The organism is Winogradskyella aurantia (assembly GCF_002266855.1).
Lineage (GTDB): Bacteria > Bacteroidota > Bacteroidia > Flavobacteriales > Flavobacteriaceae > Winogradskyella > Winogradskyella aurantia.
Window position 1 is genome coordinate 173,015 of sequence record NZ_NGJN01000006.1, and the last position, 57,671, is coordinate 230,685.

The 57,671-nt window shown below is 35.6% G+C and carries 57 protein-coding genes (2 of these 57 running past the window's edge); 30 read left to right on the top strand and 27 right to left on the bottom strand.

The genetic code is table 11. The features are described 5' to 3' along the window. The 6 genes from CA834_RS11880 to CA834_RS11905 form a co-directional block, all read right to left on the bottom strand. On the bottom strand, positions 1–328 hold the start of the coding sequence (locus CA834_RS11880; RefSeq protein ID WP_094968933.1) for a GIN domain-containing protein. Its footprint begins 509 nt before the window's first position; the window shows 328 of its 837 coding nt (coding positions 1–328); it begins with the start codon at positions 326–328; its stop codon lies beyond the left edge, outside the window. A 141-nt stretch (positions 329–469) separates the two neighbouring features. Further along, positions 470–1,192: a head GIN domain-containing protein gene (locus CA834_RS11885; RefSeq protein WP_094968934.1), complete on the bottom strand. Its 723-nt coding sequence runs from the start codon at positions 1,190–1,192 to the stop codon at positions 470–472. A gap of 27 nt (positions 1,193–1,219) precedes the next feature. Beyond that, on the bottom strand, positions 1,220–1,744 hold the full coding sequence (locus tag CA834_RS11890; protein WP_094968935.1) for a nuclear transport factor 2 family protein: 525 nt from the start codon (positions 1,742–1,744) through the stop codon (positions 1,220–1,222). A gap of 85 nt (positions 1,745–1,829) precedes the next feature. Further along, complete coding sequence (locus tag CA834_RS11895) at positions 1,830–3,602, bottom strand: PspC domain-containing protein (protein ID WP_094968936.1); 1,773 nt, start codon at positions 3,600–3,602, stop codon at positions 1,830–1,832. Beyond that, on the bottom strand, positions 3,599–3,940 hold the full coding sequence (locus CA834_RS11900; RefSeq protein ID WP_073081563.1) for a PadR family transcriptional regulator: 342 nt from the start codon (positions 3,938–3,940) through the stop codon (positions 3,599–3,601). The genes CA834_RS11895 and CA834_RS11900 overlap by 4 nt, the downstream gene beginning before the upstream one ends. 66 nt (positions 3,941–4,006) lie before the next feature. Then, a complete protein-coding gene (locus CA834_RS11905; RefSeq protein WP_094969024.1) occupies positions 4,007–4,453 on the bottom strand; it encodes a DUF4870 domain-containing protein in 447 nt (148 codons plus the stop codon). A gap of 146 nt (positions 4,454–4,599) precedes the next feature. Between CA834_RS11905 and CA834_RS11910 the strand changes: the two genes are divergently transcribed. The 3 genes from CA834_RS11910 (at position 4,600) to CA834_RS11920 (ending at position 6,417) form a co-directional block, all read left to right on the top strand. Next, positions 4,600–5,055 carry a DUF4442 domain-containing protein gene (locus tag CA834_RS11910; protein ID WP_094968937.1) on the top strand — a complete coding sequence of 152 codons (456 nt, stop codon included), beginning with the start codon at positions 4,600–4,602 and terminating at the stop codon, positions 5,053–5,055. A 114-nt stretch (positions 5,056–5,169) separates the two neighbouring features. Next, a complete protein-coding gene (locus CA834_RS11915; protein ID WP_094968938.1) occupies positions 5,170–5,997 on the top strand; it encodes a TIGR00266 family protein in 828 nt (275 codons plus the stop codon). Between the two features lie 222 nt (positions 5,998–6,219). Next, complete coding sequence (locus tag CA834_RS11920) at positions 6,220–6,417, top strand: hypothetical protein (RefSeq protein ID WP_094968939.1); 198 nt, start codon at positions 6,220–6,222, stop codon at positions 6,415–6,417. Positions 6,418–6,444: 27 nt separating this feature from the next. On the opposite strand, the gene CA834_RS11925 is transcribed toward CA834_RS11920, so the two are convergent. Next, positions 6,445–7,383, bottom strand: a complete 939-nt coding sequence (locus tag CA834_RS11925; RefSeq protein ID WP_094968940.1) for a LysR family transcriptional regulator — start codon at positions 7,381–7,383, stop codon at positions 6,445–6,447. Positions 7,384–7,481: 98 nt separating this feature from the next. Between CA834_RS11925 and CA834_RS11930 the strand changes: the two genes are divergently transcribed. After that, positions 7,482–7,961, top strand: coding sequence for a Dps family protein (locus CA834_RS11930; protein ID WP_094968941.1), 480 nt, complete (start codon positions 7,482–7,484; stop codon positions 7,959–7,961). A 55-nt stretch (positions 7,962–8,016) separates the two neighbouring features. Here CA834_RS11930 and CA834_RS11935 read toward each other — a convergent pair whose 3' ends face one another. The 7 genes from CA834_RS11935 to CA834_RS11965 form a co-directional block, all read right to left on the bottom strand. After that, entirely contained in the window at positions 8,017–8,433 is a 417-nt protein-coding gene (locus CA834_RS11935; RefSeq protein ID WP_094968942.1) for a DUF2141 domain-containing protein, read from the bottom strand. Positions 8,434–8,562: 129 nt separating this feature from the next. Continuing rightward, the gene (locus CA834_RS11940) at positions 8,563–9,894 is read right to left on the bottom strand and encodes a DUF58 domain-containing protein (RefSeq protein WP_094968943.1); all 1,332 of its coding nucleotides are present in this window, start codon (positions 9,892–9,894) and stop codon (positions 8,563–8,565) included. Beyond that, positions 9,894–10,964, bottom strand: a complete 1,071-nt coding sequence (locus tag CA834_RS11945; RefSeq protein WP_094968944.1) for an AAA family ATPase — start codon at positions 10,962–10,964, stop codon at positions 9,894–9,896. Before CA834_RS11945 ends, CA834_RS11940 begins: the two co-directional genes overlap by 1 nt. Further along, positions 10,964–12,169, bottom strand: coding sequence for a DUF4350 domain-containing protein (locus tag CA834_RS11950; protein WP_094968945.1), 1,206 nt, complete (start codon positions 12,167–12,169; stop codon positions 10,964–10,966). The genes CA834_RS11945 and CA834_RS11950 overlap by 1 nt, the downstream gene beginning before the upstream one ends. Then, positions 12,162–12,890 carry a hypothetical protein gene (locus CA834_RS11955; protein WP_133085500.1) on the bottom strand — a complete coding sequence of 243 codons (729 nt, stop codon included), beginning with the start codon at positions 12,888–12,890 and terminating at the stop codon, positions 12,162–12,164. The genes CA834_RS11950 and CA834_RS11955 overlap by 8 nt, the downstream gene beginning before the upstream one ends. Continuing rightward, complete coding sequence (locus tag CA834_RS11960; RefSeq protein WP_094968947.1) at positions 12,883–13,803, bottom strand: hypothetical protein; 921 nt, start codon at positions 13,801–13,803, stop codon at positions 12,883–12,885. The genes CA834_RS11955 and CA834_RS11960 overlap by 8 nt, the downstream gene beginning before the upstream one ends. After that, positions 13,800–14,783, bottom strand: coding sequence for a stage II sporulation protein M (locus tag CA834_RS11965; RefSeq protein ID WP_094969025.1), 984 nt, complete (start codon positions 14,781–14,783; stop codon positions 13,800–13,802). The genes CA834_RS11960 and CA834_RS11965 overlap by 4 nt, the downstream gene beginning before the upstream one ends. A gap of 34 nt (positions 14,784–14,817) precedes the next feature. Here CA834_RS11965 and CA834_RS11970 point away from each other — a divergent pair, with 34 nt between their 5' ends. After that, positions 14,818–15,543, top strand: a complete 726-nt coding sequence (locus CA834_RS11970) for an RDD family protein (RefSeq protein ID WP_094968948.1) — start codon at positions 14,818–14,820, stop codon at positions 15,541–15,543. Then, positions 15,543–16,166, top strand: coding sequence for a trimeric intracellular cation channel family protein (locus CA834_RS11975; RefSeq protein ID WP_094968949.1), 624 nt, complete (start codon positions 15,543–15,545; stop codon positions 16,164–16,166). Before CA834_RS11970 ends, CA834_RS11975 begins: the two co-directional genes overlap by 1 nt. Here the strand turns inward: CA834_RS11975 and CA834_RS11980 are convergent. Further along, a complete protein-coding gene (locus CA834_RS11980) occupies positions 16,163–17,356 on the bottom strand; it encodes an alpha/beta hydrolase-fold protein (RefSeq protein WP_094968950.1) in 1,194 nt (397 codons plus the stop codon). The genes CA834_RS11975 and CA834_RS11980 overlap by 4 nt on opposite strands. A gap of 7 nt (positions 17,357–17,363) precedes the next feature. Then, positions 17,364–18,071, bottom strand: a complete 708-nt coding sequence (locus CA834_RS11985) for a peptidylprolyl isomerase (protein ID WP_094968951.1) — start codon at positions 18,069–18,071, stop codon at positions 17,364–17,366. A gap of 1 nt (position 18,072) precedes the next feature. Between CA834_RS11985 and CA834_RS11990 the strand changes: the two genes are divergently transcribed. Beyond that, positions 18,073–18,714 (top strand): NUDIX hydrolase, encoded by a 642-nt coding sequence (locus CA834_RS11990; protein WP_094968952.1) that lies wholly within the window; start codon positions 18,073–18,075, stop codon positions 18,712–18,714. Positions 18,715–18,762: 48 nt separating this feature from the next. Beyond that, positions 18,763–19,563, top strand: coding sequence for a lysophospholipid acyltransferase family protein (locus tag CA834_RS11995; RefSeq protein ID WP_094968953.1), 801 nt, complete (start codon positions 18,763–18,765; stop codon positions 19,561–19,563). A gap of 18 nt (positions 19,564–19,581) precedes the next feature. Here the strand turns inward: CA834_RS11995 and CA834_RS12000 are convergent, their stop codons facing one another. The 3 genes from CA834_RS12000 to CA834_RS12010 are packed head-to-tail and all read right to left on the bottom strand — an operon-like array spanning position 19,582 to position 21,430. Then, positions 19,582–20,214 (bottom strand): hypothetical protein, encoded by a 633-nt coding sequence (locus tag CA834_RS12000; protein ID WP_094968954.1) that lies wholly within the window; start codon positions 20,212–20,214, stop codon positions 19,582–19,584. 4 nt (positions 20,215–20,218) lie between these two features. Continuing rightward, on the bottom strand, positions 20,219–20,713 hold the full coding sequence (locus CA834_RS12005) for an RNA polymerase sigma factor (protein WP_094968955.1): 495 nt from the start codon (positions 20,711–20,713) through the stop codon (positions 20,219–20,221). 39 nt (positions 20,714–20,752) lie between these two features. Next, entirely contained in the window at positions 20,753–21,430 is a 678-nt protein-coding gene (locus CA834_RS12010; protein ID WP_094968956.1) for a lysoplasmalogenase, read from the bottom strand. Positions 21,431–21,569: 139 nt separating this feature from the next. On the opposite strand from CA834_RS12010, the gene CA834_RS12015 reads away from it, so the two are divergent. Together CA834_RS12015 and CA834_RS12020 are read left to right on the top strand one after the other, a co-directional pair. Beyond that, positions 21,570–23,720, top strand: a complete 2,151-nt coding sequence (locus CA834_RS12015; RefSeq protein WP_094968957.1) for a TonB-dependent receptor — start codon at positions 21,570–21,572, stop codon at positions 23,718–23,720. 92 nt (positions 23,721–23,812) lie between these two features. Beyond that, entirely contained in the window at positions 23,813–24,538 is a 726-nt protein-coding gene (locus tag CA834_RS12020) for an energy transducer TonB (RefSeq protein WP_094968958.1), read from the top strand. Positions 24,539–24,611: 73 nt separating this feature from the next. Here CA834_RS12020 and CA834_RS12025 read toward each other — a convergent pair whose 3' ends face one another. Both CA834_RS12025 and CA834_RS12030 read right to left on the bottom strand, forming a co-directional pair. Then, positions 24,612–25,127 carry a GNAT family N-acetyltransferase gene (locus CA834_RS12025; RefSeq protein WP_206186875.1) on the bottom strand — a complete coding sequence of 172 codons (516 nt, stop codon included), beginning with the start codon at positions 25,125–25,127 and terminating at the stop codon, positions 24,612–24,614. 19 nt (positions 25,128–25,146) lie between these two features. After that, positions 25,147–25,704, bottom strand: a complete 558-nt coding sequence (locus CA834_RS12030; RefSeq protein ID WP_094968960.1) for a thioredoxin family protein — start codon at positions 25,702–25,704, stop codon at positions 25,147–25,149. A gap of 33 nt (positions 25,705–25,737) precedes the next feature. On the opposite strand from CA834_RS12030, the gene CA834_RS12035 reads away from it, so the two are divergent. Then, a complete protein-coding gene (locus CA834_RS12035; protein WP_094968961.1) occupies positions 25,738–26,073 on the top strand; it encodes a tRNA-binding protein in 336 nt (111 codons plus the stop codon). Positions 26,074–26,141: 68 nt separating this feature from the next. Here CA834_RS12035 and CA834_RS12040 read toward each other — a convergent pair whose 3' ends face one another. The 3 genes from CA834_RS12040 to CA834_RS12050 form a co-directional block, all read right to left on the bottom strand. Beyond that, the gene (locus CA834_RS12040; protein WP_094969026.1) at positions 26,142–28,652 is read right to left on the bottom strand and encodes a M14 metallopeptidase family protein; all 2,511 of its coding nucleotides are present in this window, start codon (positions 28,650–28,652) and stop codon (positions 26,142–26,144) included. Positions 28,653–28,736: 84 nt separating this feature from the next. Continuing rightward, on the bottom strand, positions 28,737–29,129 hold the full coding sequence (locus tag CA834_RS12045) for a PUR family DNA/RNA-binding protein (protein ID WP_094968962.1): 393 nt from the start codon (positions 29,127–29,129) through the stop codon (positions 28,737–28,739). Positions 29,130–29,192: 63 nt separating this feature from the next. Next, on the bottom strand, positions 29,193–30,950 hold the full coding sequence (locus CA834_RS12050; RefSeq protein ID WP_094968963.1) for an ABC transporter ATP-binding protein: 1,758 nt from the start codon (positions 30,948–30,950) through the stop codon (positions 29,193–29,195). A 134-nt stretch (positions 30,951–31,084) separates the two neighbouring features. On the opposite strand from CA834_RS12050, the gene CA834_RS12055 reads away from it, so the two are divergent. The 4 genes from CA834_RS12055 to yajC all read left to right on the top strand — a co-directional run bounded on the left by CA834_RS12055 (position 31,085) and on the right by yajC (position 34,216). Then, entirely contained in the window at positions 31,085–32,188 is a 1,104-nt protein-coding gene (locus CA834_RS12055) for a Glu/Leu/Phe/Val family dehydrogenase (protein WP_094968964.1), read from the top strand. A 97-nt stretch (positions 32,189–32,285) separates the two neighbouring features. Then, positions 32,286–33,230, top strand: coding sequence for a transcription antitermination factor NusB (gene nusB, locus CA834_RS12060; RefSeq protein ID WP_165764800.1), 945 nt, complete (start codon positions 32,286–32,288; stop codon positions 33,228–33,230). Positions 33,231–33,357: 127 nt separating this feature from the next. Next, complete coding sequence (locus CA834_RS12065) at positions 33,358–33,915, top strand: DUF1573 domain-containing protein (protein ID WP_094968966.1); 558 nt, start codon at positions 33,358–33,360, stop codon at positions 33,913–33,915. 10 nt (positions 33,916–33,925) lie between these two features. Continuing rightward, entirely contained in the window at positions 33,926–34,216 is a 291-nt protein-coding gene (gene yajC, locus CA834_RS12070) for a preprotein translocase subunit YajC (RefSeq protein WP_094968967.1), read from the top strand. 165 nt (positions 34,217–34,381) lie between these two features. On the opposite strand, the gene pepT is transcribed toward yajC, so the two are convergent. Then, positions 34,382–35,614, bottom strand: a complete 1,233-nt coding sequence (gene pepT / locus CA834_RS12075; protein WP_094968968.1) for a peptidase T — start codon at positions 35,612–35,614, stop codon at positions 34,382–34,384. Positions 35,615–35,728: 114 nt separating this feature from the next. On the opposite strand from pepT, the gene CA834_RS12080 reads away from it, so the two are divergent. From CA834_RS12080 to CA834_RS12100, 5 genes are read left to right on the top strand one after another with little or no spacing between them, the layout of a single operon-like run. After that, positions 35,729–38,068 (top strand): TolC family protein, encoded by a 2,340-nt coding sequence (locus CA834_RS12080; RefSeq protein ID WP_094968969.1) that lies wholly within the window; start codon positions 35,729–35,731, stop codon positions 38,066–38,068. Between the two features lie 10 nt (positions 38,069–38,078). After that, positions 38,079–39,161: an efflux RND transporter periplasmic adaptor subunit gene (locus tag CA834_RS12085; protein WP_094968970.1), complete on the top strand. Its 1,083-nt coding sequence runs from the start codon at positions 38,079–38,081 to the stop codon at positions 39,159–39,161. Positions 39,162–39,166: 5 nt separating this feature from the next. After that, positions 39,167–42,283, top strand: a complete 3,117-nt coding sequence (locus CA834_RS12090; protein ID WP_094968971.1) for an efflux RND transporter permease subunit — start codon at positions 39,167–39,169, stop codon at positions 42,281–42,283. Between the two features lie 36 nt (positions 42,284–42,319). Further along, complete coding sequence (locus tag CA834_RS12095; RefSeq protein WP_094968972.1) at positions 42,320–42,952, top strand: ion channel; 633 nt, start codon at positions 42,320–42,322, stop codon at positions 42,950–42,952. A 21-nt stretch (positions 42,953–42,973) separates the two neighbouring features. After that, positions 42,974–43,402, top strand: a complete 429-nt coding sequence (locus CA834_RS12100) for a hypothetical protein (protein WP_094968973.1) — start codon at positions 42,974–42,976, stop codon at positions 43,400–43,402. Positions 43,403–43,411: 9 nt separating this feature from the next. Here the strand turns inward: CA834_RS12100 and CA834_RS12105 are convergent, their stop codons facing one another. After that, complete coding sequence (locus CA834_RS12105; RefSeq protein WP_094968974.1) at positions 43,412–44,437, bottom strand: S1C family serine protease; 1,026 nt, start codon at positions 44,435–44,437, stop codon at positions 43,412–43,414. An 87-nt stretch (positions 44,438–44,524) separates the two neighbouring features. Beyond that, positions 44,525–45,355, bottom strand: a complete 831-nt coding sequence (locus tag CA834_RS12110) for a universal stress protein (protein WP_094969027.1) — start codon at positions 45,353–45,355, stop codon at positions 44,525–44,527. Between the two features lie 148 nt (positions 45,356–45,503). Between CA834_RS12110 and CA834_RS12115 the strand changes: the two genes are divergently transcribed. The 10 genes from CA834_RS12115 to crtD form a co-directional block, all read left to right on the top strand. Next, on the top strand, positions 45,504–46,526 hold the full coding sequence (locus CA834_RS12115; protein ID WP_094968975.1) for a quinone-dependent dihydroorotate dehydrogenase: 1,023 nt from the start codon (positions 45,504–45,506) through the stop codon (positions 46,524–46,526). Beyond that, on the top strand, positions 46,523–47,140 hold the full coding sequence (locus tag CA834_RS12120; RefSeq protein ID WP_094968976.1) for a LysE family translocator: 618 nt from the start codon (positions 46,523–46,525) through the stop codon (positions 47,138–47,140). The genes CA834_RS12115 and CA834_RS12120 overlap by 4 nt, the downstream gene beginning before the upstream one ends. A 66-nt stretch (positions 47,141–47,206) precedes the next feature. Further along, entirely contained in the window at positions 47,207–48,070 is an 864-nt protein-coding gene (locus tag CA834_RS12125; RefSeq protein ID WP_094968977.1) for a hydroxymethylglutaryl-CoA lyase, read from the top strand. A 266-nt stretch (positions 48,071–48,336) separates the two neighbouring features. After that, complete coding sequence (locus CA834_RS12130) at positions 48,337–49,446, top strand: hypothetical protein (protein ID WP_094968978.1); 1,110 nt, start codon at positions 48,337–48,339, stop codon at positions 49,444–49,446. A gap of 74 nt (positions 49,447–49,520) precedes the next feature. Further along, entirely contained in the window at positions 49,521–50,651 is a 1,131-nt protein-coding gene (locus CA834_RS12135) for an imelysin family protein (RefSeq protein WP_206186876.1), read from the top strand. A gap of 3 nt (positions 50,652–50,654) precedes the next feature. Further along, positions 50,655–52,016: an HTTM domain-containing protein gene (locus tag CA834_RS12140; protein WP_094968979.1), complete on the top strand. Its 1,362-nt coding sequence runs from the start codon at positions 50,655–50,657 to the stop codon at positions 52,014–52,016. Then, on the top strand, positions 52,006–54,486 hold the full coding sequence (locus CA834_RS12145; RefSeq protein WP_094968980.1) for a TonB-dependent receptor: 2,481 nt from the start codon (positions 52,006–52,008) through the stop codon (positions 54,484–54,486). The genes CA834_RS12140 and CA834_RS12145 overlap by 11 nt, the downstream gene beginning before the upstream one ends. Positions 54,487–54,718: 232 nt before the next feature. Then, positions 54,719–56,191 (top strand): IMP dehydrogenase, encoded by a 1,473-nt coding sequence (gene guaB, locus CA834_RS12150; protein ID WP_094968981.1) that lies wholly within the window; start codon positions 54,719–54,721, stop codon positions 56,189–56,191. A 2-nt stretch (positions 56,192–56,193) separates the two neighbouring features. After that, positions 56,194–56,391 (top strand): hypothetical protein, encoded by a 198-nt coding sequence (locus tag CA834_RS12155; RefSeq protein WP_094968982.1) that lies wholly within the window; start codon positions 56,194–56,196, stop codon positions 56,389–56,391. A gap of 89 nt (positions 56,392–56,480) precedes the next feature. Further along, positions 56,481–57,671, top strand: partial view of a 1-hydroxycarotenoid 3,4-desaturase CrtD gene (gene crtD / locus CA834_RS12160; RefSeq protein ID WP_094968983.1) — the 5' portion only. 288 nt of this gene lie beyond the right edge of the window; the window shows 1,191 of its 1,479 coding nt (coding positions 1–1,191); it begins with the start codon at positions 56,481–56,483; its stop codon lies off the right edge, out of view.

The window sequence follows — 57,671 nt, forward strand, 5'->3', positions numbered from 1 at the left end:
GATTTAGGGTAGCCGCATAATTAACGGTGATATTCAACTTCTTTTTCGATGTTATTTCCATAGTTTCAACAAAAGAAAGAACACCGTCAACTACATTGAATTGAATAACATCGTGAAGATTGTCATCTGCCTCTACTTCTACGGAGGATTTGCTGTTGTATACTATTTCAATAGAAAAATCACCATTTACAATAATTTTTTTGAAATCGTCTATGAAAGTTTGCTTAATGGTAACATTTCTGTCACCTTTTATTTTTTCTGTAGATTGAGAAAAAATCAATGGTCCAAGCCCTAAAGCAAAAATTAAGATGAGTATTGTTTTCTTCATGTATATACACATTTAGCCCTGGATGGAAACCTAATTTAATTAGGCTAGTACCATTGAAGCTTTAAAACAAATATATACAAAAACCATCCCAAACTCCATATTGAATTTGAAATGGCTTAAAATTGATTGGTTTTTTTGGGGTTATTGTTGCCTAACGCTTCCTGATGAACTATCAGATGTATTGATGATTTCGGGATTTCCTGAATATTTTATATCTCCTCCACTGGTTGCTCTGGCAGTCAATTCTTTTGAAGTGTTGACCGTGATATCAGCACCACTTGTGGCTTTAACCTTAGAGGTTTTTGCTTTTAGACCAGATGCTTTGATATCGCTGCCACTGGTGGCTTCAGCTATTAATAAGTCCGTTGAACCACTAAGGTTTATATCACTGCCGCTAGTAGCATGACAGTTCAATGTATTAGCCCTTACGTCTAATTTCATATCCGCACCGCTAGTTGAGTTGAGTTCTAAACTATTTACTGTAATAGTGTTTGTTGAGTAAACGTCACTGCCACTTGTAGCTTTTATTGCAGAAATCTTATCAATGTTTAATATTATCTTCCTTGAAGCAGCACGTCTGATATTTTCGGAGGTATATATGCTTAAAACATTATTTTCAACCTCTGTCTTGATTAGTTCGTGTAGATTTTCATCAGCTTCAACAGTTAGTGAGACCTCACCACTTTGAGTGATATAAAGATTTAAGCCTTGGCTTATTTTTATAGATTCAAAATCGCTAGAAATATTTCGTTCCTCAGTAATAACATTTCTATTACCATCTATCCCAGAACCAAAATTTACATTACAAGATAGCATAAGGACTCCAATAATACCCGATATAATTAATTTTACTAATGTGTTCATGATTTTCGTATTTTTATTGATGAATAATTATTTTGTACTAATCGCTTTAGCGTTGTGGTTGTAGCTTATGACGCGTTTTAATTTCCATTGGCCATTTTCAATGATCCATAAGTGTGAGAACAGGGCATAATTATCGCTTTCTTTGAAGGTCTTATCTTTTTCTGTTGAAAAGAAATGCATCCCGTTTTGAAGTGCGCCATAAAGTTGGCCATTATTGTATAATGGAAATACTTCAAGGCTTTTTTCTACTAAGAATCTATAGGTCGGCCTGGGATTGTTTTCTCTACAAATGCCATTTCTCATAATTTCAACAAATTCTGCCTTTGAGTGGGACACCCCCGATTTGTCGTGATAAAACTCTAAATCATCGTACATTAAAGCAGCACTTTGTTCAACCTTACATTTGTTAAAGCCAATTTGAAACAAAATACTATCCTGTGCCTTTAAGGCTTTAAAAAGTTCTGAATCTGCGCTCTCCTGTGCTGTGGCACTACCGGAGACCATTTGGACTCCGATAACGCACAACAAAAGAATTTTGATGGATTTGTTCATTTTTTGATTGATGATTTCTATACAAAAGTGTCCTATAACAGGATTAAATTAAATTATAATTTACTGAACTGTAGAATTATGTGATTCAATCGTCATTTACCTCAATATTGACACCTTCTTTTTCATTTATCCTGATTCTAACTTCCGGATCCTCTTCATTTATTATTCTAATTTCTGAGGTGTCTTCTTCGTCGTTTTTCATGCTGTTTATACAATCCAAACACTCCACATCATCCTCAACGACCCTTAAATAGTGTTCTTCCATACCACTATCCAAAATATCATTATAATAACTACTGTTTTGGTGAAAACTGTGTGTATTATCATCTGCGTACAGAATTGTATTTTCTGGTAGATATAAAATTACCATGACTTGTTGCTCGCTAAATTTATTGTCCACACTAGTGGTTAAGAAGGCATCTAGCTTGAGCTCGTTATTTACAATAGCATAACCATAGTTTATATTCTGAGCACGTTGCCTTGCGATGTCATAATTACTACCAGATGCCTCCTTCTCAATATTAATGGAGGCTAAGGAATCCTTGGTGGATCTAATGATAAGCCTTATATCGTTTGATAGAATAGTTCTTCCATCATCCTTGCCTAGGAATTGATAATTGTTACTGCTTCTGTAGTAATAATTATTAAAACCGTCGTGACTTACCATTCTTAGCTTTAAAGTATCATTGGCTTTGATGTTTAGTTGTGATGTTTCAGTGATATTGGCGTCAAATGCATGCTCTGTGGCTTGTTTAATTCCGGTAATTATCAACCCAATGATGGCTATAAACCATAAACCAACCAAGGTAAATTTGGCAACATTACCAATGGATTTTAAGTTGTTTACCAAAATCTTCAATCCCAAGTAGAAAACGAAGAAAAACGGTATTCCGATAGCAAACAATAGCAACATGGACATTAACCACATAGGAATATTGGCTGCATTGGCTGCATCAATAAAGTTCATCGGTGGAAAATGAACGGCATCCGTTATACCAACGGTAAAGAAGGCTACTATTAGTGTCAATAATGTTCCTATACCCACTAGAATGAGTATAATACCAATAAATTTTGCTGCCACCTTAAGAAAGAACATCAGGATGTTACCAATGGTGTCAAAGAAGGTTTGGGAGCTTGACTTTAGTCTGTTTCCTTGTTTTTGAAAATCAACGTTTTTAACTGATTCAGAAATATTATCTGAGACCTGGTCAAACCCTTCCTTTAAACGATCGCCTTGTTTTTTTAGATCAACATTCCTGACCTTGTCTGAAACCGTATCAATGCCATCTTTAATTTTTTTTTCAATATTACTGATATTCACGGCATCACCAGTCATAGTTAATTTTTCGGCAGTTGTTTTTGCTTCTGGCACCAAGGCCCAAAAAATGAGATAAATGAAGATGAATGTACCTCCAGACCCAATAGTCAGTAAAATCCAAAGTAATCTTACCCATAACACATCTATACTCAAATAATGGCCAAGCCCTGCGGAAACACCACCAATGTAAGAGTTGTCAGTATCTCTAAATAGTTTTTTAGTTGGTTTTGATTGATACTTGTATTTGGTTTGAGGCTCATCCTCAAAGATTTCGTCATCGACTAAGTAGTCTTCAGGTTGTCCCATGATGGAAATAACCTCATCGACTAGCTTGATACCTACAACTTGCTTTTGATTCTGTATACGCTCAGAAAATAATTCGGCAATACGTGCTTCAATATCAGCAATAATTTCCGAACGACCTTGGGAGTCTGTAAATGAACGTTTTATAGCCTCAAGATAGCGTGATAACTTAAGATATGCATCTTCATCTATATGGAAGAATACACCTGCTAAATTTATATTGACTGTTTTATTCATTTTTTTGTTGTTTTTGTACTTGTTACTAGGTTAACGGCATTTTGTAATTCACTCCAAGTGGTGTTTAATTCCTTGAGAAACAGTTTTCCTGTTTCTGTGAGACCATAATATTTTCTTGGTGGTCCTGATGTGGATTCTTCCCAGCGATAATTGAGTAATCCAGCATTTTTTAGTCTTGTTAATAAAGGATATATGGTTCCTTCTACAACAAGCATCTTAGCGTCTTTTAAGGTGCCCAGAATCTCCGCGACATAGGCATCTTCATCTTTTAAGATAGATAAGATGCAATATTCTAGAACGCCTTTACGCATTTGTGCTTTTGTGTTTTCTATTTTCATATCAGAAGCGTCTTTAATTGAATTAAACTGTTCATGTTTTGATTGTTTATGATGATGATTTTTTGGCTATTTTAAAAAGTTTATGGTTAGGGGGTAATTATAGAGTTTACCATCTCTGGCGGAAAGGCTTGCTTTCACAATAAGGGCCAATTCTATAATAAATGCAATAACTGCTAATGCTCCAAGTCCGCCACCTATGTAAAGAAGAGGTGATGGTTCTCCTACATTGATATGAAAGTTGTGGAAGCCATTGAAATCTATGACATCTAATCCTTTGAATAATTTAAATATAAAGAATGGTACGCTGATGGTGCCTATGATAATAGCATATAATAAAATGCTTATCTGAAAATTAATGGCTTGCTTACCGTGTTTATCAATAAATTCTGATTTTTCCTTATTAGCAGCCCACAATACGATTGGGCCTATAAAATTGCCAAATGGGATTATAAATCTTGAAAATGTAGAAAGATGTATAAATGTGGCTAAATTTTTATGATGATTATTTACCATTTTAAAAAGCATATAATAGTTTCTTATGCAAATATATATCTAAAAGAAGGTATTATGCAAAACATAGTACTAATATTTAACAAAATATTAACATTAGTGAACTTTAATAATTTCAGTTATTTTAGACTAAAATATCTATGCTAATTATGAGAATAACCCCATTTAAGCTCAACCAATTCCTTATGCTCAAGCTTCCTGCAGCTTATTTTACGGGTGTGCGAACAACCTACCTCGATGCCACTAAATGTGAAGTTACCGTTAAACATAAGTGGATTAATCAAAACCCATTTAATTCAATGTTCTGGGCCGTGCAGGGAATGGCTGCAGAACTTGCTACGGGTGCCCTTGTGATGCAAAAAATAAAGGAGAGCGGAAAAAATATATCCATGCTCGTGTTAAACAATAATGCTAGCTTTATGAAAAAGGCTACCGGACGCATCACTTTTACCTGCATCGAAGGATCTAAAATAGACGAAGCTATAGCTAAAGCAATAAATACAGACGAAGGCCAAACAGTTTGGTTGAGTGCTAACGGAGTCAACGCTGATGGTATAGAGGTATGTTCCTTTAATTTTGAATGGACACTGAAAGTAAAACCCTGATTTTGTTATTGTATATGGCGTTGAAGTACTGAATAAACAAGTGATTTTAAAGTTTTGTAACAAAATCAATTATAAATCAACAAATAGATAAACAAAGTCTAAAATAATAAAAGTATGCAACGACTACCTGATAACTCTGATAGACAGGCCCACGAGATAGATTATCGCATTTATGGCGAAGAAATGCAATTTGTGGAAATAGAACTAGACCCGGACGAAGGTGTTATTGCCGAGTCTGGAAGTTTTATGATGATGGATGATGGAGTTAAAATGGAAACGATTTTTGGTGATGGCTCGCAGAAGGACCAAGGTTTTTTAGGTAAGATTCTTGGTGCGGGAAAACGGATACTTACCGGTGAGAGTCTTTTTATGATAGCCTTTTATAATAACCTTTCAGGAAAACGTAATGTATCATTCGCTTCTCCTTACCCTGGTAAAATAATTCCAATTGACTTATCTGAATTTGGAGGAAAGTTTATCTGCCAAAAAGATGCTTTTTTGTGTGCGGCTAAGGGAGTGAGTGTTGGCATTGAATTTTCGAAACGTTTGGGAAGAGGTTTATTTGGTGGTGAAGGTTTTATCATGCAAAAATTAGAAGGTGACGGTATGGCGTTTGTACATGCCGGTGGTACAATGGCTGAAAAGACATTACAACCTGGTGAGATTTTACGCGTCGATACAGGATGTATCGTAGGGTTTACCCAAACAATTGATTATGACATCGAATTTATTGGTGGACTAAAAAACTCAATATTTGGGGGTGAAGGATTGTTTTTCGCTAAGCTTCAAGGACCAGGGAAAGTATATATACAGTCCTTGCCATTTAGCCGCTTGGCAGGTCGTGTTTTAGCTTCTGCACCGCGAGGTGGGGGCAAGGATAAGGGCGAGGGAAGTATTCTTGGAGGATTAGGTGATTTACTAGACGGTGACAATAGGTTTTAATCAATCGAAGCGTTTTAACCTTTTTTAATAACGTAAATAATGAAGTCTACTATCAGGAATTGCTGGTATTTTGCAATCGTTTTGGCCCGAGATAAAAAACATTTAACATAAAAAGCTGTTAAAAACTTTCATTCAGTATCGATATTTTTCCTAATTTAGAGCATAAGCATTTGCCTATATAAAAATCTACTTTTTTGTTCAATTAAAACCTATCAAGTAACTATGGCCAGAGCAATGTATGAGTACACTAAGACCGTACTTAAGAAAGTAAGTTTTGATGTCTCCTTATTTTGTAAGGAAGTAGAAAAAGCAGTGAGGCGCTTGTTGCCTCATGAACTGGAAGACTTAAGGGTTTTCATTCAATCCTTAATCAACCAGAACCCAGAATTGAATCAATGTTTAATTTATTTAAAAGCATAGAAAAAAGCGACTTAATAGTCGCTTTTTTTATTTTGGCAGAGGACTGATAATTTCAACGTTGCTAAAGGCGATAGCACCTCTAATGATTCCTGAAATTACATTATGTAAGGCATCTATAATCTGCATTTTTAATTCACTCTTATGAAATATAATGCTTACTTCACGGGCCGGTGATGGTTCTGAGAAATGCCTTAAGTTTGAACTCAGTGTATCAGTTACATCTAAGGTGTGTAAATACGGTAGGAGCGTCATGCCTAGGCCTTCATTGGATAATTTTATGAGTGTCTCTATACTTCCACTTTCTAATTGAAAATTATCATCAATATGGTCCTTAAAGCTTTTGCAAAGGTTAATAACACCATCTCTAAAACAGTGACCATCTTCAAGTAGTAGCATATCATCTATGTCTAGGTCTGACACTTCAATTGTTTTCTTATCCCTTAATCTATGGTTATTGGGTATATATGCTACAAAAGGCTCATAATACAAAACACGCTCTTTTATGTTATCACTTTCTAAGGGTGTGGCCACAATGGCAGCATCTAAATGTCCGTCGTTAATTCGTGTTAAAATCTCTTCAGTGGTTAATTCTTCTATCTTTAACTTCACTTTTGGATATTTCTTTATGAAGTTTTTCAGAAACATAGGCAGAAGGGTTGGCATTATGGTCGGTAGAATGCCAAGTCTGAATTCACCTCCAATAAATCCTTTTTGTTGATCCACAATATCCTGTATACGGTCCGCTTCATTAACTATATTTCTAGCCTGGAAGACAATTTTTCTGCCGACATCGGTAAGTTCAATAGGCTTTTTACCACGATCAAAAATCACCACATCCAATTCGTCTTCCAATTTTTGTATTTGGGTGCTTAAGGTGGGTTGTGTGACAAAGCACTTTTCCGCAGCTTTAGTGAAGTTTTTGTGTTCTGCTATAGCTAAAGCATATTTTAACTGTGTAATGGTCATTACTATTCATTTAAGTTATAAAAGTATAAAAACTATTCATAAAATCTATAGGAAAGCAAATTTTATTACTTCGTACCTTTACAGACAAATTAAATGTTATGACTTTAAATAGTATAGGTTTAGATACCGGGAAAACACAAAAACTAGCGGCGGATTTGAATATTCTTTTAGCGAATTTTCAATTGTATTATCAGAATTTAAGGGGTATTCATTGGAATATCAAAGGAAAAACCTTTTTTGATTTACATACCAAATTTGAAGAGCTTTACACTGATGCCAATGTAAAGGTGGATGAGATAGCCGAAAGAATTTTAACTTTAGGAGCAACACCCTTGCACACGTTTGATGACTATACAAAAGCAGGCAAAGTTCCAGTTGGTAAAAATATTTCAAAAGATGAAAATGCGGTACATTTAATTATTGACTCTCTCGCAGAACTTTTAATGATTGAGCGGCAAATTCTAAAATCATCTGACGAAGTAAATGATGAGGGTACTAATTCTATGATGAGTGATTTTATTACCGAGCAGGAAAAAACGGTTTGGATGATGAAAGCTTGGCTTGGGGAGACTGTTTAAGCTAACTTTACAGCATAAAAAAAGCCAGCAACGAGCTGGCTTTTTTTAGGATTTATTAAAACCTCAGATTCAGTTCCAGGTCTTTATCCGCAACGATGAACTTAGCGTCTTCGTATTGTGGTGGACCAAATGCCATGACATTGTTAGAAGTTCCATAACTTTCTAAAGGCATGCCGTTTTCCCTAAAGTCCATACGACCGTTTTCATTAGCGTCGTGCATTCCTAAAATAGCGTATTCTCCAGGTTTGACGTTTGTAAAGGTTATGACTGCTTTTCCATCCTTAATTTCAGATGAGGCATTCATAATTCCTCCGCCCTTCATAAATGTTTCTGAGGTATGTAATGAGAAGGAGGCCTTTCCTTTATCACTTGTAATGTTGTCTACTGTAACCGTTATGGTAATGCCCTTATCTTGTGCAAATCCAAAAGCTAAAGAACATACGAAGGCGATGGTTAATATTACATTTTTCATAGTATAAGAATTTTAATGGTTAATTGATTTTGATGATTCAAATATCTAATAACATTCACATTTCTTGTAATTCTTTTTACTCAATTGTTATTTTGGAAGGATGAATTGTAATATTATATGTTATCGCAGTTAGATAAGTCCTCTGGCTTTTATTTCCAGATACTTATTGATGGTGTTTATAGTTAAATCCTCAGGTGCGGTTAAGATAGATTGGATACCATACCTTTGAAGTTCGTTAATAATGAGTTTCTTCTCGTACATAAACTTCTCTGCTATGGTCTTTTGAAAAATATCAAATGTATTTTCGGCTTTTATGTGCGTTAGTTTATGCAATTCCGTGTTTTCAAAAAAGATAACAACCAATAAATGATTTTTTGCTATAGCCTGCAAGTACGGAAGTTGTCTATGCAAGGCATCTAATGTTTCAAAATTGGTATAAAGTAGGAGTAAACTTCTGTGCGTGATATTGCGTTTTACATCAATATAAAGGCGTGAAAAATCTGATTCTGAGAAATCCGTATTTACATTATATAGCGTCTCAAGAATTTTATGCATTTGTGATGGTCGTCTCTCAGCCACAACCTTATTTTCCACCTTTTTCGAAAAAGTAAACATACCGGCTTTATCCTGTTTTTTGAGGGCGACATTACTTATAACTAAGGTGGCATTAATAGCATAGTCCAATAAGCTTAAACCATCAAAGGGCATCTTCATAGCCCTTCCCTTGTCAATAACGCTATATATCGGTTGGGAGCGCTCATCTTGAAATTGATTCACCATTAATTGGTTGCGCTTAGCTGTAGCTTTCCAGTTGATATTTCTTATGTCGTCACCCGTTACGTAATCCTTGATTTGCTCAAATTCCATGGTATGACCAATACGTCTTATTTTCTTGAGCCCATATTCTAAGAGTTTATTGGAAAAAGCCATTAGCATGTACTTTCGCAATTGAAGAAATGATGGATAGTTAGGTACCATGGCATCTTTTCCAAATTGAAAGCGTCTTGTAACTAAACCAATGGGAGAACTGGCATAAACATTTAGGTTGCCAAAATAGTACTCCCCGCGTTCTAAGGGCCTTAGGGTATAGGTTATTTTTTTACTATCACTTTTTTCTAAAAGGGTCTTTATTTCAAAATCACGTTTTTGGTATTGAAAGGGCAATTCATCTATCAATACGAGTTTGGTTTTGTAATTGTACTTGTTTCTTAGGCTTATTTCAATAGTATTATCGTCACCATTACTCAATTTTTCTGGAAGAATACGAACCGCTTCAATACCTTTTTGTTTAAACAACAACATAAGGTCGACTAAAGTTAGAGCCACAAGGATGAAAAATAAAACAGTGATAATATTAAATAAGCCGGGATAGATATAGGCAAGAATAAATAGGCCTACTAAAAATATAGCTAACCTAAAAAACCTGAAGTTTAGATATGTCTGTTTTAATAGTCGTTTCACTATCTAGGAATCTCGATGGTTTCAAGAATTTGATCTATAACTTTATCCACAGTAAACGCTTCCATTTCCCGCTCCGGCGTGAGCATTAAACGATGTTTTAAAACCGCTTTTGTACAGCGCTTAATATCATCAGGCGTTACAAAGTCCCGTCCATGTATTGCAGCATTTGCCTTTGCCGCATTTAAAATGGCAATAGAAGCCCTGGGAGAGGCACCTAAATATAAATTGGCATTGTTTCTGGTGTTATGTACGATGGATGCGATGTAATTAATAAGGTTATCTTCTACTATAATTTGTTTTATCAAGTCCTGATATTTCTTTATATCTACTGCCGATAAAATAGATGTTATGGCATTAAAGTCCATGAAGTCCAGCCTTTGGTGGTTGTCAATCAAAATCTGAACTTCATCTTCCAATGACGGATAATCTACGTTGATCTTAAATAAAAAGCGGTCTAATTGGGCTTCAGGTAGACGATAAGTTCCTTCCTGCTCTATTGGGTTTTGGGTAGCAAATACTAAGAAGGGAGGTGCCATTTCGTAGCGCTGACCGTCCATTGTGATTTGACGCTCTGCCATGACCTCAAACAAAGCGGCCTGAGTCTTTGCCGGTGCACGGTTGATTTCATCAATTAATACAATATTAGAGAAAATAGGTCCTTTTTTATACTCAAAATCGTTTGTTTTGACGTTGAATATGGAGGTGCCTAGAATATCACTGGGCATTAAATCTGGTGTAAATTGTATTCTACTAAAATCAACATCCAAGGTTTTTGCCAGCAGTTTTGCAGTTACCGTTTTGGCCACACCAGGAACACCTTCAATAAGGGAATGCCCATTCGTTAGTATCGAAATAATTAAAAGTTCAATCATTTCGTTTTGACCTACTATTATTTTGGCAATTTCCTTTTTGATTTGCTCTACGCTTTCTTGCAAGGGCTTAAGGTCTATCCGATTTTCAAAATCCGTACTGGGGATGTTTGAAGTTTCAGTGCCACTATTGTTTTCAGGACTGTTACTTGTATTAGAATCATGTCGTTGTTCCGAGGACTTTTCGTTTTGTTCTTCCATTATAGCTTATTATTTGTAAACTGTTCTATTTTTTTGTTTAGCTCAATGAGCTCTTTTTCTGTATGCTTATTTTTTGATTTTAAATACAGGAGGTAATCCACCAATGCTTTGGAATCCTCTTTGGTATTGCCAGATTTAATGGCGAGTTTTTCAATAAAAATTGGGTTGAGTTGTGCCGTATTTAAATAATAATTTGTTCTTATGAATTCGAGAAAATATTGAATCTTCTTTTCAATAATATTGGTAAAATCACCATATTGATAATAGAGCTCTCCAATGGTTCTCGTAAAATCTACTGTAGCATTTTCAAGTTTATTAATTACGGGAATAATACGTTGTGTCCGTTTTCCTTTAAAAATCACAAATAGAATTAATCCAAACATACTGATATAAAAAGCCCATTTAAGTGCTGGATTTTGCAGGATGTACCTCAAAGGGCTAGTTATCACTTTTCTTCCGCTTTTGTAATTATTGTCCCAAACGATTTGTTGTTTTGGTAAGAAAGACAATACCGCGGCCGCATAAGCTTCCTTGCCATTTAAAAGGTGATAATTAGTGAAGGCAAACGGATTGGTATGTAGAATGAATTCACCACCTTTATCACCATAGGTAACTTTAATCAAATTAGGACTAGTAGTTTTAAGTTCATCCTCGTTGGTCGTTGTAATTGTTCCTAAAATTGTGGTATTTAACGTATCAACAGACACAAAATGACTGTTTTCGATGACATCTTCAAAAATTCGGTTATTCGCCTTAAGGTTTGGACTCGTAAATTTATGTTCTGAAGGCGCTTTAAACAGATTCGCATATTGCTGTTCTACACTTATATTTAAGGAGTCTAATGCATTCCCGAAGAAATAGGTACTACTTAAAAATACGGTATTCCCTTTGTCAACAAAATTCAATAAGGCTTCAGATTCTTCAGTATCAAAATAAATACGATTATTAATAAAGACTATTGTTTTTTTAGTTAAGGTATCAGCTCTTTTAAGATACTCGTAGATATTTTGGTCCGATACCAGAACGTCACCTGAAGAGAAGTTTTCCAATTCATTGTAAAGCACATAGCAGCCCAGGGGTATTTTATCGGCAGCAGAGTAGGAATCTCTCCAGTTTAAAGCCTTAGGTTTCGTAATCTCTGCTATCATCATCAACACAATCACAACACCAATGCTGTAAAGAGCTATTTTTGAGCGCTTATCCATTCATTGACGTTTTAATAAGTTGATTGAAATCTTCTTTGTTTTTGTTATAAGTAGCTTCGTCTATTGGAAATTCACCATACCAAATGTACTCGTACACGTAAGAAATCCGTTTAAAGAGTGATTTCAATTGTGTGTCTTTTATTTCATTAAAGTAATCTGAATTAGTTTTGTCAAAATGCCATTCAATAAATTCTTTATTGGCTAAAACTTTCAATGACTTAAGGTACATAAACCGTGTAGCCAAACGATAATTTTTATCCTCTAAAGCATTTTTAATAAGCTTGTCAAAATCAACTTGTTCGATGTTTTCCTCTACATAACTAAACCCGTCGATGGACTTATCTTCAGTTTTAAAAACAGAGCTTACAGGGTTATTGAGTAAAAACTTAATTAATAAATAAAGGACTATAAGTCCAAGGCTCGCATAAACGATGTACTCAAGGGTTTTGTAATCAATAAAATCAATATCAAAGCCAAAAATATCACCTAACCAACCAAAAAATTTCCGCAAAATACGTTGCATCAGATTAACCCCTCCCGTATCATTAATTTCGTAATTAAAATCGTCACTAGAATAAGCCTCTTTGAAATTATCATTAAACGATGTAACATCCACACCAGAAGAGTCTATTTTAACTTTAGTCTCTTGGGCGAATAGCACAAGATTGACTAATGCCAAAAAAGAAAAGGCCAATTTGTGTTTGGGATTGCCTCTATTCATTGATACCAATTTGTTCAATTTTCTTTCTAAGAAAAACATTGTATTTCATTTCATACAGATTATAGTATAAAATCCCATAAGCTAATTGAGACAGCGCTTGGGTGTAAATGAAGGATAGGATAAAAGCGGCAAATCCAAAAGTGAACACTAAAGTGGCAAAGGTACTTGTTGCAATATCCACATTGCTCTCAACGGAAAAATAAACATATATACCTATAATAACACTTGGAATCGAAACAATCAGAACTGATATCATAAAATTAAGAATGCCTATGACCAAACCAAATAAGATTACTCGCCAAAATTGGGAAAAGGTAAAGTCGAAACCTTCTGAGATGGCTTCACCAAATGTTTTTTCAGTGGAAAAAATAGACATAAAGGTTAATCCGAATACGGCCGCCATAGAAAAACTTAAACCGTATTGGATAATCATTCCAAGAAGAGGTATGAAAGAAACTATAACGGAAATAATTAAATACAGCAGATATAACAGTGCGCCAATTAGAATAAAAATGATAATTGTTCCTAAATTATTAAGGATACTGTTCCAAATGGTTCTGGAATTAATAGTGCCCTCATTTTTAACGTATTGCGTAATATAAGCACTTGAAAAACTGTAATTAATTAACGAGGTTACAAATACTATGAATAACAATACAATAACTCCCGCAATAAAATAACTGTCGGATTCAACAGTATTGCTCATGCCAAATCTAAAATCCCTACTTGCCAGGCCCATAAAGCCCGTTACTAATAAGTAGGCAGCAATAAGTGTAAGTATAATACTCACGGCATTATACTTTAGATACAAATTGGTGTAGGCTTTAAAATTATATTTTAAAAAAAGGAAGTAAGTGTTTATGATATCCCCAAAGGTGTTTCGGGTTCTAAGTTCAATATAGTTGTCGTTCACGAGTGATTAAGATTTGAATTTTGAATAGACTGGGCCTTATGAAGAAGAATAGGATAGGCGATATAATAATAAACAATAATAAAAAGGGAAATGAAAATAATCCCATAAGAAATAAACCAGGGCATTTGTTGGCCATATCTAGTGATAAACCCTTCTATGAATCCAGCAATAATAAAAAAGGGAATGGTACTCACTACGATTTTTAAACCGTCCTTAGCACCTTTAGTGAAAGCAACTCTTCGCGAATAGGTTTTTGGAAACAAAAAGCTATTTCCCATAACCAGGCCTGCACAACCCGCAATAACAATGACCGATATTTCTATGGTGCCATGCAGCCATACCGTTGAGGTTTTTTCTAAAATGCCATATGTGTAAAAAAAGGATATAAAAGACCCCAGCATAATACCGTTACTAAATAAAACATATATGGTTCCGACACTAAAAAAAACTCCAAGCGCAAAGGCTATAATGGCCACTCTGATATTGTTTATGGTAATTCCCAGAAACGAACCCATTCGGCTTCCACTTTTATAAACGGCCATAGGTTCACCATTTTCAATATTTTCAATGGTCATATTCACATAAGAATCACCCAAAATCAATCTCACAAAAGAATCATCATTTAATGTTGAGACTACTCCGATAATTACGGCCGACATAAAAATTAAAAATGCATACAGTAATATACTATGGTACTGCCTAAAAAAAAGTGGAAACTCGTCGCGCCAAAACGAAATAATCTTGTTTTTAGACTCTCGCTTCGTAATATATATTTTCTGATGGGCCTGTGAGGCAAGTGAATTTAAATACAATAAGGTCTTGCTTCCAGGATAATACGTTTGAGCGTAAGATAAGTCGTTGGTCAACTGAATATAGTAAGAGGCTAAATCATCCGGATTTATGTTAACATTATTGTTCAATGCCTTTTCAAAACCAATCCATTTTTCCTTATTTTGCCTAACGAAAGACGCCTCGCGCATAAACCACTTTAATTTAAAACGAATATACACCGCAATGGGCAATTTAGCAATTAACACTGCACAAAATGTAAACCTAGATTATAAGTTAATTGGGCTCGGAGAACGCGCTGTTGCATTTTTAATAGATGGTATTATAATCCTTACTTATATGACCATCATGGAAAACGTTATTGCTATTTCAGAGCTTTTCGACACGGACAGTTGGACAAGACGTGGTTTTCTAGGACTATTTCTATTACCAGCTTTTTTCTATTCCCTGATTTTCCACATATTATTTGGTGGGCAAACCATTGGTAAGATGATAATGAAAATTAAGGTTGTTCGTCTGGATGGTGCACCTACCGAATGGTATAATCTTTTTGTAAGATGGATGCTGAGAATCGTTGACCTTTGGATTTTTTCTCCATCTATAGGGATACTTAGCATTTTACTTTCCGATAAAAAACAACGTATAGGTGATGCTGCTGCAGGTACTGTTGTAATAAGCGTGAAGCAAAAAGACAATATATCTAGTACTATTTTAGAAGATATAAAAGATGATTATGAGCCCGTTTTTAATACCGTAACCCAGTTAACGGATAAAGATGTTAGGATTATAAAAGAAGCTTTTACCATTTCAAAGAGGACTAATGACTTTAAGACATTAACCCTGTTGAGAAACAAGATTTGTGATTTATTAAAAATTGAATCAGAACTATATGATGTTCAGTTTATTGACACTATTCTGAAAGATTATAATTACTATACGCAAAACATGTAATGTTTATTCAGACTCTTGATATTTTAGGTACTATAGCATTTGCTATTTCTGGTGTTTTGGTTGCCATGAGTAAACGTATGGATGCTTTTGGGGTGTTTATAATAGCTTTTGTTACCGCTGTTGGAGGAGGCACGCTGAGAGATGTTCTGATAGGTACTACGCCTGTCTTTTGGATGAAGGATATGACATTTATGGCTGTTATTGCAATCTCAGCATTTGTGGCGGTAGTATTTAGAAACGAATTAAAACATCTTAGAAAATCATTGTTCTTATTTGATACCATTGGTATCGGACTTTACACTGTCATTGGAATAGAAAAAGGACTTAATGCAGAACTACATCCAACCATTTGTATTACCCTTGGTACAATTTCTGCTTGTTTTGGTGGTGTTATTAGGGATATTCTTTGTAATGAAATCCCTGTTATATTTAGAAAGGAAATCTACGCTACCGCTTGTATTGTTGGGGGACTTGTTTATTTTCTTCTCCGGGAATTCACGGGAGATATCAATTCTATTTTTCTCATCGCAGGTGGGGTAGTTATTATGGTGAGGTTACTAGCGGTTATTTTTAAAATAAGGTTACCTAGTCTGTATAAGAAAAAGCAGAAATCAAAGGGCTAGTCTGTTTTTAACAACTCTTTTTTTTCTGAACTCGTCAAAAATGGACTTGCATTAATTTTCTCTTTATAAAGTTTGGTGTAATAATCCCTGTTTTTCTCATCTTTCGCAAGGTCATAGCATTCAATAAGAAACGGATAAAAATCCAAATAATCTGGATAGTACTCTAAGCCCAGCTGTAAGAACGAAATGGCATTTTTAAAATCTTTGTTATGGTAGTAAAAGCTAGCGAAGGAAAAGATATGTGTTACGCTTGGATTTGCTTTTAAATTTAGACTTTGCTTTAATTTTGATAAGTCTTTTTTAAATTCGTCTATGGGTGTTTTTATGTCTTTATTTTCCAGTTTAACAAATAACCAATCGTCAATGATTTGGCCATAATTATCAAAAACAATTAAAAGGGCTTGTGGCACAGACATCCAATAATTAGTGATGTGGTTTGCATTTATGGTATTGGTGTAGTTAAACTTTAAGTTTTTAGCAATTGTATTAGTCTTTAAATAGGTATCTAAAGCATCGTATTGCCTTTTGTAATTTTCTTCACCAATAGTCGTTCCAGTTGAAGCAAAATATTGGACATTAGTTTTGAAGTTGTTATCATTTGAGATAAAGTTTTCTAAATAACCATCTTTTAGAGGTGTTTCTGAATAAAAACCACTCAAGGAAATGGCATTATCAATACGTGCTGTTTGACTCGTCAATAGATAGTTTACTAAAAAGGCTGTTCTAGAATGACCGATTAGGGTAATATGGTCATTAGCTTTGTAGTCTTTTTTAAGTATTGGGATAAGCTCTTCAAAAAGAAAATTTTCCATACGTTCTAGACCGGTCAAGCTATCGTTTTCTTTTTTTTGTGCCGATGTTCTATAGAATCTGTTTTTGTAATTAAAAGGAATGCCAACAATAAGAGTTGCTGGAATACTCGCCTCATTGGTTAACAAGTCGAAACTGTGCACGATTTTGGGATAGGTCATTTTATGCTGGCTATCGAAGACAATGGTAATAGGGTATTTGGTTGAAGAATCCGCAAAATTGAAGGTTTCAGGTTTATGAATATTCAATGTTAAGCTATCCTGAAATTCCTCCGAATATAGGCTAAGGCTATCATTTGAATATAGCACGTAATTTTGAGCATATAATTGCGCTGTTGCAAATAATAATAGTACCGTTATTTTTAGTTGTAATGAATTCATAACGAGGTTATTCGATTACTTCAATTTTTCTAATGTACACATTTTTTAGAGGCCAATCACCCTCATCCGTTTCTACACTAGCAATTTTGTCCACAACATCCATACCTTTTGTCACTTCCCCAAATACGGTGTAACCCTCATCTAAATAGTCAGCACCACCTTGACGTTGTACTATAAAGAATTGAAAAGGAGAGGCTAGTTTATAGGCGTTTTCAATTTCACTACTAGGCATCGAGACCGCGCCTCGTTTGTGAGTATAGCCACGTTTGGTGTCAGGAGGTAAAAGGTATTTTCCGATTTTTCGACGTCGCTTTGCGATGTTGTAATCATCACTGCTACCCCCTTGTATCACAAAGTTCTTGACGACGCGGTAAAACTGTGTGCCATTAAAATAGTTTCGTTTGGTTAAATAAATAAAATTAGCCCTATGAAATCTTGTTTTATCATACAGCTGTATATCTATGGTACCAAAATCAGTAGTCACCCTCACCTTATCATCATCATGGTTGTTACTGTATTCTAAAAAGAATTCCATTGCGTTTTCGTCTGTTAAAACAGGATAGTCTGGAGTGGGTTTTACATTGGCTTTTTTTAAGGGTTTTTGTTTAAGGCTATCTGAATCTTTCGCAACAGTGTTAGTTGATTTTTTCGTAGTTTTATTATCTTCACAATTCCATAAAAAAAGGACCAAACTAGCAAAATATAGGAATCTCATAATGATTTTTGATAGGTTTTTAGACACGTTTGTAAAAGTAAAACATCTTGATCTTTTTGGCGAATCCTCACACGCTAAAATGTCACCACCCTATCGAATAGAACTTGCGAGAAAAATGGCAGAAAAGGCAAAATTTGCCAAGAAAGCTGGAGTTTTGGCATTATTTTATCCAAGCCTACAGAATGAAACATATCTCGTATTAATACTGCGTAAGAGTTATAAAGGGGTACATTCTGCCCAAGTAGGGTTTCCAGGTGGAAAATATGAAGACGAAGATAAAAACTTGATGATAACTGCTTTGCGCGAAGCAAAGGAAGAGGTAGGTGTTCCTGAGAAAACGGTTAAGGTCATTCGGGACATAACACCTTTATACATTCCACCAAGTAATTTTATGGTACACCCTTATCTAGGAGTTTCAGAATATACACCACATTTCAGAAAGCAAGATGAAGAGGTGGAGGCAATCCTTGAAGTTAATCTTGAGGACTTTTTAAATCCAACAAATATCATCAAAACCAAAGTGCCCACCTCATACAATGTCTCTGTAGAAGTACCTGCCTTTAAACTCAATGGCCATATCGTTTGGGGCGCAACGGCAATGATGTTGGGTGAAATAAAAGACTTGTTAAAAGAGGTTTTGTAGGTATCTTTATTTATTACATTTGTATTTCAGATAAACTAGAAATTATTTATGGGATTATTTAAAACCAACCCTTTTGGTCATATTCTTTTTGTAAAAAAATGGTTGATCAGAATATTAGGGTTACTCACCCATAGACGATTTAGAGGCTTCAACGAACTGCAAATTGAAGGCTCTGAGGTTATCAAGAATTTACCTGACACCAATGTATTGTTCATTTCTAATCATCAGACGTATTTTGCTGATGTTATTGCCATGTTTCATGTGTTTAATGCCGGTTTAAGTGGACGTTTGGATAGCATTAAGAATGTGGGATATTTATGGAATCCCAAACTCAATATTTACTATGTGGCGGCAAAGGAAACAATGAAGTCGGGCTTACTTCCAAAAATTTTCGCTTACACTGGTTCAATCAGTATTGAGCGCACCTGGCGGTCTAAAGGTCAGGATGTCAATAGGCAAGTTAAGATGAGTGATATTAGCGCTATAAAAAAGGCTTTAGACGATGGATGGGTGATAACATTTCCCCAAGGCACTACGACACCTTTTAAGCCAATTAGAAAAGGTACTGCGCATATCATAAAAACCTACAAACCTATTGTGGTACCTATTGTTATTGATGGTTTTAGACGTTCATTTGATAAAAAAGGGCTAAGGGTAAAAAAGAAGAATATCTATCAATCCATGGAGATTAAGGAGCCTCTGAAAATAGACTATGAAAATGAGAGTATAGCCGAGATTGTCGAGAAAATTGAATACGCCATAGAGCAGCATCCTTCATTTTTAAAAGTGATACCTGAGGACGAGCTTCAAGAAAAGGAACGTCTTAATAGAGAATTACGCGATTGGTAATAGCTTTGAAGACCAAAATTAAATTTCAAGTTTTTTTAGTTCTTCATAATTGCGGTTAAGTCGTTTTAGTAATATGCCGTATAGTAATCTGTAAAAGAGCCAAATAACAACGACAAAAATACCCATTACAACAACAGTAATAATGAATAACACTAGCATCTGAGTACTATTCATTCCGGCGACTTGGCTATGGAACTCGCTATTTTCATTAAATTCAAAGTATAACGATAGCGGTACGGAAATAAAAATCATTACTAGATTATAGAGCACATAGTATTTAATTACTTTACGTGTCTTCAAAATGCTTTCCATTAATTTTTTAGCATTGTCTGTAGAGGAAATGGATTTATGTGAAATATAAAGTAGGCAAACAAATAAAAAAACAACCAAAAAACTAAAAACGGTAAGTGCCACAAAAATTGGATCTTCATAACTGGCGTCCAAACGTTCTTTCAAATTATCAGAGAACGTATATGGTACGTAACTGATAAGAATCCAAAATATAAGCTCCGCTACGCTTATATAGAACAAGGTTTTTACTATAGAGGATGATTTTTTATGTAGCATCTGATATATATCTGACACTTGATAATTCTTAAAGCTAGCACCCTCTTTGTTCCAGTCTTTTTTTAATAAATCTAATTCATCCATACATTTACGGATTTAGTATAGTTTTCAATTTCTTTTTTATGCGATTCATCTTTACGCGAGCATTTACTTCGGTTATACCTAATGTTTCGCTTATTTCTTTATAATCTTTATCTTCAAGATAAAGAAAGATTAATGCTTTTTCAATGTCATTGAGTTGACGGATGGCATTGTACAGGAGTTTTAATTGTTGCTCTTCCGTGTCATCATATTTCTCGGCTTTGATTTTAAACTGAACACTATCAAAGGCTTGAGTTTTTATTCGTCTTTTTGATTTCCTGTACAGTGTAATTGCCGTATTCAATCCCACACGATACATCCATGTACTAAATTTAGAATCTCCCCTAAACTTAGGATAGGCGCGCCATAATTGTATGGTTATCTCTTGAAACAAATCATTGTGCGCATCTACATTATCTGTATACAAACGACATACTTTGTGCACAATGTTTTGATGTTTCTGCAGCTGCTCAACAAAACTATGTTCAAGTTCTTTATTCAATTGATGAAATTGGTTAGTTACTTCATTAGTAGCTGTAACCTATGTATTGTTACACTTTGATTTTATAATTCCTAACACGATTAAATATTGGGCAATCGCATAGGTGATTATTATGCTAATATTTGAAAAGGGCATAGGCTTATAGAATTTATCGAGTGCTAGTATACTATCAGAAAGCATAAAGAAAATAGAACCTGTGAAAACAAGTTTAAAACTCACCGTATTAACCTTTTCTTTTCGTAAGAAAGCTGTTGTGGCCATGGTTAAAATAACCAACATATAAATAACAACCGGAATGAGCATGTCACCTAAGCCAGTGTGTAAATAATAAAAAAGCACCATAGCGTATAGAAATAGGATTACAATACATCTAAAAGGGGATATTTTAGAATTCCGTTGCTTCAAAAAAACAAGAATATACATGACATGAGCGAGAAGAAAGGCAACCAATCCTAAGGTGAAATAATGTTCCCAAATATGAACAAACATCAATAAAATATCGCCGATAAGTGCGAAAATCAAAGCGGTAATGGTGAAAAATCGAATATAGCTTCTAGAATGGAATGTTTTTACGAATAAAAAAATAAGACTCGCTACTATGGCCGGTTTGGCAATATAATGGGTGTAGGTTAATGATAAAGAGCTAGAAGTTACAAGTTCTAAAAAGACAATAATAAGGAACAAGATGGTGAATTGCTTCTCGGTTGCTGTAAGCATAAAACGTAGTCTTTGAGCAAATATATTCAATTCATCATTTAATTATTACAGTTCGGTAAATTTGAATTTCAATCCCGTTTCACTTTTTAGAGATTTGTGTCAGTAAAATCATAATTGATTTATTATCAGCAATCAAAAAATGAAACAGTTAATAATCATATTCTTATTAAGTTTTGTACAATACGGCACATCACAAGTCACCATTTCAGGCAAGGTAGTAGACACTAACAATCAACCTATTCAAGGCGCTAATGTTTATTTAGACGGCACTTATGATGGCGATACAACTAATGACAATGGTGATTTTCTCTTTTTAACCGAGGAAGAGGGTAAGCAAGTTTTGATAGTGTCCTTTTTGTCTTTTGAGTCTAAGACTATTTATGAAGATGTTTCAAAATTGTCCAACCTTCAGATTAAGTTAAGAGAGGATGTAGAGTCGCTGGATGCTGTTGTACTTAACGCTGGTACCTTTGAGGCTAACGATAATAGCAAAGTGTCAGTCTTAAAGCCTTTGGATGTAGTAACAACGGCAAGCGCCTTAGGCGATTTTGTTGGTGCCTTACAAACGCTTCCAGGAACATCTAATGTTGCTGAAGACGGACGTTTGTTCGTAAGAGGTGGTAATGCAGATGAAACCCAAATATTTATTGATGGTATCCGCGTATTTACGCCATATACCCCAACAACAAATAACATCCCAACTAGGGGGCGTTATTCGCCCTTTCTCTTTGATGGTATTACATTTTCAACAGGCGGGTATTCCTCGGAGTTTGGGCAGGCGCTATCTAGTGTTTTGCTACTGAATACAATTGATGAGCCTGATCAGGAAAAAACAGATATTGGGCTTTTGTCGGTTGGAGCATCTTTGGGGAATACCCAAAAATGGGAGAGGTCATCTTTGAGTTTTAATGCTAGTTATATAAACCTAGCACCATACCTAGCTGTTTTCAAAGACCGTAATGATTGGGAAACGCCGTTTGTCGCAGCACAAGGCGAAACCGTTTTTAGACAGCGTTTTAATCAAGGTATATTTAAATTCTATGCCGCATTTGACTCAACTAAATTTGAGCTGACACAAGAGGATATAAATCTTGATGAAGGCTTAAGGGTTTCTTTAAACAATAATAATTTCTATTTAAATTCCTCATATAAAGGCGTTCTTGGCAACAACTGGTCCATAACTTCGGGATTGAGCTATACCTATGCCAATAATAAAATCGATGTAGATTCAAGCGATATAGGTAATAGGGAAAATTCGGCCCATTTTAAATTGAAGTTTAAGAAACGATTTAACAGCCGATTTAAACTAAGTTTTGGAGCAGAACAATTCCTAACGACGTTTGATGAAAATTTTCAAGCGCAAGCAGTGGATGAAACTTTTGACTTTGATAATAATATTTCAGCGGGCTTTGCGGAGGCCGATGTCATTTTCTCAAAAAAAATGGCCCTTAAGGTTGGTCTGCGGGCAGATTACAGTGATATCTTTAAAACAACTGATATAGCACCGCGTGCAGCCTTGGCTTATAAGGTGTCAGATAACGGTCAATTTTCTATAGCCTATGGTAATTTCTTTCAGAACCCAAATAGTTCGGTATTAAAGTTTGAACAGGATTTGCAGTCGCAAAAAACTACACACTACATTTTAAACTATCAATATGTGGATAATGGAAAAATATTTAGGGCAGAAGCCTACAGAAAGGATTATGATAACCTGGTTAGATTTGACACAGATTTTGAAATGCCTATGAGTAACTTTGATTCAAACGGAACTGGATTTGCCCAAGGTTTGGATTTATTTTGGCGGGATAATACAAGTATTAATAATTTAGACTACTGGATTAGTTATTCTTATTTAGACACCGAACGCCTTGATGGAAATTTTCCAAAACCAGCTCAGCCCGCCTTTGCAACCAATCATAATTTTTCCATTGTGGGCAAGTATTGGATAGATAGCTTAAAAAGCCAACTTGGTTTGGCTTATGTTTTTTCTTCTGGCCGACCTTATACAGATCCTAACCAAAATGACTTTTTAGGAGAACGTACAAAGCCGTTTAACAGTTTAAGTCTTAATTGGGCCTATTTATTGGACCAACAAAAGATTTTGTATTTCTCGGTAAATAATGTTTTGGGTTTTAAAAATATAAATGGCTATCAATATGCCAATACACCAGATTTGAATGGACAATTCAATCGAAGAGCCCTAAGACCAGCTGCCGATCAATTCTTTTTTGTTGGCTTCTTTTGGACGATCAGTGAAAATGGCAACGACAATCAACTGAATAATCTTTAAACTGTTAAAATAGTGGTTTTTAGGTAAACATGACTTTTATCATGAATTTTAAGCGATATGATGATTAGCTTTATACTATAAAATTAAACGTCATGGAATTCAAGAAGAACCCAAAAGCCAATGTAGGTCGAAACAGCAGTTTATTTTTTGCTGTTGGCTTAAACGTAATGTTACTCCTTACATACTTAGGATTAGAACATAAGACTTACGACAAAGAAACTACTAAGATTGACATCTTAATGTTAACGGAACAATTGGAAGAGGATATACCAATTACTAATATAAATATTCCTCCACCACCTCCACCAAAACAAATTGTTACCGAATCTATTCAAATTGTTGAGGATGTTGCCGAGATAGAAGAAACCGTCGTTGAGAGCACTGAACTAGGACAAGACGATATAATTGAAGAGCGCGTAGTAAGTGTAGACGAAGTTGAGGTAGAAGAAGTAGAAGAAGATATTGAAGTGCCTTTTGCGGTTATTGAGCAAGTGCCAATATTTCCTGGTTGTACAGGCAATAACGCTGAGTTAAAGGCTTGTTTTCAAAGAAAAATGCAAGAGCATCTACTAAAGAATTTTGAGTATCCCGATGCTGCTCAAGAGCTTAATATTCAAGGTAAAGTATATGTGTTCTTTTTAATAGATAAGAATGGCAAGGTGGATAAAATAAAATCCAGAGGTCCAGATAAACTTTTAATAGGTGAGGCAGAAAGAATTATCAGTTTACTTCCTAAAATGGAGCCTGGTAAACAACGCAATAGACCAGTGGGCGTACCTTATAGTATTCCAATTAACTTTAAGCTACGAGCACAGTAAAAATTAAACTTAAGCATAACACTTGGTTTAGAGTAATTTGATTGATGACAAACCCCTTGAAAAAGGGGTTTTGTTAGTTATATGGGTTTTTAATTGTATACCAATTGCAGGGTGTCTTATCGTAAATAAAAGTACCTGAAGCTGTCATTCCAATTTTTTTTAAAATATGGTTACTAGATGCGTGGTTAACATCTGCAGCAGCACAAATTTCCGTTAAATTTAATTCGTGAAATCCGTAATTAATTGAGGCCTCTGCTGCTTCGGTGGCGTAACCATTTCCCCAAAACTGCTCTTTTAAACGATACCCTAAATCGTAATAGCTAAAATCTTTACGCACATTTTGTTCAAATTTTAGACCAGACCAACCAATAAATTCTTTAGAGTCTTTTTTGATTATGGCTAATCGTCCGATTCCATAACGTTCATATTGCTCTAAAATATTTAAAATTATCTGCTCGGATTCTGCAATGGATGTCACAGGTTGGTTCCCTAAAAATTGATGAACTTTTGGATTGGAATCCAATTCAAAAAAATCTTGAACGTCATTTTTGGTAATCCGTCTTAAGATAAGTTGTTTGGTTTCTATCAATGCTTTCAGTTTTGATTTTTTACGTTATCCACTTAATGTTACAGCCCATACTTGGCTTTTGATTGGGGTTAATGGATGTTTTGTGTATTAAGGACTCTATAGCTGATCTCAAATCCTTTCCGGTAACAGGAATGCCATTTCCAGGTCTTGAGTCATCCAATTGACCAGTATAGACTAATTCTAAGTTCTTATTGAATAAAAAGAAGTCTGGTGTGCAGGCCGCGTCATAGGCTTTGGCTACCTCTTGGGTTTCATCGTATAGATAGGGAAAGGGGTATTTGAGTTCTATGGCCTTTTTCTTCATTAGTTCAGGCCGGTCTTGCGGATAGTTCCCCACATCATTACTAGAAATTGCTATACACTTAATGCCTTGATTTATAAAGTCATTAGCTAGTTTTACAAGTTCTTTATTAACGTGAATTACAAATGGGCAATGGTTGCAGATGAACATGATTAAGGTGCCTTTATCCCCAACGAGTTCATCTAAGGATTTATGGGTATCGTCTATGGTGTCTAGAAGTTTAAATTTTGGTGCTACCGTTCCAAGTGGTAGCATATTTGAAGGTGTTAAAGCCATTGATTTTAAATTAAAAATGAATAATTTTAGTCCATGGAAAAGATAATAACATTTGAAGACTTCACAAAGGTCGATTTACGTGTAGGTACAATAACAGAAGTCCATGATTTTCCCAAGGCTAAAAAACCAGCCTATCAACTTACCATAGATTTTGGTGAATTAGGAATAAAAAAGTCTTCAGCTCAAATAACCACTTTATATACTAGGGAAGATTTACTTAACAAACAGATTATTGCTGTGGTTAATTTTCCTAAGAAGCAGATTTCCGACTTTATGAGCGCGTGCTTGGTAATCGGTGCTGTTAAGACAAACGAGGTCTATTTACTACATCCTGAAACTAAAGTAAAAAATGGCACGCAAGTATCTTGAACAATTGTTATTGTTTTAATTTTTTTAAAGCCAAACAAATCACCTTTTATCCTCGGGGAAATGGGTAATTACATTTCTTGCCTAAAGAAGATAGCATTCATGAACAGCTTGTTGGTACCATACCAAAATGCTCTAAAATTGGTATTATCGGTAAATGCAATAATAGTACCTCTGCCCAAATTTCCAATCTTTAAAGGCACCGTCTGTGCAAGACTATCCAGGTTTTTATCAGAGATATACCCACTTAATAAAGGCTTTTCTGTGTATTGAATAGGGTTGTTGTAGCTATTTTTATCAGGTTTCACAAAAAGGCTTGTGTTTCTAAACATGGCAAGTTCATCATTTTTATAGCCAAAGTTGATTGGGTGAGAACGGTCTATCACGGTATTAAAAATAGCACCTCCTATAACTTGTGCACCTCTAAAGTTCCTTCTGTCTTCATAACTTATGTTTTTCGCAGTAAGCTTATTGGTCTTAAAATCAATTTTCATTAACTTTTTATCATTTAACCATTTTAAACTGTTTCTATAGGCAATGATAGTGCCGCCATTTTCAATCCATGTCTTCAATTTTTTGGTATTATTTTCATTCAGACCACCGTAAGAATTTACCATTATTATAGCATTATATCTGCTTAAATTAGTACGGCCTAAATTTTTTGTATCTAGTTTAGTTACAGTTATATCGTAACGGGTATCTAATAAATGCCAAATCTCACCAGCATCGTAGGACGTGAAGCCATCCCCCACGAGTAAAGCTATCTGGGGCTTATTTAAAGCTCTAAAATTATTGCTGCCTAAGTCAATTCCATCGTTTAGGCCCGTAGAAACGGCATGGATAGTAATATGACTTTCTTGTGCAGCACGGTTTAAAATAGTGTAGATTTCTGAATCCGATAATCGCTGATTTTGTACAGGAATCATTATGCTTCCATAGTCATAAGTTTTTCCATTCGCCTTAAATGGTTTCATGCTCACTTTTACCCTTAACCCTTTTTCAAGAATGGTATTTAGAAGTTTTGGTGAATAATATTCATGCCACTCAAACAAATAAGCATAGTTACTTTTGGCAGTAACACCGCCTTCGCGATGCTTTAGTTTTTCAACCAAATTATCAGCATTGGATGTTGAGGTTTCTGCGAAATCAAGATTAAATGCTAACGGAAATGTCCAAGCCGAAATATCATAAAATAAACTATCTTGAAACGTGGTTCGCTTTTCAAACATTGCATTTATTAGTCTCGTATTTTTTTGGTTTTTAGGAACAATGTAGCTGTACCCTTTTTTAAATGTTTTTCCATCAACTTCAAAATCGGACTGTAATTCATGAAATTTAATTTGATGGCGCTCTAATATTTCAGCTAAATGATAGGTTTTAGCAGCATCTTTCTCATCTCCAAAAACAATAGCGTCTTTACCTGCTTTATTAGCCTCTTTTCGTGCATTTTCAAAGAAATTATACTGATATTCTAATAATTCCTCACGCATTTTATTTGCCGCCTCCAAAGTTGAGAGTGCAGCGGTAAATTGGTTTCTAATGGTAAATGGAAATGTTAGAATGCCATTGTCGCTTTCTTGCATGTGCCCGCGGGAGCTTGCTTGTTCAAATAAAATTCCAATACCTCCATTAATATCTGGAAAGGTTGAGCCTTTTCCGTAATAAAAATCGTCATAACTTTCCTCAGAATAATATAACGAGCCAATTTTGTCAAGAGCTTTTGCGTGATATTGGGCAATACCTTTGGTAAGTTCTTGGTTTAGCTTAGGCGTTAAAGGATGTGTTCTTGAAGGAATACCGGGTTGAAAAAAGAAACTAGAATTGGTTCCCATTTCGTGGTGGTCTGTTAAAACATTGGGCAACCAACGGTGAAACGTATTAATGCGTGCTCTTGACTCTGGTAGCTGAGCTGGAAGCCAATCTCTGTTTAGGTCGAACCAATAATGATTGGTTCGTCCACCAGGCCACACCTCATCGTATTCCCGATCGTTGGCATCTGGGTTAAGGTTCATGTTTCTATTTGTATTCGCCCAATAAGCAAAGCGCTGGAGCCCATCTGGGTTGTAGGAAGGGTCAAATAGAATAACGGTATTAGCTAACAGCTTTTCTATTTCAGAACCTTCAGCGGCGGCCAAATAATAAGCGACCAACAACGCAGCATTAGCACCACTAGGTTCGTTGCCATGAATGGAAAAGCCTTGGTACACAATAATGGGTCTAGTGGTTATATCAGTATCCTCGCCTTCCGTTGATTTAATATGTGTTTCTCGTATGGTGTCTATCTTTAATTGATTCTCTGGAGATGTAATGGTTAAAAGTAATAAGGGTCTACCTTCAAAGGTTTGTCCTGTTTCAGTGAGCTTTATTCTATCAGAAGCATCAGCTAAAGCATACATGTACTGAACTAATTTATCATGGGTAATATGCCATTCGCCAACATCGTGCCTTATAATGCTTTTAGGGGTAGGGATTGATGGATTATAACTTACATCTGTTGGAAGGTAATAGGATAGATCCGTTTGATAATTTTGAGAAAATAAAGTTGTAGTAAAAACCAGAATCACCAGAACTGTTCTGTACATAAATAGTCTATTTAAGTTAGAGCCTAAAAATAAAAAAACCGTTACGAGGGGTAACGGCTTTTTATTATAATTTAACACTATATGTTAGATATCGTCAAAGCTAATGTCAGTGAAACTGTCTGTGCTTTTGTTGCTGTCTTCAGGTGTTTTAGATTCTTGCTTTACAAAATCATCCTCTTTTTTAAAATCTTTCTGATGACGTTCGCTAATTACTTCTTCACCTTTTTCGTTAATGATATAGTCAGTCATTTCAGTAAGAATTTCCCTAAACTCCGTAAAGTCTTCCTTGTATAGATAAATCTTGTGTTTCTTGTAATGGTAGGACCCATCTTCGTTGGTGAATTTCTTACTTTCAGTAATAGTTAAATAATAATCTCCTGCCTTAGTAGCTCTTACATCAAAGAAATAGGTACGACGACCAGCACGCAAAACTTTGGAATAGATTTCCTCCTTATCCATCATTTCATAATCACTCATAATTCAATCTTAAATTTAAATTTCCATCCAAAAATCTAAAAAAAAAGTAAAGTAACCAACAAATTACAACATTTCTTTTTCTGAGAGTTGGTTGATGTAGAGCTCCCTGTAATAACCGTCAGTATTGATTAAGCTATCGTGATTACCTGATTGAATTACCCTACCGTCTTCCAATACTATAATTTGGTCCGCATTTTTGGCAGAAGAGACACGGTGACTTACTATTATTGTTGTCTTGTCCTTGGTTAATTTCACCAAATTCTTAAGTATCTTTTCTTCAGTCTCTGTGTCAACAGCAGATAAGCAATCGTCAAACAAAAGAATTTGTGGCTTTTTAATTATAGCTCTTGCAATAGACACACGTTGTTTTTGACCGCCGGAAAGTGTTATGCCACGTTCACCCAAAACTGTATCATAACCTTTACTGAACTCAATAATATTTTTATGGACTCTAGCATTTTTAGCCGCTTCTATCACTTCATCATCTGTAGCGTCCTCTTTACCAAATTTTATATTGTTCTTAATACTGTCAGAAAACAAAAAGGCATCTTGTGGCACATATCCAATACTATGCCTTAGGCTGTAAAGGTTGAGTACTGAAATGGGTGTGTCATCTATTAATATCTCACCGCTATCAATGTCATGTAAGCGTCCTATAAGGTCTAAAATTGTGGATTTACCTGATCCGGTTTTCCCCAGAATAGCTAAAGTGTCTCCGGACTTTAATGTGAAACTCACGTCCTTTAGAGCTTCTATATTGGTGTCGGGATAAACAAATGAAACATGTTTAAATTCAATATCTCCTTTAATTGGTGTAAGCTCGGTAGTTTGGTTCTTAATCTCAGGTTCGGTTTGTAAAAATTCATTAATGCGTTGTTGAGACGCTTCTGCTTGCTGAACTAGGGAGGTGACCCAACCAACCGTAGCAACAGGCCAGGTGAGCATATTTACATAAATAATAAATTCGGCGATAGTTCCTATGTTTTCAATTTCTCCGTTAATGTATTGTATACCACCTATATAGATAACCAGTAGGTTACTGATTCCAATTAGAAGAATCATCATTGGAAAGAATAATGCCTGAACCTTGGTTAAATTTATCTGTTTTTGCCTGTTTTGTGCAGAGAGGTTTTCAAATTCGTAATTCGTCCTAGGTTCTATACCATATGATTTAATGACAGAGATACCGCTAAAGGTCTCCTGAGTATAAGTTGATAAGGTAGATAAAGATTGCTGAACAATGGTGCTGCGTTTATTGATCAGTCGACTCAATTTATATATAGCCACAGATAAAATAGGTAAAGGAAGCAATGTATATAAGGTTAATTTAGGTGCTGTGTTAATCATGTAAATCAAGGCCACCACAAACAAGGTTATGGTATTCATGGTGTACATAATGGCAGGGCCAACATACATTCTTACTTTACCAACGTCTTCACTTATGCGATTCATAAGGTCTCCTGTTCGGTTTGATTTGTAAAAATTTAAGGAGAGAACCTGATAATGTTCGTAGATTTCGTTTTTTAAATCGTATTCGATGTATCTGGAAACATTAATGATGGTTTGCCGCATGAGGAAGGTGAATAAGCCCGCAATAATTGCCGCCCCTAAGAGGTAGAGTATATTCACCATCAATTCTTCTTTAAACAATACCTGTGAAATCTTGCCATTTAATCGGTCTGATACAACATTAATAGAAGAACCTATAAGTCTGGGCGTGAATAAGGCAAAAATCTTTGCGATAATGGTAATTATAATCCCAATGATTAATCGGTAACGGTACTTAAAAAAGTATTTGTTGAGGTGCTTAAGTGCTTTCATAATGCATTTGGTCGGTCAAAAGTATTACGATTATCCTATTTTACCGTTAATATTTTGCTAATCCTCTATTAATAAATTAATTTTGCAAACCGTTTTTAAACAATTTTCAAACGGCCTTAAATCTAACTTTTATTATGACTTTAGAAGTTGTTACTTCAAAAGAATTAACTCATGAGGACCCCGTTTTTGGTCAGTCTTCTTTTGATGATCACGAACAAATTGTTTTTTGCCAAGATAAAGATACTGGTTTAAAAGCAATAATTGGTATACACAGTACAGTTTTGGGACCAGCTTTAGGTGGTACCAGAATGTGGCACTATAATAATGAATGGGAAGCACTCAACGATGTTTTGCGCCTATCTCGAGGGATGACGTTTAAGTCAGCGATAACAGGATTAAATCTAGGTGGGGGAAAAGCAGTTATCATAGGTAATGCCAAAACACAAAAAACACCTGAACTAATGAGACGTTTTGGTGAGTTTGTGCACTCTCTAAGCGGAAAATATATCACGGCGGAAGATGTGGGTATGGAAACAGAGGATATGGATATTGTAAGGGAAGTGACACCTTATGTTACGGGCATATCTGAAAGTAAAGGGGGAGCAGGTAATCCTTCTCCAATCACAGCCTATGGTGTTTTTATGGGAATGAAAGCGGCTGCTAAATTTAAGTTTGGATCGGATATTCTTGAAGATAAAAACATATATGTTCAGGGTATTGGTAATGTTGGTGAAGCTTTAGTAGAGCATCTTGTTAACGAAGGTGCCAAAGTTACTATCGCCGATATAAGCCAAGAGCGACTTGAAGAAGTGCGTTCTAAATATGATGTTACTATTTACGGTGGTCTGGACATTTATTCGGAGCCTATGGATATTTATGCGCCATGTGCATTAGGAGCTACCATTAACGATGACACTATATACAAACTGCAAGCTAAGATTGTAGCAGGAGCCGCAAACAATCAATTAGCAGATGAAGCAAAACACGGTCGTATTTTGCAAGAAAGAGGTATTGTTTATGCACCTGATTTCCTAATTAACGCAGGTGGTATTATCAATGTGTACGCAGAACTTGAAAATTATGACAAGCAAGAAATAATGCGTAAGACTGAAAACATTTACAATACGACCTTAGAAATTTTAGACAATGCGAAAGTGAATAACCTAACCACACACAACGCAGCATTAAATATCGCTAGAGAGCGAATAGAAACGAGAAAAAGAGAAAATTCTAAATAATTTTTTTCAGAATTAAATAATAGTATTTTTGCAAGGTGAACCAATTGACGGTTCACCTTTTTTTAATAATCACTTAGACTAAAGAAGTTCTTTTAACATGCTAAATCGAAGACATATCAGAATTAAGGTGATGCAATCCCTGTATGCTTTTATGGGAACTGAAAGCGATGATCTTGTAAAAGATGAAAAGTTCTTGCTTCATAGTTTAGATGGCATGTATGATTTATACCTATCGATTTTTGCTTTACTAGGCGAACTGCATAAAAAGGGAAAAAGTTACAACGAGAAAGTTCAAAAGAAGCTTCTTAATAATTCCCCCGAAGACAAACTCAATACAAAATTTGCAGACAATCAAGTTCTTAGCCTGATCATTGGTAACTCAAAACTTCAGGAATTAATCACAAAACGAAAATTGAATTTTTGGGATCTGGACTTTGAGTATGTGGATATTATATTTAAAGAGATAAAAAACAGTGGTATATATAAGGATTATGCCAATGATGAGGTCTTTAGTTTTGAAAAGGATAAGCAATTCATCATTAATATCTACACAGAAGTCATTGCGCCCAATGAAAAGTTGTACGACTACTTTGAAGATAAGCAACTAACATGGGTTGACGATTTACCAATTGTCAACACAACTATTTTAAAGCTGCTCAGAAAATTAAAGCTTACCTCGCCTGAAACATTTCTTTTACCTGAATTATACAAGGACCACGATGATAAGATATTCGCAAAAGATCTATTAAATAAAACACGGCTTAACGATTCTAGTTTTTTAAATGAAATTTCATCAAAAACAAAAAATTGGGATACGGAACGTTTGGCGTATATAGATATGGTCTTATTAAAAATGGCACTTTGTGAGTTTCAAAAATTTCCATCCATTCCTCATAAAGTCACAATAAACGAATATCTAGAAATTGCAAAAGAATATTCAACGCCAAAGAGCAGTATTTTTATAAATGGAATTCTTGATCGAATCGTTAAAGAGTATCAATTAGAAGGGCTGTATCCAAAATCGGGCAGAGGATTATTTTAGACCCCCTAATATGTTTAAAATTCTTACAAAAAAGATTAACTGAACGATAAAAGTTTCAATTGGAATAAATTATTATTACCTTTGGCGGCTGTAATAAACAAACAATTAATAATTAAAAAACATAGCAATGAAAAAAGTAATTTTAGGATTAGGAGCATTGTGCATGATAGCATTTACGTCTTGTAAAGACAATGCAGCTAGTAAAATTAAATCTGAGAATGTAGCAGTTGCGGCGGAAAGAGATGCCAATGCTGGGGATTTTCCGGTTATAAGTTTTGATAAAACGGAACATGATTTTGGAACTATCGAAAATGGAACTCCGGTTGAAACGACATTCAAATATACCAACTCAGGTAATTCAATGCTTGTTGTGAGTAATATAAAAAGTACCTGTGGTTGTACAGTACCTTCTAATTGGACAAAAGAAGTTGCACCAGGTGAAACTGGAGAATTTACTGTGAAGTTTAACGGTAAAGGTAACGGAAATAAAGTGACCAAGTCAGTAACTATGACGACCAACACAGAGAAAGGTCAAGAAGTTGTGAAGATTATGGCTTTTGTTGAAAAAGATCCAAACGCTCCAACTAAAGCTGCAACACCTGCTGCTAATTCAATGAATCCTTTAGCTACGCCTGTAAGAAAGTCATCGACACAACCAGGCCACGAAGGTCATAACCACGATTAATAAAACATAAATGGAAGGATTAACCTCATTTTTACCCTTTATAGCCATTTTTGCGGTTATGTATTTTTTTATGATAGCGCCGCAAATGAAACGCGCTAAACAAGAAAAGAAGTTTGCGAGTGCTTTGAAGCGAGGTGATAAAATCATCACAAAAAGTGGAATGCACGGAAAGATTCTTGATTTAAATGACAAGGACAATAGTTGCGTAATCGAAACTTTAGCCGGAAAAATAAAGTTTGATCGTTCAGCTATATCAATGGAAATGAGTAAGAAGCTTAATGCTCCAGAAACAAAGAAATAAAAGACGTATTAATATCTTTTAAATCCGCTCCTACGAGCGGATTTTTTTATTTATACGACATTAGATTAGTTTTAAAACGAGCTTGATTATTAATAAGTCTCAGAAAAATCTGGCTGATTTTTTCTTGAATTGAACTCATTATTTAATGCGTCGAAGTTTCAGACATTATTTATTTTTTTTCGCGGTTAGCTCAACTATTTTACAAATTACCTCTACTGCTTTTATCATGCTTTCTACAGGCACATACTCATAGCGACCATGAAAGTTGTGTCCTCCTGCAAAAATATTTGGGCAGGGGAGTCCCATGTATGACAATTGCGAGCCATCGGTACCACCACGTATAGGTTTTATTAAAGGTTTTATGTCTAGTGATTTCATAGCTTCTTCGGCGATGTCCACAATATGTTTAACTGGCTCCACCTGTTCCTTCATGTTGTAGTATTGGTCGTTTATTTCGATAGTGAAAATTTCAGATTCATACTTTGAGTTTAAGTCTTCAGCAATTTTCTTAATTAAGGCCTTACGGGCTTCAAACTTCTCCTTATCGTGATCTCTTATGATATACTGCAACTTGGTATCTTCAACCTTACCTTCAATTTTCGTAAGATGGAAAAAGCCCTCATATCCTTCTGTATGCTCAGGTGTTTCAAGTCTGGGAAGGGCGTTGATGAATTCCGTGGCATAGTACATGCTATTCACCATTTTTCCTTTGGCATAGCCTGGATGCACAATTTTTCCTTTGACGTTTACAATAGCCTCTGCGGCATTAAAATTTTCATATTCTAGTTCTCCCACTTGACTACCATCCATGGTATAAGCCCAATCTGCGCCAAATTTTTCCACGTCAAATTTATGGGCGCCACGTCCAATTTCTTCGTCTGGAGTAAAACCAACCTTAATATCACCGTGCTTAATTTCTGGATGGTTGATTAGATATTCCATAGCCGTTACTATTTCTGTTATTCCGGCTTTGTCATCAGCCCCAAGTAATGTAGTACCATCGGTTGTTATTAAGGTCTGACCTTTATAGAGCAATAAGTCCTCAAAATAATTTGGCGATAAAACAATTCCTTTTTCCTTATTGAGAATAATATCCTTACCATCATAGTTTTCTATGATTTGTGGCTTAACGTTGGCACCCGTAAAATCAGGAGATGTATCAAAATGGGCTATAAAGCCAATGGTAGGCACCTTGTGGTCTACGTTGCTCGGTAAGGTTGCCATGATATAGGCGTTGTCATCAATTGACACATCACTCATACCTATCGCATTTAATTCATCTACCAACTTGTTGGCCAAATCCCATTGTTTTATGGTACTGGGTGTAGTGTTAGAATTAGGGTCTGATTCTGTATCGATGGTAACATAGCTTATAAATCTGCGGATAATTGATTGCATAATATCTTGTATTTATGTAGGGAAAAATACCATGTTTGGCTGATAAATTTAGGCATAATTTGAACTTTTTTTAAAATATAAATTACATTAGCATTTCATTAACGTATTAAGACTATGCGTCACACTTTCCTTATAATTGCTTTAACCTTCAGTATTTGTCTACTAAACGCTCAAAAAAGCACTTTTAATATCGGATTTTTACTAGACAATACTAATTCTGAAATAGACTCTTTATTAAACCATTTGGAGGATGAAATTACGGCAGTTGTAGGTGAGGATGCCGTGGTAAGCTTTTCGAAAACTAATCGGTTGGTTAATAATTTTGATAAAGCCATCGCCACGAAAAATTACGAACAGTATCTAGAAGGAGATATTGACATCATTATTGCCTTTGGGATTGTAAACAATGCAACGCTTTATAAACGACAGAATTATCCAAAGCCTACCATAGTATTCGGATTATTAAGTACTGAATTACTTCAGGAAATTGAATTGAAAGAAGATATTGAAAATTACATTTCAATAGTAACTACCCAATCTTACCGGGAAGATTTAGAATATCTGATTGAGTTGGCTAAACCAAAACGGATTGGCGTTGTACTTGAAGCCGGTTATTTAACAAGTTCGCCTGTTGAATCCATCTTTGATAAAATAGGAACTGATTTACAATTTGAACCAAAATTTATTCCCTTTGAAAAATTCGAAGATATTACTGCAAATCTAGATGATATTGATGCCCTTTATCTTGCCGGGGGTTATTATTTGGAAAGTGATGAAATAAGAGAATTGGCAGAGCTTTTAATTGAAAAAAAGATACCTTCATTTACGGCCAATCCAATAAATGATGTTGAGAATGGTATTTTGGCTACAAACCATGACAAGGCCTCGCTAGAACAATTCTTTAGACGTATAGCGCTCGCTGTGGAGACAATAGTTAATGGTAACACCATGGAAGGTTTAGGTGTGAGGTTAGAAACCAATAAAGCACTAACTATCAATTATAACACCGCCGACCGCATAGGCTTGCCTTTAAAGTATAGCTTAATAGCAACAACTGATTTTATTGGTGACCCAAAGAAAAAGGTCGCTGATAAGACTTATAATTTGGTCGCTGTTATGCAAGAGGCAATAATTGAAAATTTACAACTAGAAACCTTTAGACAAGATATTGAACTTACAGATAAAGATGTTCAATTGAGTAAAAGTGAATATTTGCCCGATGTGTCTGCTAATGCTGCTGGTAATTATACCGACCCTGCTATAGCTGAGTTAGGGTTTGGTCAAACACCAGAAGTTCAGACCATTGGTAATGTGGGTTTAAATCAGTTGGTATTTTCGAATGCGGCTAATGCAAATATTACCATACAGAGAGCTTTAAGGGATGCTCAACAAGAGAATTATAATAGCGAAGAATTAAATACTGTTTTCAGTGCTGCCCAAGCTTACTTTACCGCTTTAATTTTAAAGGCAAACCTCAGCATTCAGAACCAAAACCTTGGATTAACCAAGTATAATTTAAAAATAGCCGAAGAAAATTACGAAGCAGGTCAAGCAGGTAAGTCTGATGTGTTGAGGTTTAGGTCAGAAATGGCCCAGAATACTCAACAAATGGTGGAGGCTGTAAACCAACTGGAGCAGGCTTTTTACAATCTAAATTTTATTTTGAATAATCCGATAGAATCTAAAATTGATGTTGAGGAAGCTGAACTTTTAGAAGGTGTTTTTGAAAACTACAATTATAAACAGTTAGGTACATTTTTAGATGACCCTACATTAAGACTGCCATTTGTTAAGTTTTTGGTACAAGAGGCGATGAACAATGCACCTGAGCTAAAGGTATTAGATTATAATTTAGAAGCCACCAAGCGATCAGAACGCTTATTTGGTGCTGGACGATTTTTGCCAACTGTTGCATTGCAAGGACAGTATAATTATGAATTTAGTCGATCTGGAGTTGGTTCAACATTCCTAGGTGGAAGAACTAGGCCAAAAGATTTCTACACCTTTGGCCTCAATGTTACATTGCCTATTTTCAACCAAAACAAACAGAACATCAATCAACAGATTGCAGAGATTCAAACAAAGCAACTCAACGTTAGCAAGGACAATTTGAAATTAAATATTGAAAAAAATATTAATGATGCCGTACTCAATATCATTAACCAAATATCCAATATCCAACTTTCAAAAGTATTTGAAGAAACCGCAAAAGAAGCTTTAGAATTAACGCAAACGTCTTATGCCAGTGGAGCTGTAAATATTGTGCAGCTTTTAGACGCTCAGAATAATTACTTGCAAGCGCAGTTGGCTAGCGCAAATGCAACCTACAATTATTTACTAACCTCGTTACAATTAGAACGATTTTTAGGTACATTTTTTCTATTACAAACAGAGGGAGAACGCGACGATTTTAGAAAGCGTTTTTTAGAGTTTACGCAATCAAATAACGACTAATCATATAACTATGAACATACAACAATACCTGACCTTAAGTTGCCTTCTTATTCTAATGGTGTCTTGTAAAGATAAAGAAGCACCTCAAGAAAAACTTGTTAGACCCGTAAAATATGAGAAGGTCACTTATTTAGGAGGCGACAAAAGCAGGGTTTTTAGTGGTACAGCTAAAACCGAAAAAATCATAAATCTTAGCTTTAGGAGTAGTGGTATCATTACCATGCTAGATATGAAGTTGGGCCAGAAAGTAAAGAAAGGTCAGCTTCTGGGAAAATTAGATAATGTGTCTGCACGGCTAAATTACGAGTCGGCCATTGAGCAGAAAAATAGTTCTGAATCTCAAATGAATACGGCAAAGCTCAATTTAAATCGGGTAAGAAAGCTCTATGAAAAAGGAAGTGCTTCCTTAAGCGATTACGAAGATGCCAAGAACTCATATCGAACGGCTGTTGCCAGTTTTGAATCAGCAAAGCGAAGTGTAGCCATTCAACAAGACCAAATTCAATTTGGCTATCTCTATGCACCAGAGGATGGTGCTATTGCTTCGGTGATTGCAGAGATTGATGAAAATGTATCACCGGGACAGCAAATAGCGGTCTTAAATGCAGGGTCTGCAATAGAGATAAGCTTAGGGATTCCGGAATCTGTAATAAATGCGGTTAAAAAGGATATGATAGTTATGGTAGATTTTACAGCCATACCTAATGAAAAGTTTGAAGCCGTTGTTACAGAGGTTGCTCCTGCATTGGATGTAAATACATCCACATATCCTGTAACCGTTCAAATTAAAGATTCAGACGAACGCATAAAAAGCGGAATGGCCTCAAATGTATTTTTTGAATTTAAGGAAGATTCTGTCACCGAGAGGGTTATAGTGGTTCCGGCTAGTGCTGTTGGTGAAAACTCAGAGGGTAGATTTGTATTTTTAGTTGAAGATGAGGGAGACAAAACAATGGTTAAAAAGCACACCATTGAAATCGGGGAATTAACACCTCAGGGATTTGAGGTGAAAAAAGGACTCAAAAAAGGACAAAAAGTAGCTACGGCTGGCTTACAGACTTTACTTGACGGGCAAGAGGTAAAATTAAAATAAGGTAAATGAATTTAGCAGAGTTTTCAATAAATAGAAATCGTATTACATTTACTGTACTTGCCACTATAATCTTAATGGGCTTAGTGATGTATCAGTCTCTTTCAAGGGATAGTATGCCACCATATACGGTAAGGGTAGCCACTATTGTATCTTCATTTCCAGGGTCGAGCCCCGAGCGGGTTGAACAACTGGTAACGGACAAAGTAGAAAAGGTTACTCAAGAATTACCAGAGCTAAAGGAAGTAACAAGTACCTCTCGGTCAGGTTTGTCAGTAGTTACGGTTGAGCTAAAAGACGAAGTTAAGCCTGAAGATTTACAGGCGGTTTGGGACCGTTTAAGGCGAAAGCTAGAAAAAATACAAGGACTTCCGGAAGGTGTAAAACCCGATTTAGATGACGATGGTATTGGAGAGGTTTTTGGCATTGCAGTGGGCTTAATAACAGATGGGTTTTCATATGCTGAAGCTAAAGATTATGTCGATGATATTAAAGATGACCTTATAAAACTTGATTTAGCTGCTAAGGTTGAACTGGGAGGTGTTCAAGATGAACGTGTTTTTGTAGAGTTCGATAATTCTAGATTAAAGGAATATGGTCTATCCTCTTCAAAGCTTCAAAGCATTATTGGATCTACGAATATTCTGAGTTCTGGAGGTCAAGTAAATCTTGGGAACGAACGCATTATATTAGAACCTACAGGAAACTTCAATTCAGTAAAAGAAATTGAGCGTATGCTCGTACCTGTTGGCGATGGCAGCCAATTGGTTTATCTAGGAGATATAACCACCGTGGTTAAAGGCTATATAGACCCGCCTAGCCAGGTAGTGACAGTAAATGGACAAAAAGCGATTTCACTTCATATTAGCCTAAAAACGGGCGCAAATATTATTCAATTGGGAGAGGATATAGATTCCGTACTAAATGAATGGAGAGAGCGCTTACCCGTAGGATTGGAGTTAAAACGCCTATCCTCTTTAGATTCCTATATTGATAATAAGATTAGTGACTTTATTGTCAATCTTATTCAATCTATAGTTATAGTATTAGTGGTGATGCTTATTTTTCTTGGTATAAGAACAGGAGGTATTATTGCAAGCCTCATTCCTATGGTAACGATTATGACACTAATGCTCATGGGTGTTCTAGATATGGGATTAAATCAGGTTACGCTTGCTGCTTTAATTATGGCTCTTGGTATGATGGTAGATAATGCTATCGTTGTGGCTGAAACCATTATGGTAAAAATGGAAAATGGCATTGAAGCAAAAAAAGCTGCAGTAGATGCCTGTGGCGAATTGTTTACGCCATTATTAATATCAACATTAACCACGTCTGCTGCATTTTTGGCATTTTATTTAGCAGAATCTACAATGGGAGATATTGTAGGGCCAATTTTTGTGGTAATCTCCTTGGCACTCTTGTCTTCCTGGATTTTAGCCCTAACGGTTATAACCTTACTTTGTTTTCTTTTCCTTAAGATTACACCCAAAGGGGATAAAAAACCAAGTTTTATAGACAGGATAATTGAAAAGTTAAAAGGCTATTACAAAGATCTCATTTTACTGGCATTATCATATAAGCGTCTTGTATTGATAGGAATATTGGCTTGTTTTATACTTTCCTTATACGGTTTTGGTTTTATTCCTTTTATTTTTTTTCCGGACAGTGATAGAAATATGGTAACTGTAGATATTAATTTACCGCAAGGGACGCGGATTGAGGCTACCCAAAGGTTGATTGCGGATATGGAAGATTATATCGTTAGTGATCTTTTGGTTAATGAAAATAGACCTAATGGAATAAAAGACTGGTCCTCTTACATTGGAGCAGGTCCTGAATCTTATGACCTCGGATATACACCAGATGAACCTGATGCCAGTTATGCACATATGCTGATAAATACATCCGACTTTGTTTACAATAATGATATTGTGGAGAGGCTAGATGAATTTAGTTTTAATAGTTTTCCTAATGCAGATATTAAGGTTGGACTCCTAGGTTCAGGTGGTGGTGGAACGCCTATTGAAATTAAAGTTTCTGGTAAAAATCCAGACCAGTTAGCAATTTTATCAGAATCAGTTAAGCAGAAGTTAACATCAATTTCTGGGACTAAAAATGTTAAGGATGATTGGGGTCCAAAAACTAAGAAGTTTGTAGTTAGGATAGATCAAAATAAAGCGCAATTAGCTGGGATTTCGAGTGCCGATATAGCAACATCCTTGCAAACAGTTCTCGATGGTTTTAAAACTGGTGAATATAGGGAAGATGATAAGTCAATTCCTATTATGATGCGAGGAAATGAAAGCCAGCAACAAACTTTGGCGTCCATAGAAACGTTGAATATCTATGCGCAAAATTCTGGTAAAAGTGTGCCCTTGCTGCAAGTTGCTAGCATAGAACCGCAATGGCAGTATGCTAAAATCAAACGATTAGATATTGATCGCACTATTGTAATTAGTAGTGAGTTAAATACAGACGGAAACGCCTCTGCTATTATGAAAGAAGTTACTCCTTGGATTGAAGAGGTTTCAAAAACATGGCCAGAAGGGTATACCTATAAATTTGGTGGTGACGCCGAAAATACCGCAGAGAATATGGGAGCCGTTTTGGGCTATTTGCCTTTGTCTGGCTTTATAATCATATTGTTATTGATTATTCAGTTTAATTCGGTCAGAAAAACAATTATGGTTGCCTCAACCATTCCATTGGGAATTATAGGCGTAGTTATTGGTTTATTGATTTTTCAACAACCCTTCGGATTTATGCCGTTTTTAGGTGTGATTTCATTGGCAGGTATAGTAATTAATAATGCCATTGTTTTAATCGACAGAATTCAAATTGAAGAAACTGAAATTAACAGACCTATACAAGATGCTATTATTGCTGCCTGTCTTCAGCGATTCAGACCTATTTTGTTAGCCACATTTACAACGGTTCTCGGTCTTATCCCATTATATTTAAGCGGTGGTGATATGTGGGAAGGTATGGCCGTAAGTATTATGATTGGATTATTGTTTGGTACTGTAATCACGCTACTTTTCATTCCTTCATTTTATAGTGTACTGTTTAAGGTCTCTTATAAGGATTACACATTTAACGAGTCAATTTTAAAGGAAACCTAATTCTTGATTACCAAGCTCTATCCATATCGATTCGAGATGTTTCTTATAACACTATTCGCTATTTTATTTGGCTCATTATTTGTGCCAAATATCTGGTTTGAGAATTGGGTTTCTCCAATTTTGCTAATTTCTAACTTAGCAATAGGAGTTGTTTTAGTATCCAAGAAGAGATTTTTGTACATAGTTTTGTTAGTGTTATTAATTCTAACTTTTTTAATACAAGTTAGGGATGCTTTTACAGAAACCCTTAACACATCCTTAAGCCTCCTTAAATTAGCGTGTTACTTTTTGTTTTATGCTATAGTCTCGCTTGAAATCATCAAACAGGTAGCTAAAGCAAAGAGTATAAAGAGCAATGTAATCTTGGGTTTGATTAGTGGTTACATTTCCCTAGGGTTACTGGCTTTTTTCATGTTTCTCACCATTGAAATAATTGAGCCAAATTCGTTTTCTGGATTAGTGTTGGAGGTAGATGCAAATTTGAATCTTAAAGAACAGCTACTTTATTTTAGCTACGTAACTTTATTAACTATTGGTTACGGTGAAATTGTACCAGTTTCAGAATTGGCTCAGAAAGGAGCTATATTAGTGGCATTAATTGGGCAATTTTATTTAGTCATCCTTACTGCTATCGTGGTAGGAAAATATATTAATCAACAATCAGAATAATTTAATTTTAAAACTCTTGATATGAGAACTTCACAACTAGTATTAACGATTATTTGTTTTTGTATAACCGCATTGAGTTTAGCTCAAAAATCTCAGAAACAAATTAATTTAGAAAAGAATCGGGTTCAAATTTTTAATGATGAAGAGCGCGCTAATGTTCAATATCATTTTTATGAGAAAACCCAAGATTTAAAATTGAGTGATAAGGTTGAAGCAGAATATTATAGGATTATTGTTTATTATGTTTATGATATGGCTCGATTAGATGACAAAGATCAAGATAATACCGATGGGGAGATTAGAACCAAAATGAAAGCTCTTGTCAAGAAAATGGATAAGGAGGTAAAACCGATTTTAAGCCCTGAGCAGTATAAAATGCACCAACAAAACTTTAGGGATGTACTTCAAAGTGCATACAGAGCCCGTAATTGGGAGTGGGATATGGATTAAACCATATTATTACTCTTTAAACTGTAGCGTTTTTACTTTTCCCGCCCGCATAACAGTTATTTCAAACTTAGGATTATCTGTTAAGTTTTTCGCAAATTCACTCAGTTCAACTAGGGTGGAATCATCTAGATGAAACTTGATATCATTAAAACTTAAGATAATATCTCCACCTAGAATTAATTTTTTTCCGTTGATAAGAGCTTCCGTATTTCCTCCTTTTACGCCCATTCTACCGAAGATGGAAGAAGAGGATACGCGTTGAACAAGAAGGCCATGTTTTTGAGGGAGATTAAAAATTTTTGCTTCATTTTCTGACAAGGAATGCATGTCTGCACCAAACCATGGCATATTGTTGTTTATAAGTAGTTTTAAGGCAAGATTTGAACTGCTTGCGTAACCAATTCCATCAAATCCGCCAAACTGAGTGGTTATATAACTTACAATACCAACAACTTCACCTTTTAAATTAAACATTGGACCACCAGAGTTCCCTTGATTGATAGCCGCATCTGTTTGAATAAATTCGGTTGTTGTAAAGGGGTTTTTACCTAGATTAGTCCTTCTAAAACTGCTCACGTATCCAGAAGATAGGGATGATGTTAATCCGTACGGCGAACCAACAATGAAAATTTGTTCTCCTATTTTGAGTTCATCAGAATTTCCTAATTCAACAGTAACCGGGTTAAACCTTGGTCTAAATAGCTCAAGTAATGCGATATCTGCAGATTTATATGAGGAGACTACTTTAGCTGGGATAACTTCGCCATCTTCAAACTGGACCTGTAATCTTTCGGGCACCTTGACTACATGTGCTGCAGTTATAATGTGTTTATCGGAAATCATAAAACCAGACCCAAGACCATTCTGGTCAACTTGCTTACTTTGGTTGTTTGCTGTAGTTAGAATGTCTTTTTCTGTTGTAAAAATAACTACAACAGCAGGACTCACTTTTTCATATAATCCCGAAAGGTCTTGAGCGGAAAGTCCGTTTAAGAAATAGGCTAAGGTTAGAATTACGACAAATGATTTTCTCATTTCGAAAAAAAATTAAATTTTAATTAAGATTTATAATTACAAAAAGCCTTAAACAACGTTTAAGGCTTTTTGTAATTTTCAAAGGTATTATTTTTTAAATGTTATCACGGGTAATTTAGAATGATTTACCAAATCTTCAGATATGCTGCCACCAAAGAAATGACTTAATCCCGTTCTTCCGTGGGTAATCATAGCCAAAGCATCAGCATTAACACGTTTGGCATAATTCATTACGCCATCTTCCACATTATGGTCTGATGTAAGTGCAATATTATCTCTTATATGCTCTAGTTTGCCAAGCTTAATAAATTCTTCAACTTGCTCATTAATTTCATCGGTACTCATAAAACTTAAGTTAGGTAAGTTAATATGGAGTAGAGTCACTTTTGAACCGAGTTCTTTTAGTGCGCCTAATGCCACCTTAACAGCGGGAATGCTATCCTCTTCAAAATCGGTAGCTAAAACAATATTTTCAAAATTTACTGAAGATGGTTTAGATTTCACAACTAAAACAGGTGTATTGCTATAACGCACCACTTTTTCAGTATTGGAGCCTGTAAAAATTCCATCATAATCGCTATGTCCTCTAGAACCAATAACCACCAAATCGGCGTCTACATCCTTGGCCACTTCAGATACTTCCTTTAGAACTTTATGGTGTTTAATCATTGGAGTAACAGTTAGGTCCTCCAAATAGGGTTTATCTAAAAAATCTTCGAAATTCTTATTGGCTACCATCAACATAAATGCCATTTCCTCACTTTTTTCTGAGCTCGATGATGTAAAAATAGATTCAGATAGTTCAAGCATGTGCATCACAATTAATTCTGAATTATGTTCTTTGGCTAGGGCAGCTGCAGTTTCTAGGGCGTATTCTGAATGTAATGAGAAATCTACAGGAATTATAATTTTTTTCATAATGTCTTTTGATTTAATTATTGGCTTAAAGGTAAACAATTGACAATAATTAAATAATGACAAATGACAGTTAATGTTAAAATTATACTGCCGTTTGAATCCTAAAATCCATACGGGATGCTTATTTTTGCATAGCAAATAAGAGCTCATGTACAAAGCACTAATCCGCCCAATTTTATTTCAATTCGACCCTGAAAACGTCCATCATTTTACCTTTAGTTTAATTAGGATTTTGTTTAAGCTCCCTGGTGTTAAAAGCTTATTTAAAAAACTCTATGTTGTTGATGATAAATCGTTAGAGCGCCAAGTATTTGGATTGACTTTCAAGAATCCTGTTGGTCTCGCAGCGGGTTTTGACAAAGATGCTAAGCTTTACAATGAGCTATCAAATTTTGGATTTGGGTTTATAGAAATTGGAACATTAACTCCAAAACCACAGGAGGGCAATCCCAAAAAACGATTATTTAGACTTAAGGAAGACGCTGCGATTATTAACAGAATGGGTTTTAATAATGGTGGCGTTTTGGAAGCTGTAGCACGTCTTAAAAAAAATAAAGGGGTATTAATAGGGGGTAACATAGGAAAGAACAAGGTGACCCCTAACGAAACTGCTGTAGAAGACTATGAAATCTGTTTTAAGGCCTTGTTTGACTATGTGGACTATTTTGTGGTAAATGTGAGTTCCCCGAATACGCCTAACCTAAGGGAATTACAGGATAAGGAGCCATTAACTAAATTATTGAAGCAGTTACAAGTCTTAAATTTTCAAAAAGAAAAAAGCAAACCTATTCTACTAAAAATCGCACCAGATTTAACGGATGAACAACTTTTAGATATTATTGATATTGTCTCTGAAACAAAAATAGATGGTGTTATAGCCACCAATACCACCATTTCTAGGGAAGGTCTTCGAAGTGAAAATAAAGAGGAAATAGGTGGATTAAGCGGGAAACCATTAAAACAGCGTTCTACAGAGGTAATAAGATTTTTAAGTGAAAAGAGCAATAAAGCATTTCCAATAATCGGAGTAGGCGGTATAAATTCTTCTGAAGATGCTATGGAAAAGATTGAAGCTGGAGCCGACCTTGTCCAGGTCTACACAGGGTTTGTTTATGAAGGTCCCGCTTTGATAAAACAAATAAACAAAGCTTTACTTAATTATAGAAAGTGAGCGTTGAAACACTTATAGCATTCGTTGGAGCTACAACCCTACTTGCAATTTCTCCTGGGCCTGATAATATTTATGTTTTAATTCAGAGTTTGACCAATGGAAAAGCATCCGGATTGGCAACCGTCTCGGGTTTAATAACGGGCTGTATAATACATACAACGTTGTTGGCATTTGGTGTGTCTGCCATTATTAAGGAAAACGACACTATTTTTTTTGGTATTAAGGTGTTTGGTGCTATATACTTACTATTTCTTGCTTACAAGGTCTACAGGTCTGATTCCAATATTGATTTTGATTCTGGCCAAGCCCCTAGAAAAAGTTATAAGGGATTATTTATTCAAGGGTTTTTTATGAATGTCTTAAACCCAAAGGTCACCATTTTCTTTTTGGCGTTTTTCCCTGGGTTTTTATTCAGTGAAGAGTTAAGTACGATTTGGCAATTCTATATCCTTGGTGGTATTTTTATGGTGGTGTCTTTTGTTATTTTTTCAGCGATTGCACTTTTGGCGGGTCAAATTAAAACCTATACCATGAGTCATAAAAATTCTAGCCTTGTATTTAAATGGCTTCAAATAGTGGTATTTATTGGTATTGCTATTTTTATCTTGTTGTAGTAACTCAATCTAAAAATCAAATACTAAAATCAATAAATAATTCTTGTATATAGTATCTTTGAGGCAATGAATAGTACGGTAAAACTTATAGAGTGCCCACGCGATGCCATGCAAGGCATAAAGGACTTTATTCCTACAGATAAAAAAGTACAATACATCCAATCATTATTGCGTGTGGGTTTTGATACTATAGATTTTGGAAGTTTTGTTTCGCCTAAGGCTATACCGCAAATGGTAGATACCGCTGAGGTACTCTCTAAGTTAGATTTAAGTAAAACCGAAAGCAAACTTCTGGCAATTATTGCCAACACTAGGGGAGCTAAAGATGCCGCTCAACATAATGAAATCAATTACTTAGGATTTCCATTTTCAATTTCAGAGAATTTTCAAATGCGTAATACGCATAAAACCATAGCCCAATCTGTAGATACCCTAAAAGAGATATTGGAGATTGCGCACAAATCAAATAAGGAAGTGGTAGTCTATATCTCTATGGGATTTGGAAACCCTTATGGTGATCCTTGGAACGTGGAAATAGTAGGTGATTGGACGGAACGGCTTGCAAAAATGGGTGTAAAGATTTTATCACTGAGTGATACTATTGGAAGTTCTGATCCTGAAAATATAGATTACTTATTCTCAAACCTCATCCCTCAATATCGGGAAATTGAGTTTGGTGCACATTTACATACCACACCTTCCACTTGGTTTGAAAAGATAGATTCAGCCTACAGAGCTGGTTGCCGCAGATTTGATGGGGCTATACAAGGATTTGGTGGCTGCCCGATGGCAAAGGATGAACTCACAGGCAATATGCCAACAGAGAAAATGCTCTCGTACTTTACCCAAAAAAAAGCCCATAGCCTTAATGCCATGAGCTTTGAAAGTGCTTATAACGAAGCTACAAAAATATTCACCGTATATCATTAATTTTTTCTAATTAACCTTTAGATTTATTGTCTAAATTTCACCACTAATTCATTGGGAATTATTGGTTTACTTTAGCTCCTTGTCATCCTTGAGATTGCTCTTTTAAAATCTAAAAGGAGTTTAAAATACTTATAATCAATATATTAAAACCATATTTAAATTTAATCTAAATAAACTTTGTAGGTTTCGTTCTGGTTATTATTTTTGCACAAATTATTTATAACAAGTCTTAATAAGAATAATAAATATCAAAAATTGATTCAGAAATGAGTAAGAAGTTAGCCTTAAATTTACTAGTAGCAGGAGCCTTATTTACCTCTTGTTCAAACGATGATGGTATTCCAGTAGAACCAACATTAGATATTCCAAATGAATACATTTCTATGGATTTTGATGCCAATGTTGTAGCTGAAAACACAGTCATTAACCAGTTGACAGAACTGACTTCTGCACTAAACGATGCAGAAGCTAATGCGCAAACCTCAACCGTAGGACCGATTGATTACCCTACATCGTTATCTGCAGTAACGTTACCAAATTATAGAACTTTAGTAACCGATTGGTTAACAGAATTGGTGAGTTCAGCAAATTCAGCTGATGGATTCCAAAATCCAGGATTTGGCAATATGCCGGCAATGAATCAAGAGGGAGGTCTTTTGGGGACGCGTTTATTAGATGAGTATGGTTTGGAATTAGAGCAAATGATAGAGAAAGGTACTTTTGGTGCTGCTTTATATAATCATGCCCTAACAATTATCAATGGCGACCTTACAGATCCAGGAGTTATTGATAAATTAGTGGAAATCCATGGTACAGATATCGCTTTTAATCCATCTGAGACTACAGCTGCTGCAACTTATTCGAGAAGACGCTCTAATTTAGAGAATCAAACGGGCTTTTTCTATAACATCAAATCTAATTTAATCACGGCTAAAGCCGCCATACAAGCTGGAAGCGAATTTAATGATGTAAGAGACCAAGCGCTTGCAGATTATTTAAAGAATTGGGAACAGTCAAACTTTGCAACGGTAATATTTTATTGTAATGCAACAAAAGATCAATTGACCGCCGCTTTTGCCTTGGCAGACGGTCCAGATAAAGAAATTGCACTTGGAAACGCGATGCATGCGTACGCTGAAGGTGTTGCCTTTGCACACGGATTTAAAGGCCTATCAAACAAGATAATCACAGATGCTGAAATCGATAGTGTGTTGGAGAAATTGTTAGCAATTGAAGGGCAAAACCCACAGAGTCACAGATTTTTAAATGAGATAGAGTTATTTGCCAATTTAGATGCTGTTATTGACGATTTACAAGATATCTACGGTTTCACAGATGCCGAGGTCACTAGCTTCTTCGTAAACAATAATCCTTAATATTTAATAAAAGGCACAAAATTTTACAGAAAATTGCCTTGCAATGATTTTCTGTTAGAATAAAAAAAGAAAAAATGATGAGAGCTTTAAAACTTATTTTTCCATTTATCATGCTCTGTTGTGTTGCGATGTACAGCTGTAGTGATGAAGATTCCGACAATGGCGTAAATGTTGATAACTTTGATAGGCAGGTGATGTTGTTCAATTGGGCAGATGCCATAATTATTCCAGCTTATCAAGATTTTAATACGAAAGTGAATTCTTTAAAAGAGGCTTCCGATACTTTTGAGGCCTCACCAAATTCTGCCAATTTTAATGTACTTCGCCAAAGGTGGGAAGATGCCTACATCACATGGCAAAATGTTTCAATGTTCAATATTGGACCAGCCCAATCTAACTTTCTAAGAAGTTTTCTTAATATTTATCCGACAAATACGGTGAATATTGATGCGAACATTAATTCTGGTAACTACGCCTTACAAGACATAAATAGCAATGACGAACAAGGCTTTCCAGCTTTAGATTACTTACTTTATGGTTTAGCCGAAACAGATAGCGATATACTTCAGTTTTATACAACAAATGCAAATGCGGATAATTATTTGACGTATTTAACCGATGTTGTAAATCGTATTGATGTATTAACGAATGAAGTGGTTTCTGAATGGGAAGGAGACTACAGGGCAACCTTTGTAAACAATAGTGGCAACTCGGCAAATAGCTCAACAAATGTGCTAGTGAACGAATACATGAAATATTATGAAGTTTTTTTTAGAAATGGTAAAATAGGAACACCGGCAGGTGTATTTTCTGCAGGTATGCAAATACCAGAAAATGTAGAGGCATTTTATAAAAAAGATTTATCTAAAACGCTTTGTCTTGCAGCATTAGATGCCTTACAGAATTTTTTTAGGGGAAGCAGATATAACCAAACCTCCACTATTGAAAGTTTAGAGAGCTATTTAGATTTCTTGAACACTATGAAAAACGGTGAAGATTTATCATTACTCATCAACAATCAGTTTGATACTTCACGAGTATTGATTTCTGTACTCGATGATAATTTTTATCAGCAAATTAATTCCGATAATACAGCCATGCTTGAAGCTTTTGAAGCGCTTCAAGATAATGTGGTGTTTTTGAAATCAGATATGATGTCCGCTTTAAATATTAACATCGCGTTTGAAAGCAACGACGGAGATTAGGCTGTGTTCAATTCAATAACGACATATTTAAAACATCCTGTAAAGGCCGCTCCACTGGCGGTCTTTCGAATTTTATTTGGTGGTTTAATGTTATTTTCTACCCTTAGGTTTCTATCTCAGAACTGGGTAGAGACCTATTATATCTACCCTACTGTCCATTTTAAATATTTTGGTTTTGAGTTTGTTAGAGACTTTGGAGAATACACATACATCCTTTATGCTATTACATTATTGGCGTCAGTTGGAATACTATTAGGCTATAAATACAGATTGAGCACTGTATTACTTTTCTTAAGTTTTACGTATTGTGAACTCATCGATAAGACCTATTACCTTAATCATTATTATTTTGTCAGTATCATTGGGTTTTTACTCATTTTTTTGCCGGCGAATGCTTATTTTTCTATGGATGCCAAACGACATCCTAAAATTGCATTTACACATATTCCTCGCTACAACATATTTGTCATCCAATTGATGCTGTGTATTGTTTATTTCTATGCAGGTTTGGCCAAGCTAAATTCTGATTGGTTACTTAGGGCTATGCCTTTGCAGATATGGTTACCATCACTTTACGATTTACCAGTTCTTGGAGACTTGTTTCAAAAACAATGGATGCACTATGTGATGAGCTGGAGTGGTATGCTTTATGATCTATCCATTCCTTTTCTATTGTTTTCTAAACGAACACGGTTATTCGCTTTTTTGTTAGTTGTGGTATTTCACGTTTTAACGCGTGTTCTTTTTCCCATTGGTATTTTTCCATATGTCATGATTTTGTCGACCTTAATATTTTTTAATGCCACACTACACGAAAAAATCATATCAGGTTTGAGTCGGCTATTTAAAATAAAGGACAGCTCAAGAATAAAAAGGCTGAGGTGGGTTCCAAATTTAAGAAACCAATCAATAGCTTTGCTTTTTATCTTTTTTTTTGCCTTTCAGCTCATTTTTCCCTTCAGGTATCTCCTCTATCCTGACGAATTGTTTTGGACGGAAGAGGGCTATCGCTATTCATGGCGTGTTATGTTGATGGAAAAAGGGGGATATGTACAATATAAAATTGTAGATCCTGAAACTAAAAATTGGTTTTATGTCAACCATCATGAGTTTTTAACTGACTATCAAGAAAAACAATTGCGCACGCAGGCCGACTTTATTTTAGAATTCGCTCATTTTTTAGAAGGCCATTTTAGAACTAAGGGTATTAAAAACCCTGAAGTGTACGTAGATAGTTTCATTTCCTTAAACGGACGTTTAAGCCAGAGATTCATTGACCCTAATATTGATTTAACCAAAATAAAAGACAGTTGGAAGCACAAAGATTGGATTCTTCCTTTCAACGATACTATTTATGGATTTTAAAAGATTACTTATATGCATATTATGTGTAATTAGCACTTTAGCTCATGCACAATATAAATTATCAGGTACGGTTTTGGACGAAACTTCTGAAGCGCCTATTCCTTATATCCAAATATTTGATACTACCTCTGGAAAAGACACTACTAGCGGAAAAAATGGCATTTTTCAATTAGAAAATTTGAAGCCTGGCTTCCATACGCTTGTATTCTATAATGACGATTATGCTTGGTATGAGAGAACCATTGAAGTTAATGAAGACAAAATAATTACCGTAAAAGTAAAAAAATCCAATAGCCTATCGGAAGTTGTGATTCAAGCTAAGCGAAGAGCTATATTCGACCTAAAACGCGCTAAGGATGTTGAAGGTACCACCATATATGCTGGTAAAAAGAATGAGGTTATTTTAGTAGACCAAATCGTTGGTAATAAAAGTAACAGTAATGCACGACAGATATTTGCTCAAGTGGTTGGACTTAATATTTACGAAAGTACTAATAGCGGTTTACAACTTTCTATTGGCGGTAGAGGATTAGATCCTAATCGATCGTCTAATTTCAACACAAGGCAAAACGGATATGACATTAGTGCAGATGTTTTGGGTTATCCTGAAAGCTATTACACGCCGCCTGTAGAGGCTTTAGAAGAAATTCAGGTTTTACGCGGTGCCGCATCATTACAATATGGAACACAGTTTGGTGGTTTGTTGAATTTCAAATTAAGAGCGCCATCCCAAAGACCACTCGAGATTGTAACGCGCCAGAGCTGGGATACTAATTCTGGTTTTTCAACATTTAATAGTTTTAGCGGTACCAACGGAAAATTTAGCCATTATACTTATGTGTCTTATAAAAATAATCTAGACCAAGCACCTAGACCTAACATGAGTTTAGAAGCATTTAATGCGTTCACAAATCTAAACTATAAGCTTTCTGACAAAACATCTATTGGTATAGAATACACGCATTTAAGTTATACAGCGCAACAACCAGGGGGTCTCACTGATTTTCAGTTTTACCGAGATCCAGACTTTAGCAATAGAACCAGAAATTGGTTTAAGGTTAATTGGAACCTCCTTACCGCTAAGCTAAACCATAAATTTTCCGAAGATGACGAATTTAATGCCATATTATGGGGAATGAACTCATCGCGCAGTGCTATTGGTTTCAGAACAAATCGTGTATCTCAGGAGGATGATTTAGATGAACCACGAGACTTACAGGTTGGAAATTTTCGTAATTGGGGTGCGGAATTACGCTACTTAAAAAACTATGCCATTGGCACTAAAAATTCTACGTTGCTGGTAGGTAGTAAGTATTACCAAGCTTTTAATGAAGAACGTCAAGGCCCTGGCACAAATGGTAATGATCCTAATTTTAATTTTATTGATTATGATATTGAAGACTTACCGACCGAGTTAAGACAGTCTGATTTTGACTTTCCTAATCTAAATGTAGCTCTCTTTGCTGAAAATATTTTTTACCTATCCGATAAATTCTCATTGACACCGGGTATTCGTTTTGAATATATAAAAACGGAAAGTGAAGGGACTTTCCGTGCAGTAAATCGAGATTTAGCAGGTAATCCCATATTAGATTCAACATTTGAGGATAACAGAACTCGCGAACGTAATATTTTACTTTTAGGTATAGGCGCTGGCTTTAAACCAACTGAAAATTTAGAGGTGTACGGTAATTTTTCACAGAATTATCGTTCGGTGACCTTTAGTGACATTCGTATAATTAATCCAGCACTTCAAGTCGACCCAAATATTAAAGATGAAAGTGGATTTACGGCAGATTTAGGTATTAGAGGGCGTTACAAAAACGTGTTGTCTTATGACGCCAATGTATTCGGTTTACTCTACCGAGATAAAATTGATGAAGTATTGCGTACATCTACGCGGATAAATGCTTTTGGTGAGGAAGTAGAAGATGGACAAATTGTTAGATTTAGAGGAAATATAGGTACTGCATTTACCTACGGTTTTGAGAGTTTATTGGACTGGAATTTAAGGGAAACCTTTTTTGAAAATAAAGCTGAATATCGCTTTAATTATTATATCAATTTAGCATTGATTCAGTCAGAATTCACAGCGTCTGAAGTTCCAGGTGTTGAAGGTAACGAATTACCTTTTGTACCCAATATCAATTTAAGAACAGGTTTTAAAATGGGTTATAGAAACATTTTGGTAGATTTACAATATTCATATTTATCTAGACAATATACAGATGCTTCAAATGCGCCACAAGATACAGATGACAATGTCAGCGGTATTATAGGGGCCATTCCAGCATATTCTGTTTTTGATTTATCATTATCATACCGTTATAGAAAATGGACCCTAGAAACAGGAATAAATAATTTCCTAGATACCCAATATTTTACCCAACGTGCCACTGGGTACCCCGGTCCAGGCATCATTCCTGCTTTGCCTAGAAGTTATTATATGACCTTGCAATTCAAAATTTAACCAAGCGTGGTATCTTATTATCAATTGATTTGTTAGGCCTACTTTCCTTAGGATTAAATATAGTTAAGGTTTTTCATTATTGATAAAATTATATTTTTAATTAAAGATTTTCATATTAGATATGGACCATCAGTAGGGACCATTGAAAATCATTGGGAATTATTTAGCGTTTCAGAATAAATTTTAATGCAAAAAAAACCTTAGATTTGCACGCAATTATATCTTAATTGCCATGATAGCACATCAAAATAAAATCTTAGGTGAAGGTCTTACCTATGATGACGTCCTTTTAGTTCCAGCGTATTCAGAAGTACTACCGCGCGAGGTAAATATCCAAACTAAATTCACTAGAAATATCACTATTAATATTCCAGTAGTTTCGGCTGCTATGGATACGGTTACGGAGAGTAAAATGGCCATAGCTATGGCTCGTGAAGGAGGTATAGGTGTATTGCACAAGAACATGACCATAGCTCAGCAAGCCGCTAAGGTGCGTAAGGTAAAGCGCGCAGAAAGTGGCATGATTATAGACCCTGTAACTTTAACATTAAATGCTACTGTTCTCGATGCTAATAATGCGATGAGAGAGCACAGTATCGGTGGTATCCCGATTGTGGACGATAGCGGTATATTAAAAGGAATTGTTACCAATAGAGATTTGCGTTTTGAACACGATGAGAAAAGACCTATCGTTGAGGTAATGACCGGAAGTGATTTAGTCACCGCACCTGCAGGAACATCTCTAAAAGATGCTGAAGCTATTTTGCAAAAACATAAGATTGAAAAACTACTCATTGTAGACAAGGATTATAAATTAGTAGGACTTATTACTTTTAGGGATATCACTAAGGTAACCCAAAAGCCTTTAGCGAATAAGGATACCTATGGCCGTCTGCGCGTTGCCGCAGCTGTCGGAGTTACCTTCGATGTAATTGAAAGGGTAGAAGCTTTGGTTAATGCCGGGGTTGACGCCGTAGTTATCGACACAGCTCATGGACATACTAAAGGAGTAGTCGATGTTCTTAAAAGTGTAAAACATAAATTTCCAAAGTTAGACGTTATTGTGGGTAATATTGCCACGGCTGAAGCAGCTAAGTATTTAGTAGAAGCTGGTGCAGACGCTGTTAAAGTGGGTATTGGTCCAGGGTCAATTTGTACAACACGTGTGGTAGCTGGTGTAGGTTTTCCTCAATTCTCGGCTGTTCTTGAAGTAGCTAACGCCATTAAGGGAACAGGTGTACCTGTAATTGCAGATGGAGGTATTCGTTATACAGGGGATATCCCAAAATCTATAGCTGCTGGAGCTGATACGGTAATGTTAGGCTCTTTATTGGCAGGAACAAAGGAAAGTCCGGGTGAAACTATTATATACGAAGGCCGCAAATTTAAATCGTATCGTGGTATGGGTTCTGTTGAAGCTATGAAAGAAGGAAGTAAAGACCGTTATTTCCAAGACGTTGAGGATGATATTAAAAAATTGGTCCCCGAAGGCATCGTAGGTAGGGTCCCATATAAAGGCGAGCTCTACGAAAGTATCCATCAGTTTGTAGGTGGCTTAAAAGCCGGCATGGGGTATTGTGGCGCTAAAGACATTGCAACTCTAAAAGAATCTGGACGCTTTATAAAAATCACCTCAAGTGGAATTAATGAAAGTCATCCACACGATGTTACAATCACCAAGGAAGCTCCAAATTATTCGAGATAGCAATGCAAATGACTAAGCCAAATAAATTGATTCTGTTAGCTGCAGCTCTGATAATAGCCAGTATTGTAGTTGTATTGTATAATGACTTACAATATAACGTATGGGCTTTTGTCTTAAAAATATCAGGACTTTCTGTATTTATGTACGCACTCTATCTCCAGGCCAAACAAAAGAAAGATAAAAAAGAGGACTTGTCATAGAATAGTCCGCCATAAGTGGGTACGTTAACGCATTTTTAGCATTTTGATTTAGGACTTAATGCTTTAATTCCTTGTATCTTTGTTTTGAAATGAAACAACAAAAAGTTATTGTTATTGGTGCAGGAATCTCCGGTCTAGCAACGTCTATTCGATTAAGGTCACAAGGCTATGATGTTTCAGTGTTTGAGGCCAATTCCTATCCCGGTGGTAAGCTAACCGCATTTTCAGCTGAAGGCTATCGTTTTGATATGGGACCATCACTCTTTACGATGCCACAGTTTGTGGAGGAATTGTTTAAAGTAGCTGACAAACCGATAAGCGATTACTTTGAGTACAAAAAGAAGGAAGTGGTCTGCAATTACTTCTATGAAGATGGCACTACCTTTTCAGCCTTAGCAGACGAGGAAAAATTTGCGGAACAGGCTGCAAAAACATTTGAGGTAGATGAAGCTACGGTCCTAAACTACCTGCATAGAAGTAAATCTAAGTACGACCTTACTGCTTCTCTTTTTCTGGAGAAATCCTTGCATAAAACGAGTACCTACCTTTCAAAGGACACATTAAAAGCTATTTTTAACATCAATAGCTTAGACCTCAATACCACCTTGTCCAATTATAATGCTAAGGTATTTAAGGATGAGCGTTTACAGCAATTTTATAATCGTTTTGCCACTTATAATGGGTCATCACCGTACCAAACACCGGGCATAATGTCCATGATACCTCACTTAGAGCAATATTTCGGAACCTATATTCCGAAGGGTGGTATGCACCAAATTAGTATGAGTCTTTACACATTGGCCCAAGATATCGGCGTAAAATTTCACCTTAATACTAATGTCGATGAAATCTTAGTAGAGAAATCAAAAGCGGCTGGCATTATAGCAAATGGGAAACACATTTATGCTGATATTGTAGTATCTAATTCGGATGTGGTACCAACCTACAGAAGGCTTTTGAAAGGCCATAAGGCACCAGAGCGTATCTTGAAACAGCCACGAAGTAGTTCCGCCTTAATTTTTTATTGGGGTATTACCAGAGAGTTTCCAGAGCTTGATTTGCATAATATCTTTTTCTCAAAGGACTACGAGACAGAGTTTGATTATATCTTTAATAAAAAAGAGGTGCATCACGACCCCACAGTCTACATCAATATTACATCGAAGGATGTACCCAAAGATGCTCCAGATGGTTGCGAGAATTGGTTTACTATGATAAATGTACCAAGCAACACAGGTCAAGATTGGGGTAGTATTATAAAAGCGGCAAGGCAAAACATA

What these genes read in the sequence shown, in the direction of transcription:
- CA834_RS11905 (WP_094969024.1), bottom strand. Translation starts at nt 4,453, where the DNA reads ATGGTAAATAATCATCATAAAAATTTAGCCACATTTATACATCTTTCT.
- pepT (WP_094968968.1), bottom strand. Translation starts at nt 35,614, where the DNA reads ATGCAATCAATTATCCGCAGATTTATAAGCTATGTTACCATCGATACA.
- CA834_RS11915 (WP_094968938.1), top strand. Translation starts at nt 5,170, where the DNA reads ATGCAACGACTACCTGATAACTCTGATAGACAGGCCCACGAGATAGAT.
- nusB (WP_165764800.1), top strand. Translation starts at nt 32,286, where the DNA reads ATGCTAAATCGAAGACATATCAGAATTAAGGTGATGCAATCCCTGTAT.
- CA834_RS11925 (WP_094968940.1), bottom strand. Translation starts at nt 7,383, where the DNA reads ATGACCATTACACAGTTAAAATATGCTTTAGCTATAGCAGAACACAAA.
- CA834_RS11990 (WP_094968952.1), top strand. Translation starts at nt 18,073, where the DNA reads ATGATTTTTGATAGGTTTTTAGACACGTTTGTAAAAGTAAAACATCTT.
- CA834_RS12135 (WP_206186876.1), top strand. Translation starts at nt 49,521, where the DNA reads ATGATGAGAGCTTTAAAACTTATTTTTCCATTTATCATGCTCTGTTGT.
- CA834_RS11900 (WP_073081563.1), bottom strand. Translation starts at nt 3,940, where the DNA reads ATGAAAATAGAAAACACAAAAGCACAAATGCGTAAAGGCGTTCTAGAA.
- CA834_RS11955 (WP_133085500.1), bottom strand. Translation starts at nt 12,890, where the DNA reads ATGAATAGAGGCAATCCCAAACACAAATTGGCCTTTTCTTTTTTGGCA.
- CA834_RS12105 (WP_094968974.1), bottom strand. Translation starts at nt 44,437, where the DNA reads ATGAGAAAATCATTTGTCGTAATTCTAACCTTAGCCTATTTCTTAAAC.
- CA834_RS11910 (WP_094968937.1), top strand. Translation starts at nt 4,600, where the DNA reads ATGAGAATAACCCCATTTAAGCTCAACCAATTCCTTATGCTCAAGCTT.
- CA834_RS11895 (WP_094968936.1), bottom strand. Translation starts at nt 3,602, where the DNA reads ATGAATAAAACAGTCAATATAAATTTAGCAGGTGTATTCTTCCATATA.
- CA834_RS12015 (WP_094968957.1), top strand. Translation starts at nt 21,570, where the DNA reads ATGAAACAGTTAATAATCATATTCTTATTAAGTTTTGTACAATACGGC.
- CA834_RS12155 (WP_094968982.1), top strand. Translation starts at nt 56,194, where the DNA reads ATGCAAATGACTAAGCCAAATAAATTGATTCTGTTAGCTGCAGCTCTG.
- CA834_RS11965 (WP_094969025.1), bottom strand. Translation starts at nt 14,783, where the DNA reads ATGCGCGAGGCGTCTTTCGTTAGGCAAAATAAGGAAAAATGGATTGGT.
- CA834_RS12065 (WP_094968966.1), top strand. Translation starts at nt 33,358, where the DNA reads ATGAAAAAAGTAATTTTAGGATTAGGAGCATTGTGCATGATAGCATTT.
- CA834_RS12110 (WP_094969027.1), bottom strand. Translation starts at nt 45,355, where the DNA reads ATGAAAAAAATTATAATTCCTGTAGATTTCTCATTACATTCAGAATAC.
- CA834_RS11930 (WP_094968941.1), top strand. Translation starts at nt 7,482, where the DNA reads ATGACTTTAAATAGTATAGGTTTAGATACCGGGAAAACACAAAAACTA.
- CA834_RS11980 (WP_094968950.1), bottom strand. Translation starts at nt 17,356, where the DNA reads ATGAATTCATTACAACTAAAAATAACGGTACTATTATTATTTGCAACA.
- CA834_RS12055 (WP_094968964.1), top strand. Translation starts at nt 31,085, where the DNA reads ATGACTTTAGAAGTTGTTACTTCAAAAGAATTAACTCATGAGGACCCC.
- CA834_RS12125 (WP_094968977.1), top strand. Translation starts at nt 47,207, where the DNA reads ATGAATAGTACGGTAAAACTTATAGAGTGCCCACGCGATGCCATGCAA.
- CA834_RS12130 (WP_094968978.1), top strand. Translation starts at nt 48,337, where the DNA reads ATGAGTAAGAAGTTAGCCTTAAATTTACTAGTAGCAGGAGCCTTATTT.
- CA834_RS11945 (WP_094968944.1), bottom strand. Translation starts at nt 10,964, where the DNA reads ATGGAAGAACAAAACGAAAAGTCCTCGGAACAACGACATGATTCTAAT.
- CA834_RS12050 (WP_094968963.1), bottom strand. Translation starts at nt 30,950, where the DNA reads ATGAAAGCACTTAAGCACCTCAACAAATACTTTTTTAAGTACCGTTAC.
- CA834_RS11950 (WP_094968945.1), bottom strand. Translation starts at nt 12,169, where the DNA reads ATGGATAAGCGCTCAAAAATAGCTCTTTACAGCATTGGTGTTGTGATT.
- CA834_RS11935 (WP_094968942.1), bottom strand. Translation starts at nt 8,433, where the DNA reads ATGAAAAATGTAATATTAACCATCGCCTTCGTATGTTCTTTAGCTTTT.
- CA834_RS11885 (WP_094968934.1), bottom strand. Translation starts at nt 1,192, where the DNA reads ATGAACACATTAGTAAAATTAATTATATCGGGTATTATTGGAGTCCTT.
- CA834_RS12090 (WP_094968971.1), top strand. Translation starts at nt 39,167, where the DNA reads ATGAATTTAGCAGAGTTTTCAATAAATAGAAATCGTATTACATTTACT.
- CA834_RS12010 (WP_094968956.1), bottom strand. Translation starts at nt 21,430, where the DNA reads ATGCTTACAGCAACCGAGAAGCAATTCACCATCTTGTTCCTTATTATT.
- guaB (WP_094968981.1), top strand. Translation starts at nt 54,719, where the DNA reads ATGATAGCACATCAAAATAAAATCTTAGGTGAAGGTCTTACCTATGAT.
- CA834_RS12115 (WP_094968975.1), top strand. Translation starts at nt 45,504, where the DNA reads ATGTACAAAGCACTAATCCGCCCAATTTTATTTCAATTCGACCCTGAA.
- CA834_RS12145 (WP_094968980.1), top strand. Translation starts at nt 52,006, where the DNA reads ATGGATTTTAAAAGATTACTTATATGCATATTATGTGTAATTAGCACT.
- CA834_RS12100 (WP_094968973.1), top strand. Translation starts at nt 42,974, where the DNA reads ATGAGAACTTCACAACTAGTATTAACGATTATTTGTTTTTGTATAACC.
- CA834_RS11890 (WP_094968935.1), bottom strand. Translation starts at nt 1,744, where the DNA reads ATGAACAAATCCATCAAAATTCTTTTGTTGTGCGTTATCGGAGTCCAA.
- yajC (WP_094968967.1), top strand. Translation starts at nt 33,926, where the DNA reads ATGGAAGGATTAACCTCATTTTTACCCTTTATAGCCATTTTTGCGGTT.
- CA834_RS11995 (WP_094968953.1), top strand. Translation starts at nt 18,763, where the DNA reads ATGGGATTATTTAAAACCAACCCTTTTGGTCATATTCTTTTTGTAAAA.
- CA834_RS12080 (WP_094968969.1), top strand. Translation starts at nt 35,729, where the DNA reads ATGCGTCACACTTTCCTTATAATTGCTTTAACCTTCAGTATTTGTCTA.
- CA834_RS12085 (WP_094968970.1), top strand. Translation starts at nt 38,079, where the DNA reads ATGAACATACAACAATACCTGACCTTAAGTTGCCTTCTTATTCTAATG.
- CA834_RS11985 (WP_094968951.1), bottom strand. Translation starts at nt 18,071, where the DNA reads ATGAGATTCCTATATTTTGCTAGTTTGGTCCTTTTTTTATGGAATTGT.
- CA834_RS12095 (WP_094968972.1), top strand. Translation starts at nt 42,320, where the DNA reads ATGTTTCTTATAACACTATTCGCTATTTTATTTGGCTCATTATTTGTG.
- CA834_RS12040 (WP_094969026.1), bottom strand. Translation starts at nt 28,652, where the DNA reads ATGTACAGAACAGTTCTGGTGATTCTGGTTTTTACTACAACTTTATTT.
- CA834_RS12035 (WP_094968961.1), top strand. Translation starts at nt 25,738, where the DNA reads ATGGAAAAGATAATAACATTTGAAGACTTCACAAAGGTCGATTTACGT.
- CA834_RS12030 (WP_094968960.1), bottom strand. Translation starts at nt 25,704, where the DNA reads ATGGCTTTAACACCTTCAAATATGCTACCACTTGGAACGGTAGCACCA.
- CA834_RS12020 (WP_094968958.1), top strand. Translation starts at nt 23,813, where the DNA reads ATGGAATTCAAGAAGAACCCAAAAGCCAATGTAGGTCGAAACAGCAGT.
- CA834_RS11970 (WP_094968948.1), top strand. Translation starts at nt 14,818, where the DNA reads ATGGGCAATTTAGCAATTAACACTGCACAAAATGTAAACCTAGATTAT.
- CA834_RS12000 (WP_094968954.1), bottom strand. Translation starts at nt 20,214, where the DNA reads ATGGATGAATTAGATTTATTAAAAAAAGACTGGAACAAAGAGGGTGCT.
- CA834_RS12045 (WP_094968962.1), bottom strand. Translation starts at nt 29,129, where the DNA reads ATGAGTGATTATGAAATGATGGATAAGGAGGAAATCTATTCCAAAGTT.
- CA834_RS11975 (WP_094968949.1), top strand. Translation starts at nt 15,543, where the DNA reads ATGTTTATTCAGACTCTTGATATTTTAGGTACTATAGCATTTGCTATT.
- CA834_RS11920 (WP_094968939.1), top strand. Translation starts at nt 6,220, where the DNA reads ATGGCCAGAGCAATGTATGAGTACACTAAGACCGTACTTAAGAAAGTA.